This window comes from Enterobacter sp. BNK-8 (genome assembly GCF_048685095.1).
Lineage (GTDB): Bacteria > Pseudomonadota > Gammaproteobacteria > Enterobacterales > Enterobacteriaceae > Enterobacter > Enterobacter quasiroggenkampii.
In genome coordinates, this window is sequence record NZ_JBLQTN010000001.1 from 800545 (window position 1) to 858215 (window position 57671).

The following is a 57671-nucleotide window of genomic DNA, read 5'->3' on the forward strand; positions in this document are numbered from 1 at the left end:
AGGGCATCAATGAGTGGAAGCTCGGTGGTTCCGGGGTTGCCAAAAATATATTCCACGCTTTCACTCTCCAGCACTTCAAGGAGAATATCGGCACCCGTTCGCATATTGAGATCTGATAAGGACGTTAATGATTTAATCATACTGACACCTCATTCAGTATTATTTAACCCAGGCTAAAATTCTTCCTGCGTTGGACGAACAACAATTTCATTAATATCAACGTCGCCAGGCTGTTCAATAGCAAATAAAACCGCGCGGGCAATTGCTTCAGCCGGAATAGCCTGCTTATAAAACTCATGGAGAAATTTTTTGCTCTCTTCGTCAGAGCTACCGAATTGCAGTTCGCTCTCGACGGCGCCGGGCGAAATAAGCGTCGTGCGGAGGGTTCTACCCGCCTCCTGACGTAAGCCTTCACTCAGCGCGCGGACGGCGAATTTCGTGGCGCTGTACACCACGCCGCCAGGCGCCAGCACCTTGATGCCCGCGACGGAGGCAACGTTAATAAAATGCCCGCTGCCCTGACGCTGGAACACCGGGAAAGCGGCAGCGATGCCGTACAGTACCCCTTTCAGATTGGTGTCAATCATCTTGTCCCATTCGTCGGTTTTCAGCTCGCTAAGCGGGGCGATAGCCATAAAGCCCGCGTTGTTGATCAGCACATCCACGCGCTGGTAGGCGTCAACGGCAGCGTCAATGGCGCGCTGAACCTCTTCCTGACGGGTGACATCGGCCTTGACGGCAATAGCCTTGCCGCCTTGCTGAATAATCTGATCCACCAGGGCATTAATTCTGTCCAGACGGCGCGCCACCAGCACCAGCGAAAACGCGTTATTCGCTAAATGGAGGGCAATCGCCTGACCAATACCGCTGCTGGCACCGGTAATGACAACAACCTTGTTTGCACTATTATTCATGATCTTATCTCGCTATTGAGTGATGCAAAAAATAAAAGGCAGAGAAGCGTTAATGAATAATGACAAATTCATTAACGCGGTTTTTGATATATTGTGTATCGGGAATAAAATGATGTTCGTTTAAAACTTAATGGAGTGCGGGAGAGTCTGTCAATGTCGTTTTTTAATAATCAAATTAATTACAGGCTTAATATTTAATTCTTATAGGTAACCGAGAATAGTATATAAATGAAATCAGGTCACGATAGTGGCCCTGCGAACAGGGCCTGAGATTACAATTTGCCACTGTAAAGCACCGGCCCTGTCGGGAGACCAGTGGGCGAGCCGCCCTCTGGTTCAAGGCTTATGGCTATCATGGCGTCAGGAGGGAGCGTTGTGTTCCTGAGGGTGACGCGTGTGGGGATGTCGTTATGCAGCAGCCCCATGGATATCGGCGCCTGCCCGCCTGGGATCAGCCAAAGCTGCAGGCTGTGTTGCGCCGCGACGGCCGTTGGTCGAAGAGGGGCAATGCTCAGGTGCTGACGGCTGGCGTCCGCGCTGACGACCCACTGTCCGTGCTGTTGGGTATCGTTGAGTACCATCAGCGGAGCGAGTTCCGGGGTACGGATGGCATACCAGGCAACGACCGACAGGGCGGCGAGGGAGGCCGCAGCCATCCAGCCGACATAAGGCCGACTTTTGCGTAAAGGCTTTTTGGGCGGCAGATCGAGGGCGATTCTCTTCCACACCGTCTCGGGTGGAGGGACGGGCACAAGATGACTATCCAGCGTGCTGAACATCTCCTGCCAGTACGCCACGCGGGCGGCCAGAGCGGGTTCATGGAGGACCCTTTTCTGGAACTGAAGCCGCGCTCCTCCCCGCAGCGTGCCGAGGGCATACTCTGCTGCCAGCATGTCGTCACGTTTTTCTGCGTCATTCATAGCCCGACACACTCCCGAAGATGGTCCATTGCCCGACGTATCCAGCTTTTCACCGAGCCCAGAGGCTGCTGGAGCCAGTCGGCAATGTCGCTGTGAGACATTCCCTGATAGTAGGCGAGCGTAATGCTCTGGCGCTGCTCGCTGCTCAAATGTTCGAGACACTGTCTGAGCCGTTCTGCCTGCACATCGTCGTGCCAGTTATTCTGCTCATCGTTCTCGCAAGGCAGAATCGCGTCGTTATACGCCGTCTCGCGGTCGGCAGCGCGGGTTTGCCCGCTGCGCAGCCAGTCAATACAGCGGTTGCGCACAATGTGCGTAAGCCAGGTCATCGGGGAGCTCAGTGTAGCGTTGTAGGTTTCGGCTTTACTCCAGACGGTGATAAAACAGTCGTGAAGGATCTCTTCTGCCCACGCGCGGTCACGCAGCATGCGCAGCGCGACGGCAAACAGGTGTGGCGACGTGAGTCGATAAAGTTGTTCAAATGCACGGCGATCGCCGTTTGCGACCGCCTGCATTAATTTCATTTGCTGTTCAGCCAGCGCGTTATCCATGTTTTTCCCGGAAGGCAACGTCACACTTCCGAAGTATAGACAACTACTTAGGCATCAGGACGGTATCAATCACATCGATCACGCCGTTTTTTTGATGAACGTCATAGGTGCTAATGTTCGCCACATTGCCTTTACCGTCCTTAAGCTGAATATTGTGCGGGCCGTTGCTCATGATCCACAGTGGCTGACCGTTAACGGTCTTCAGCTCCGCGTGGCCGCCGCCCTGTTTAATTTTCTGCTCCAGCGCTTTCATATCGTAATTACCGGCGACCACGTGATAGGTCAGGATGCTGGTGAGCGTGGCTTTGTTTTCGGGTTTGACCAGGTTCTCGACCGTGCCGGCAGGCAATTTCGCAAACGCCGCATTGGTCGGCGCAAACACGGTGAACGGCCCTTTGCTCTGAAGCGTATCCACCAGTCCTGCCGCTTTGACGGCGGCTACCAGCGTGGTGTGATCTTTCGAGTTTATGGCGTTTTCAACAATATTTTTGCTCGGGAACATTTCCGCTCCGCCCACCATCACGGAGCCTGACGTCATGGCGGCTGATGCGCTTGCACAGAAGAGTAAAGCGCTGGTTACGAATGCAACACGGGTTAGCTTTTTCATCATCTTTCCTCGGATTGGGGAGCAAAGGGGTTGCTCACAAACTCATATACGAGGGGCGGGTGGAAACTGGATGCAGGAAAATAAAAATAAATTTTTGAAGGGGGAGGTTAATCCCCTCTCCCCTATGGAGCTGAGGGGGCCCCACAAAGTAATGCCAGCACGGAACAGTCCCCTCGCCCCTCCGGGGAGAGGGTTAGGGTGAGGGGAACATACAGCTGTTGTGGTCATTCCGTTCACTTTATGTTCCTTGCTACTCTGTAACCCCATAACCTGTGAACGTGCCAGGGTGGCTCAGTCGCCACCACCCTGGCGACCCGGGCTCCCGGCGGTAAATCGCCGCTACGCGGTGCCCTCGGCTTATTCCTTCCGGCTTATCGGGGACGGGCGGAGGTAACGTCCCTGTAAAGCCCGCCCTCTCGGCGCATCCATGCGCCTCGCCCCGGCCTGCAGGAAACGCCTCAGCGATTTACAGCCGGACCAGGGCATCGCTGAAAGGCTTCAGTCGTTCTTAAACAACGTTATTGATGCTGCTTAAAATTACTGGGGATCCCTCAGCCTATGGGGAGAGGGGCAGGGTGAGGGGAAATATCCTCAGCGCCTCACCGGTGCCCCGTTCGCCACATAATACGCCGCTGTGCTCTTCGCCAGCGGCTCGCGTCCACGAATGGCGTCGGCAATCTTTTCGCCAATCATAATGGTGGTGGCGTTCAGGTTGCCGGTGATGATCTGCGGCATAATCGACGCATCCACCACGCGCAGCCCTTCCAGCCCGTGAACGCGGCCTTCGCCGTCGACCACCGCCATCTCGTCATAGCCCATCTTGCAGGTGCCGCACGGGTGGAAGGCGGTTTCGGCGTGGTTGCGCACGAACTCGTCCAGCTGCTCGTCGGTCTGGCAGTCAATACCCGGACTGATTTCACGGCCGCGGTACTTGTCCAGCGCGGGCTGGTGCATGATCTCGCGGGTGATGCGGATCGCGTCGCGGAACTCCTGCCAGTCCTGCTCGTGGGACATGTAGTTGAACAGGATCGCCGGATGCTGGTGCGGATCGCGCGACTGGATGCGCACGTGCCCACGGCTCGGCGAGCGCATGGAGCCGACGTGGCACTGGAAGCCGTGCTCTTTCACCGCGTTCGAGCCGTTGTAGTTAATCGCCACCGGCAGGAAGTGGTACTGAATGTTCGGCCACTCAAACTCTTCACGGCTGCGGATAAACCCACCCGCTTCGAAGTGGTTGCTCGCGCCCACGCCGGTGCCGCCAAACAGCCACTCGGCGCCAATCTTCGGCTGGTTCCACCACTGCAGGGCAGGATAGAGGGAGACCGGCTCTTTACATTCGTACTGGAGGTACATCTCCAGGTGATCCTGCAGGTTTTCGCCCACGCCGGGCAGATCGTGTACCAGCGGGATATCGAACTGTTTCAGCAGGTCAGCGTTGCCCACGCCGGAGCGCTGGAGGATCTGCGGAGAGGCAATCGCCCCGGCACTCAGCAGCACTTCTTTTTTTGCCGTCGCTTTGGATGGAATGGTGCTTTCACCCTCCAGCCACTCGACGCCCACCGCGCGCTTGCCCTCAAAGAGGATGCGATCGGTCATGGCGTGGGTGCGGATGGTCAGGTTTGGGCGCGGTTTCGCCTGATCCAGATAGCCGCGCGCGGTGCTGGCGCGTCGGCCCTGCGGCGTGACCGTGCGGTCCATCGGGCCGAAGCCTTCCTGCTGATAGCCGTTGAGATCGTCGGTGCGCGGATAGCCCGCCTGCACGCCCGCCTCCACCATCGCCTCAAACAGCGGGTTCACGCCCGGTTTCGAGGTGGTGACGCTCACCGGACCGTCGCCGCCGTGGTAGTCGTTCGGTCCCACGTCGCGCGTCTCCGCCTTGCGGTAGTAGGGCAGGCAGTTGAGGTAGCTCCAGTGCTCCAGACCCGGCTCTTTTGCCCAGTGGTCGAGGTCCATCGCGTTACCGCGGATGTAGCACATGCCGTTGATCAGCGACGAGCCGCCCAGCCCTTTGCCACGTCCGCACTCCATGCGGCGGTTGTTCATGTATGGCTCTGGTTCGGTTTCGTACGCCCAGTTGTAGCGCTTGCCCTGCAGCGGGAACGCCAGCGCGGCGGGCATCTGGGTGCGGAAGTCAAAGCGGTAATCCGGTCCGCCCGCTTCAAGCAGCAGGACGGTGGTGTTCGGATCTTCAGTCAGTCGTGTAGCCAGCACGTTGCCGGCAGAGCCGGCCCCGATAATGATGTAGTCAAATTGCAAATAAACCTCCCGGTTAAAATATGGACTGGAATTTACCCATCTCAACCTGGATGGACTTCACCTGGGTGTAGCTCTGCAGCGTCATCACTCCATTCTCGCGGCCAATGCCGGAGTGCTTGTAGCCGCCGACCGGCATCTCTGCAGCGGATTCACCCCAGGTGTTGATCCAGCAGATGCCCGCCTCGAGCTGATGAATGGCGCCGTGGGCGCGGTTCAGGTCGGCCGTGACGATGCCTGCCGCCAGCCCGTAGTCGGTGTCGTTGGCGCGGCGAATCGCTTCCTCAATGGACTCATAGGTGAGGATGGACATCACCGGGCCGAAGATCTCTTCGCGCACGATGGTCATTTCGTCAGTGCAGTCGGTGAACACGGTCGGGGCCACCCACGCGCCGTTATCGAAGCCTTCGCCCTTCAGCACGTCGCCGCCGCACAGCACGTGCGCGCCTTCCTCTTTGCCTTTGGCGATGTAGCGCATCACGCTGTCGCGGTGCGGGAAGCTGACCATCGGACCAAAGTTGGTCGCTTCATCGAACAGATCGCCCGCGCGGATGCGGCCCACGCGCTCAACGATTTTCTGCTCAAACGCGGCTTTGAACTTAGCCGGAACAAACACGCGGGTGCCGTTGGTGCACACCTGGCCGGAGCTGAAAAAGTTGGCCATCATGGCAATGTCCGCCGCGAGATCCAGATCCGCATCGTCAAAAATAATCAGCGGCGATTTGCCGCCCAGCTCCATCGTCACCTCTTTCAGGGAGGAGGCCGCGGCGTTCGCCATCACCTTTTTGCCGCTGGCGACGCCGCCGGTAAAGGAGACTTTGGCGATGCCCGGATGCTCGGTCAGGTACTGGCCGGTCTCCGCACCCACGCCCGGCAGGACGTTAAACACGCCGTCCGGCAGGCCCGCTTCGGTGTAGATCTCGGCAAGCTTCAGGGCGGTAAGCGGCGTCACTTCGCTCGGCTTGAAGATCATTGCGTTGCCCGCCGCCAGCGCCGGGGCCGATTTCCACAGGGCGATCTGGATCGGGTAGTTCCACGCGCCGATGCCCGCCACCACGCCCAGCGGCTCGCGGCGGGTATAGACGAATGAGGTCTCACGCAAGGGGATCTGGCTGCCTTCCAGCGCCGGGATCAGACCCGCGTAGTACTCCAGCACGTCCGCACCGGTGACGATATCCACGGTTGAGGTTTCGGAATACGCTTTACCGGTGTCGAGGGTTTCCAGCTTTGCCAGATCGTCGTTGCGCTCGCGCAGGATGTCGACGGCGCGACGCAGGATGCGAGAGCGCTCCATGGCGGTCATCGCCGCCCAGACTTTTTGCCCGCGCGTTGCGCTTTCTACGGCGCGATCGACGTCTTCGCGCCCGGCGGCCTGTACGGTCGCCAGGACTTCACCGTTGGCCGGGTTGATGGTCTCGAAGGTGCGACCGCTGGTGGCCGATGTATAACCACCATTGATATAAAGCTGCTGTTCTGCCATTCGGGACATAAATTCTCCTCGGTTATTCGGTCGGTAAATGCTGGCTGATAAAGTGGCTGGTCAGTGACTGCGCCAGGGTCTTATCCAGCGGCTTGCCGCTCAGCGCGGCGCGCAGCCACAGCCCGTCGATCAGCGCCGCCAGCCCATATCCCGCCTCCTGGGCCTGCTCGCGCGGAAGCTCGCGGCGGAACTCGTACACCAGGTTCGACAGCAGGCGGCGGCTGCTCACCTGCTGCAGGCGGTAGAGCATCGGCTGATGCATGCTGCTTGCCCAGAAGGCCAGCCAGGCCTTCATCGCCGCGCTGCTCACCTGGGTTTCATCAAAGTTACCGCCGACAATCGCCTGCAGACGCTGCTCCGCGCTGCCGTTCGGCAGGGCGTGCAGGCGGCTTAATACCGCATCGCGCAGCTGGCCGGTGATGTCGCGCATAGTCGCTTCCAGCAGGCCGTTTTTGTCTTTGAAATAGTGACTGATGATCCCCGTGGAAACGCCTGCCCGACGGGCGATCTGCGCGATCGTCGCGTCATGCATTCCCACTTCATTTATTGCTTCCAGCGTGGCGTCGATAAGCTGCCTGCGCCGGATCGGCTGCATCCCCACTTTGGGCATTTTTGCCACTCCATTCATCAGCGTTGGTTAACCATTAAAGCGGTTTTTGATTGGACGTTCAATATAAAATGTGTCTTAATTGTTGCGGATTTGGATTTTAATAGTTACAAAAATAGTGAGGATACTGGATGACAGACCTTTCACAGGACAGAGAAAAAGACAAAATCAACCCGGTCGTTTTTTATACGTCCGCCGGGCTGATTTTGTTGTTTTCCCTGACAACGATCTTCTTTCGCGATTTTTCTGCCGAGTGGATTGGACGCACCCTGAACTGGGTGTCAAAGACCTTCGGCTGGTACTACCTGCTGGCGGCGACGCTCTATATCGTCTTTGTGGTCTGCATTGCCTGCTCGCGCTTCGGCTCCGTTAAGCTCGGTCCCGAGCAGTCCAAGCCCGAGTTCAGCCTGCTGAGCTGGGCCGCGATGCTGTTTGCCGCGGGCATCGGCATCGACCTGATGTTCTTCTCCGTGGCGGAACCGGTCACGCAGTATATGCAGCCCCCGGAAGGGGCAGGGCAGACGATGGAGGCCGCACGCCAGGCGATGGTCTGGACGCTGTTCCACTACGGCCTGACCGGCTGGTCAATGTACGCCCTGATGGGGATGGCGCTGGGATACTTTAGCTATCGTTATAATTTGCCCCTCACCATCCGCTCCGCGCTGTACCCAATTTTCGGTAAAAAGATCAACGGCCCGATTGGCCACAGCGTCGACATTGCGGCGGTGATCGGCACCATCTTCGGCATCGCGACAACGCTCGGGATTGGCGTGGTGCAGCTCAACTACGGGCTGAGCGTGCTGTTTGATATTCCGGATTCGATGGCGGCGAAAGCGGCGCTGATTGCGCTCTCCGTCATTATCGCCACCATTTCGGTGACGTCGGGCGTCGATAAGGGCATCCGCGTGCTCTCCGAGCTGAACGTGGCGCTGGCGCTGGGCCTGATCCTGTTCGTGCTGTTTATGGGCGACACCTCATTCCTGCTCAATGCCTTAGTGCTGAACGTGGGCGACTACGTGAACCGCTTTATGGGCATGACGCTGAACAGCTTCGCCTTCGACCGCCCGGTGGAGTGGATGAACAACTGGACGCTTTTCTTCTGGGCGTGGTGGGTCGCGTGGTCGCCGTTTGTCGGCCTGTTCCTGGCGCGTATTTCACGTGGCCGCACCATCCGTCAGTTTGTTATGGGCACGCTGATTATCCCGTTCACCTTTACCCTGCTGTGGCTGTCGGTGTTCGGCAACAGCGCGCTCCATGAGATCATCCACGGCAACGCAACCTTTGCACAGGAAGCGATGGCGCACCCGGAGCGCGGCTTCTACAGCCTGCTGGCGCAGTACCCGGCGTTCACCTTTAGCGCTTCCGTGGCGACCATTACCGGCCTGCTGTTTTACGTCACCTCAGCGGATTCCGGCGCGCTGGTGCTGGGCAACTTCACCTCGAAGCTCAAAGACATCAACAGCGATGCGCCGAACTGGCTGCGCATCTTCTGGTCCGTCGCCATCGGCCTGCTGACGCTCGGCATGCTGATGACCAACGGCATCTCGGCGTTGCAGAACACCACGGTGATCATGGGGCTGCCGTTCAGCTTCGTTATCTTCTTCGTGATGGCCGGGCTGTATAAATCGCTCAAGGTGGAAGATTACCGCCGTGTCAGCGCCAGCCGCGACACCGCACCGCGTCCGATGGGGGCCCAGGACAGGCTGAGCTGGAAGAAACGCCTGTCGCGCCTGATGAACTACCCGGGCACGCGCTACACCAAACAGATGATGGAGACGGTCTGCTTCCCGGCAATGGAAGAGGTGGCGCAGGAGCTGAAGCTGCGCGGCGCCTACGTGGAGCTGAAAAACCTGCCGCCGGAGGAGGGCGAGACCCTGGGGCACCTGGACCTGCTGGTGCACATGGGCGACGAGCAGAATTTTGTCTACCAGATCTGGCCGCAGCAGTACTCGGTCCCCGGCTTTACCTACCGGGCGCGCAGCGGGAAGTCGACCTACTATCGGCTGGAGACCTTCCTGCTGGAAGGAAGTCAGGGGAATGATTTGATGGACTACAGCAAGGAGCAGGTGATTACGGATATTCTGGACCAGTATGAACGGCATCTGAACTTTATCCACCTGCACAGGGAAGCGCCGGGGAATAGCGTGATGTTCCCGGATACGTAAGTTACTTTTTTACAAACGCGCAATATAAGGCAAGTGTCTATCGGCACTTGCCTTTTTTATCTCTTGAGTTTGCTGGCAGAACTCATCACGGGAAGGGAAGAAGGAATGTGCCGGAATAATGTTAATTTTCATCAAAAAAATTGATCTGAGTGTGATTTCTCATGATGTGATTGATTTTTAATATGTTTTTTATTATTCACACGAGCGGGTGTTAGAGTTTTGTAAAGAAAATTCAGGTTTTGTATTGGGCGTTTTACTAAAACTCAAAGTTTTGTCATGAATAATCTTAAATTAACCCTATTAAGAAAAGGTTTAATTCCTTTTCTTTACTCTACTAACTTATTGATTTGATTTATTGATTGTTTTTTGTTTGGTTTTTTGTTCTGTTTTGTTAATTATAATGGATGAATATGCTTGTGTAATAATCGTGTTAAAAATTAGTGTTGGCTTTATACATTGTTTTATCAAAAGGATTTTTATACTTAATAATGTTACGTTAGCGGTTGAATATTTCTAATAGAGTCGAGATTGTGATTTTTTATCTTGATAAATCTGTCTCATTGTCACATTTTCTTCATTCAAATACCATCTTCTACAAATCAGGCGAACACTGATTACCCAGTGCGGAGGAGGAGATGTCAAAGAAATGAGAACGATAAGCCCCTAAGGAGTGGTTGTGCCTTTTGTCTCTGACGAACTTCTGTATGGATACACCATTTTCCAGCATCTGGAATACAGGCCAACAACGCGCACGCTAATTAATATCAAAAATGGCCGAATCAAAAGATTTGGTACAACGAAAGCCAGATTGTTTGAGTATTTATTGTCAGGAATGGATGAAGGAATTGTCTACGATAATGACATCATCGTACATGTTTTTGAGGATCATGGATTGCGGTGTTCCAGATCTTATCTACTGTCCATGATTAAAAAAATTCAAAATGCGTTTAATACCGTCGGCTTTGAGCGGTATCCCTTTGCAAGGGTTGATGGAAAAGCTTATGTAATCGATAGGTCTTGCTTAGAGCGCATATATGTTGTCAAAACTTCATCTTAATCATGTTATATGAATTAAAAAAAGGAATGAACGTTGACGACGCTATTGGTGTTCACTCGGAATTTTGCAATGAGGCAGGCCATTCAGGGCTTATCCTCAGCGGACAAAGCGGTATTCTTTTTTGATAACCGCCTTGAGTTTATCGTCTGTGCAACGATCCTGGATAAGCCTTGCATTTTGATTGATGCAATTGATGAAACAACAGATAACATAAGGTGGTTGTATTCTCGGCTCGCGGCCAGAGGATTATCGCGACGAACCTATTTTATTTCGCCAGAAGAAAACACAGGCAATAGCTATTTAAAACTCTTCTGGCTGGTTACGACGATCAAAGAGTTGAAGGCGCTTTGCGATCGCGCAGCGAAACTCCCCGCAACGGAAAAACCCTGGGAAGTAGCCGATGTTATTTACGACAGGTTATCGGTAAAGTTATCGCCAGAACATCTGGACTTTCTGATGTCGCTATACGATGTGGCGACCGGGAAATATCGTTGCAATGACCGCGATGACATAAATAAAAACTACTATTTAAGAAAGCGACTTGCATTAGGAAGCAGTTCAGAGATGAAACAGCTCATCGTTATTTTATCCACTCAGGCTTGTCACCATCCTTGTTTAAAATCAGCCTGACTGGGCAATAAATAATACATTAACTGGTTTAGCGGACTTATTCCGCTGTTCCTGCATTGACATGACGTCAATGCAGATAATGTTCAATCCTAAGGATAAAGCTATGCAAACTAAAGTTACCCGTGTAATTCGTAATGTCCTGGCGGCCGCTGCCGTGAGTGGAATCACCTTTGCCACTCAGGCGGCCGATGGAAAAATTAATTTCACCGGCACAATCCTTGATTCGGCCTGTACGATTGATACCAGTACGGCGAATCAGACCGTTAACCTTGGGAAAATCCCTAAAAGCTCGTTTAGCGCGGCCGGATCTGTTGCTGCTGCAACCCGCTTCAGCATTATGTTGAATAATTGCCCTGCGGCCGTTACCTCTGCATCCATTAAGTTTGATGGTACTGCAGACAGCTCTGACACCAGTATTCTTGCGCTGAATAGCGATCAAACGGCGAAAGGTGTAGGCGTTGCGTTTTATGAAGAGGACGGCATTACAGCGATCCCTCTGGCAACCCAGTCGAAGAGCATCACCCTTGACACCAGTGCAGGCGAAGATGCCGCAAATAGCAATAAGATGACCTTCGTGGCGAAATATAAGGCAACGCAGGCTGCCGTGGTGGCGGGTACTGCAAACGCGACGTCAGATTTTACCATCACCTATCAGTAATATCCCGGGCGTACCTAAGGTGCGCCCCGTTGTTTCTTGCTGAAATATTGGGAACGTATGATGAGTCAACTTATTCGAACGATTGCGTTATCAGGCGTTTGCCTGCTTTCTATACCGGTTCAGGCCAGCATAACCGTCGGGGGGACACGCTTAATTTATAATGGAAATGAAAGCGAAGCCTCACTCCCAGTGAGTAACAGTCGGGATGCCGTTCCCTATTTAATTCAGTCATGGGTTGAGTTAGGTGAAAACTCGAAGGAGAAGGTTTCTTTTATCGTCACGCCGCCCCTGTTCCGCCTCGACGGAGGCCATGAAAATACGCTGCGGATCATTTATACCGGTGAAAAAAAATTGCCTGATAATCGCGAATCTGTTTTTTGGCTAAACGTTAAGTCTATTCCCTCAATGACCCGGTCAGATGAAAATCGGCTGCTTATTGCCGTTAAGACGCGTATGAAAATTTTCTATCGCCCTGCGGCGCTGGCGTCTGAAAAATCTGGTGAGGCATGGACGAAATTAAAGTTTGAGACGCGCGGTGAACACCTGGTGATTAATAACCCAACGCCGTTCTACGTTTCTCTTTATTCATTAACGATTGGCAATAAAACGATTGCGCAGCCGCCGATGATTTCACCCTTTAGTTCCGCAACGGTGGCCGGCAGTGGAACGCAGGTGGCCTGGAAAGCCATAAATGATTTTGGTGGCGTAACGACAGAAAAGCGCCAGATGCTGAAATAAAAAATATTAACAATACGCTATGTCACTCGCGCAGGTAAGCAAAGTGAATACTGTTCCTTTTTCTCGATATGGTTTTTTCTCTGGCTCGTGGCCTAACCGCGTAAGTCGACTCTCGACGATAGCGCTTTTTATTTCGGGCGTTTTTCCCGCAGCTGCGGGCGAACTCTATTTTATGGCCGATGCGCTTGAAAAAACACACTCGACTTCTCAGGGCATAGATCTGGGCCGCTTCGAGCGGGGAGAGCAGTTACCCGGCACCTACAGGGTGGAAATATGGCTTAATGAAAATTATATCCGAACGGAAAATATCTCTTTTGTATCTGTTAACGGCGTCGGGCTGGCGCCGGAGCTTAACCGGAGCGTGCTGGAATCACTCGGTGTCAGGGTCAAGGCATTTCCTGAATTATCCATGCTACCTGCCGAGGCAATAATTACCGATCCCGGCGCCTTTATACCGGATGCCTCCACCCGGCTGGATTTTGACAGGCAGAGACTGGATATCTCTATCCCTCAATCGGCGCTTAACGCGCGGGCACGCGGCACCGTTGACCCGTCGCGCTGGGACCAGGGCATTTCTGCACTGCTGGTAAATTACAGCATCAACGGCTCGCGCAGCTGGAGCCGGGACGGCGAGACGCAGGATCAGCTTTACACCAATCTGCAAAGTGGTATTAATGCGGGGCCGTGGCGCCTGCGTAACTACAGCACTGTGACCACGAACAACGGAAAACAGCTGTTTTCGTCGTTGAATACGACCCTGAGCCGCGACGTCCAGTTTTTGAGAGGGCAGTTTCAGGTGGGTGAAAGCAGCACCCCCGGCGACGTGTTTGACAGCGTGATGTTTCGCGGCGCCCAAATTTTTTCCGATGACACTATGTTGCCGGAAAGCATGCGCGGTTTCGCCCCCATCATTCGGGGGATCGCCCGCACCAACGCCACGGTTACCGTGAAGCAAAACGGCTACACGGTTTATCAAACCTACGTGGCGCCTGGCAGCTTTATCATTCGCGATCTTTATCCTACGTCAGCGAGCGGCGACCTGGATATTGTCGTCACCGAAGCTGACGGCAGCGTCCAGCATTTCGTGCAACCTTTCTCCGCGGTTCCCGTCATGCTGCGGGAAGGCCGCGTGAAGTATGCGCTGAGCACAGGCGAGTTTCGAACGACGAAGCATGGGGCACATACGCCCACATTTGGCCTGGGCACGTTGGCTTATGGCCTCGCCAATAATCTCACGCTGTACGGTGGCGTCCTGGGGGCAAGTAACTATGCGTCCGGCGTGCTTGGTTCCGGCCTCAGCTTTGGCGATATAGGCTCACTATCGGCGGACGTTACCCTTGCCGAAAGCCAGCTCGTTGAGGAGAAAAATCGCCGCAGCCGGGGACAGTCCTATCGGGTGCAGTATTCAAAAACGGTGGCCACGACCGATACCACCGTGACGCTCGCAAGCTATCGCTACTCCACGGAAGGGTTTTATACCTTCCAGGAAGTGAATGAATTCAGCAGCCAGCGCTACAACAAGCGAAGCCGATTGCAGCTCAACCTCAGCCAGTCGCTGCAAAGCTGGGGAAATTTTTATATTTCGGCATACCAGCAGGACTACTGGGGCAGACAGGGCTATGAGCGCAACGTCAGCACCGGCTTTAACACCAGTATTCGCGATATCAATTACTCGCTCGGCTACACCTACAGCGAAACGCCGGGCAAAGACCGTAGGGACCAGATTGTAGCCTTTAACTTACAGGTGCCGCTGAGCAAATGGCTGCCGCAAAGCTGGGCCAGCTATAGCGTGAATATGCAAAAGAACGGTCCGGAGACGCACCTGGTGGGGCTGAGCGGCACCGCACTCTCTGATAATAACCTGAGCTACCTTGTCCAGCAGGGCTATACGTCGTCTGGCGGAGAATCGAGAAGTTCCCTAAGCGGAACCTATAAAGGCGGCTACGGTACCGTAAGCGCAGGCTACAACTACAGCCGACAGAACAGTCAGCTGAACTTCGGCCTGCAGGGGGGGGTTGTCGGCCACGAGCATGGCGTGACGTTCTCTCAGCCGCTGGGGGATACCATTGTGCTGCTAGAAGCGCAGGGCGCATCAGGCGTGAGCGTGCGCAATAACCCTGGCGTTAAAACGGACTGGCGCGGATATGCGGTAGTGCCCTATGCCAGCGCTTATCAGGAAAACCGGATTGCGATAGACATCGGTTCGCTGAGGCCGGACGTGGATGTGGACGAATCCGTAGTCAACGTCGTACCTACGCGCGGTGCCGTGGTGCGCGCGACGTTCAAAGCGAGAACAGGGTTCCGTGCTCTGATAACGTTGCTGTATCAGAACTCGCCGGTGCCCTTTGGGGCCATGGTAAAGCTTAACGGAAGCGATGCGATGAGTATTGTTGGGAGCGACGGAGAGGTCTATATGAGCGGCCTGAACGACGGTGACAGCATAACGGTACAGTGGGGAGCGAAAACCTGTCGCGCCAAAATAAACTTGAACGCCTTACCGGGTAAAATTCAGCGTACCGCTGCGACGTGTCGTTAAATTTCTCATTGCGTTAATACGTATTATTACTTTTACGAGAGAAGGCCTACGCCTTGCCTGAAATGAAGGAACATATCATGTCCACCGTATTTAAAATCGCGACGGCAGCCGTGGGATGCGCTGTCTCTCTGAATGCCTTTGCGCTGTGTTCTGCAAACGACGTAGCGGTCAACTTCGATCACAATATTGTCGTTCAGCGGGATGCGCCGGTTGGAACGGTATTAGCAACGATAATCACCAGTAACCCCATAAAATGTGACCCTGAGGGTCAGCAAATCGGATATGATGGCTCGTGGTTTATTCAGCTCTCCGGGGCGAATACGGATTACGGCGCCTCGCCGCTGGCAAACGTGCGGGCGACAGAGGTTCCGGGTATTGGCATCCGGTGGAAGAACTTTTCCAGCACCACGCAAAGTAGCGAATTTGTCACCAGAATGGACCTTAATAACCCGAACTGGAGGCGAGGGATCCTCCAGGATGGTGTATCAACGTTCACGGATACTTTTGAGCTGATCAAAACCAGCACTACCCCGGAGACGGGCTCAATACCCGCTCAGGCGCTAAATATGGAATACAGTACTCCGAGAAGTAATAACATTATGCGCCTACCGCTTTTTAAATATATATTTTCGCCGATGAATATAAGCACTGCATCCTGTCAGATTGAAGATAAAAATTTGAATATCAATATGGGAATTGCGCTATTACCGAAGTTTAACGGCGTCGGCAGCACCCAGAATCAGGTGACATTTTCCATACCACTTATCTGTAGTGCACAGACCGCAGTGAATGTGACGTTGGATAATGTCAGCCCGCTTGCCGATCCTGTTAACGGAGTATTGGGGTTAAACAGCAGTTCGACGGCTACAGGTTTGGGCATTCAGCTAAAATATAACGATTCGCCCGTGCAGTTCGGCAAGCTTATTAAATACGGCACGACGACCTCGGCAGGAGAAATCGTCAATATTCCCTTTAAGGCCGCGTATTATATGACCTCTGCGAATGCTCGATCAGGCTCGGTGAGCGCCACGGCGTCGTTTACTATGACCTATCGTTAACGCATTATTTGAAATACCCTCGCATCCGGTCTGTTCTGCGCGGTTTCCACCGAATGCCTGAAAGATAACACCTGAATCAAGCAGAATGGGTTATGGGGATCATTTTTTCCGGCATGTTTGGTGTCGGGTTGAGCCTCTGCATTCCCGTCGGCAGGAGAGCCTTACAGCAGGGTGATCGCCTGTTCGCCGTGCTGTCGCCAGTGAAGGGTGAAGGCGGTGGCGTTGGCATGTCCTGCGCGTTGAAGGGTTAATGCCAGGGTAAGCGTTTTATCGTCGAGCTGTGTGACGCGAGTACTGTCAAACCCCATCCAGGACTGTACCTTCGGAAAGAGGGCTTTGAACAGGCTCTCTTTGGCGCTAAACGCCAGCGTCAGGGCGAGGGTGAACGGAAAACCTGAGCAGGAAAGGACGATCTCTTCCTGGGCATCAATGACGCCGTCTTTTATTTCCTGAGCTTCATTCTCGGAGAGGATCGTTTCGCAATCGATGCCGATAATCGCCGGATGGTCGCATGTCACAACCGCCATCGCCTGCGTGCCGCTGTGGGTGATGCTTCCTGAAACGCCTTCCGGCCAGAGCGGTTCACCGCTGGGGCCGATGCCGGGCACGGTGTGGTCAGGTAAGGCATGCGCGGCGGCGATGCGGCCTGCCAGATGCTCGGCTTTGCGTTTGCGCCCGGCGTTTGCAAGCTCGGCGTGGTGGGGGAGCCAGAGGAGATCGGCGTCGGTGAAGGTGGTTGGGTCGAAGGTGACGTGGTGAACGGTGTGGCCGGCGAGAATGAACGTGGTGTGGATTGTGTGCATGGTTTTTCCTTCAGAATTGTGCGGCCTGATGCCCTCACCCCGGCCCTCTCCCACGGGGAGAGGGAGCAAACACTAAAAACGGCAACGGGGTTGCCGTTTTGCTTTCACCTCGTCCTCACCCCAGCCCTCTCCCACAGGGAGAGGGAGGCGTTGTTGCCTTTATCAGAAACGCGTATTCACGCTCATATACCACGTGCGGCCTGGCTCATTATAGGTATAAGCCCCCGCGCCGTACATATACGCACCGGTGGTGGCGTTGCCCGTGGTCTGGGCATTACCCGCGCGCCACTGGCGCTTGTCGAAGACGTTATCCACGCCGCCGGTCAGGCTGACGTTTTTGGTCATGTCCCAGGTTGCGCTCAGACCCATGATGCTGTACGGGCTGACTTCGTCTTTCTCAGACCCGGTGACAGGCTGACCTTTGTAGTTGTACTTCTTCGGCTGCTGCTTGCCGTACCAGGTAAAGGTCGACTGGAGCGACACGTCCTGATGCACCTGCCAGCTCAGAGTGGAGTTCAGCGTGTACTCCGGAATGATCGACAGACGGTCGCCGGTCTCCTTGTTCTTGCTCTGCAGCATGTAGGTGATGTTGTTGGTCCAGTTAATCGTGTCGCTGACCGGCACGTTCAGGGAGCCTTCCAGACCTTCAACCACCGCCTTCGGCACGTTTTCCCACTGGTAGATATCCGTCTGCACTTTACCGGAAGAAGTGTGACCAATCGGCGCGTAGCCCGCTTCAATCTTGTCGCGGTAGTCGTTGCGGAACCAGGTGACGCCCGCCAGCCAGCCGTCGTGTTTCCACTCCAGGCCAATCTCTTTGTTGATGCTGGTTTCGGCCTTCAGGTCGTCGTTACCCATCATGTAGCAGCCCACGCCGTCGGAGCTGGCGTAGCAGCCCTGGCCTTTGCTGTAGAGCAGGTAGTTCGGGTTGGTCTGGTACAGGCTCGGCGCCTTATAGGCGCGGGCGATCCCCATCTTCAGCGTGAAGTCATCCCCCAGACCCTGCGACAGGTTAAGTGACGGGCTCCAGTTGTTGCCGACGATGGTGTGATGGTCGAAGCGCAGGGCAGGGGTCAGCATGGTGCTGTCGGTCAGCTCCATGTTGTTTTCGGCGAACAGAGAGAAAATCTCTGCCGACGTGTACGGGCTGCGGTCATTGCTCATGCCCGGAATGGTGCCGCCCTGCTGGGTTTGGGTGAAGGAGGTTGAGTCCTTCATGCGCTGCTGGTTCCACTCGGTGCCGAGCGTCAGGTTCTGGTTAACGAGGAAATCAATCGGCAGGTTGATTTCACTGTGCAGCATCACGTCTGCCAGATCGGTGTCGGTGAATTTATTACTGTTGAACAGGCCTTCCAGACCGCCCGCCAGCCCTTCGCCCAGACGGGAGTTGCGGGTGTGCTCGTACTGCGCCCAGTTGCTGGTGGTAATGCCGTTATCCCAGCCGCCGTTCCAGGTCACCGCGAAGTTCTGGCGATAGATACGGTTGGTCTCTTTGCCGTAGTTCTTTTTCACCAGGCCGCTGGAGCTGTTGTCGTTGTTGGTGTTCTGGGTATCACCGGCGTAGAGGTTATTCTGACGGCTATAGCCCGCCTCAAATTCCAGAGACTGCATCGGCGCAAAGTCCCAGCGCACCACGCCGTTGATGTCTTTATTTTCCACCCCTTCACGGCCCGCGGGCAGCGTGTCGGCGTAGGCACCGGTTCGGTCAGACTGATGACCCTGGTTGATGTCCCACGCGTCGGCCTGGGTTTTGTCCAGATTGCCGAACATGCTGAAGCTGAAGTCGCCGCCCAGCGGGCCGCTCAGGCTGAAGTTGGTGCGTTTGGTGGAACCTTCATCCTTGTGCTCAGGCGCATTCAGGTAGGTATTCCAGGAGCCGTGCCACTGGTCGTCGAATTTTTTGGTGATGATGTTCACCACGCCACCTGCCGCGCCGTTGCCATAGCGCGCGGCGGCCGGACCGCGGATCACTTCGATGCGCTCGATCATCTCCGGCGGCACCCAGCCGGTATCGCCGCGGGTGTCGCGCTCGCCGCGCCAGCCCAGACGGATGGAGTTACGGCTGGTCACCGGCTTACCGTCGATCAGGATCAGGGTGTTTTCTGGCCCCATGCCGCGGATATCAATCTGACGGTTATTCCCGCGCTGGCCGCTGGTGGAGTTACCGGTCAGGTTAACGCCTGGCATGGTGCGGATGATTTCAGCCACGTCCCGCGCGGGCGGGTTTTTACGTATCTCATCGGCGGTGATGGTCGATACCCCCGGCGCCTGCAGATTCTGCTCGGCGGCGGTGATCACCATCGTGTCTTCGTGCTGCGCAGAGGCGGAGTTGTCGTCTGCCAGAGCGGGCAGCGCGACGCCGTAAATCCCTAAATTGACCAGCAAGGCCAGAGAGTGAATCTTCTTATTCATTGTACGTCCTGCTTTTGTGGTTGTTTTATGAGCGCTTCCCACAGCGCGGGCACTACGCTATTGCAAATGCAAATAGTTATCAATAATATTATCAATAAAATTTGCTCTGAAACAAAAAAGACTGTTAAACATGAGGTTATAAGGGTGACGGCGTTAACAACGGGAAGTGAAGCGTGGTGGCAGTCGAAAAACGGGCCTGAATGGACGCCGGAAAAGGGAAACTATCGCGTCACGTTCTGGTGGCGTGACCCGGCAGGAACGCAAAGAACGTCACCGATCAAACGCGTCTGGCTCTACGTCACCGGCGTGACCGATCACCACCAAAATGCCCGCCCGCAGTCTCTCGAACGCATTCCCGATACCGACGTCTGGCAGTGGCAGGGCGAGTTCAGCCCCGAGTGGCGCGGAAGCTACTGTTTTATCCCTTCCGTGAATGAAAACGATTTTGCCAGTGTCGTGTTTGAAGGCGAGCAGCCGGAGCGCATGGCGCTTCGCGAAGGGTGGCGCAAGCTGCTGCCGCACGCGGTTTCCGACCCGCTGAATCCGCAAAGCTGGCGCGGCGGGCGCGGCCATGCCGTCTCCGCGCTGGAGATGCCGGGCGCGCCGGTTCAGCCGGGGTGGAATCATCCCGATACGCCGTATCAGCCGCCAGTCTGCATTGAGTGGGAAAGCGCGCGCCTGAAAAATCGCCGTCGCGTCTGGATTTTCACTACCGGGGATCATAGCCCGGAACGCCCGCTGGCGGTGCTGCTCGACGGGCAGTTCTGGGCCGAAAGCATGCCGGTCTGGCCTGCACTGGCGTCGCTCACCGCCGAGCGCAAATTACCGCCTGCGGTCTACGTCTTAATCGATGTTATCGACATGGAGCATCGGAACCGCGAGCTGCCGTGCAATCCCGATTTCTGGCTGGCGGTGCAGGAAGAACTTCTCCCCCTTGTTAAAAAACGCGTGCCGTTTAGCGACCGCGCCGACCGTACGGTGGTGGCTGGCCAGAGCTTTGGCGGTCTCGCGTCGCTTTATGCTGGCCTCCACTGGCCGCAGCGTTTTGGCTGCGTGCTTAGCCAGTCCGGCTCTTACTGGTGGCCACACCGCGGCGGCCAGCAGGACGGGCTGTTAATCGAACAACTTAAAGCCGGTGAAATATCTCCTCGCGGGCTACGCATCATTCTTGAAGCCGGGCGCAACGAGCCGCTCATCTTCCGCGCGAATCAGGCGATTTACGCCGAACTGCACATACACCAACCGGTTATCTGGCGTCAGGTTGACGGCGGACACGATGCGCTTTGCTGGCGCGGTGGGCTGACGCAGGGGCTGATGACCCTCTGGCAGCCGCTTATTCACTAACGGAGTCTGTATGGAATTCAGCAATCCTTTCGATAATCCGCAGGGACAGTTCGCCATTTTGCAAAACGACCAGGGGCAGTACAGCCTGTGGCCGCAGCAGTGCGAACTGCCGGCAGGGTGGCGCGTGGTGTGCGAAGCACAGTCGCAGGAGGCGTGCCAGCAGTGGCTTGCCGGGCACTGGCAAACGCTTGAGCCGTCTTACTTTGTGGGGGAGAAAGCATGAACCGTCTTCCTCTCGTCGCCGCCCAGCTGGGGATCTGGATGGCGGAACAGCTGTCCACGCTGCCAAACGCCTGGAGCGTGGCGCACTACACCGAGCTGAAAGGCAATATCGATGCGCCACTGCTGGTTAAAGCCATTGCGGAAGGCATGCTGCAGGCCGATACCCTGCGCATGCGTTTTGCAGAAGAAAACGGTGAGGTGTGGCAGTGGGTGGATGAGACCTTCATTCTGCCGGAACCGTCCGTTGTTCGCGTTGATTCCCACGCCGCCGCCGTGGCGCTGATGGAATCCGATCTTAACCAGAACCTGCGCGTCGACAGCGGTCAGCCGCTGGCGTTTCACCAGCTGATTCAGGTCGGTGACAACCACTGGTACTGGTATCAGCGCTATCATCATCTGGTAGTGGATGGCTTCAGCTTCCCGGCCATTACCCGCCAGATCGCCGCAATTTATGCCGCGTGGAAAAAGGGCGACCCCACGCCTGAATCCCCGTTTACCCCATTTGCAGAGGTGGTGGACGAGTACCAGCGCTATCGCGACAGCGAGGCGTACCAGCGCGACGGCGCGTTCTGGGCCGAGCAGCGCAAACAGCTGCCTTCTCCGGTCTCGCTCTCCTCCGCGCCGCTGCCGGGTCGTGCCGCGACAACGGATATCCTGCGCCTGAAAATCGCCGCCGACGGTCGTGCTTTTAGCCAGCTTGCGCAGGCGGCAGAAAACGTACAGCGCACCGACCTGGCGCTTGCGCTGGTGGCGCTGTGGCTGGGGCGCCTCACCGGACGGCTGGACTACGCCGCCGGGTTTATCTTTATGCGAAGGATGGGGTCCGCAGCCCTGACCGCGACCGGACCGGTGCTTAACGTCCTGCCGCTGGCGGTCAATATCGATCCGCAGGAGAGCCTGCCCTCGCTGGCGCTGCGCCTGGCGAACCAGCTGAAAAAAATGCGCCGCCACCAGCGCTACGACGCTGAGCAGATCGTGCGCGACAGTGGGAAAGCTGCGGGCGATGAAGCGCTGTTCGGCCCGGTGCTGAACGTGAAAGTGTTCGACTACCAGCTGGATATCGACGGCGTGGAGGCCATCACCCACACGCTGGCGACCGGCCCGGTGAACGATCTGGAACTGGCGCTGTTCCCGGACGAGCAGGGCGGGTTGAGCATTGAGATCATCGCCAATAAACAGCGCTACGACGAGGCGACGCTGACGCGTCACGTCGCGCGCCTGAACGCGATGCTGAGGCAATTTGCGGCCAACCCGGACCTGCGCTGCGGCGAGGTGGAAACCGTTTCAGAACAGGAATACGCAAAGCTCGCACGCATCAACGATACCGGACTGGCGCTGCCGTCCACTACGCTCGCGGATCTGGTGGCGGAACAGGCGAGCAAAACGCCAGATGCCCCGGCGCTGGCGGATGCGCACGTTGAGCTGAACTATCGCCAGATGCGCGAGCAGGTCGTCGCGCTGGCAAATCTGCTGCGCGCGCGCGGCGTGAAGCCGGGCGACAGCGTGGCGGTGGCCCTGCCGCGCTCGGTATTCCTGACGTTAGCGCTGCACGGCATTGTGGAGGCGGGCGCCGCGTGGCTGCCGCTCGACACCGGCTACCCGGACGATCGCCTGCGGATGATGCTGGAGGATGCGAAGCCGTCCCTGCTCATTACCACTGACGAACAGCTTCCGCGCTTTAGCGATCTCTCCGTCGAGACGTTTAGTTACAACACACTATTACCGACCGCGGGTGCTGAACCGCTGCGGCTGGCGAAGCCGGAGCAGACGGCGTACATCATCTTTACCTCCGGCTCGACCGGGCGTCCAAAAGGGGTCATGGTCGGCCATACCGCCATCGTTAACCGCCTGAAGTGGATGCAGGATCATTATCCACTGACGTCGTTTGACGTAGTGGCGCAGAAAACGCCGTGCAGCTTTGACGTGTCGGTGTGGGAGTTCTGGTGGCCGTTTATCGCCGGGGCGAAGCTGGTGATGGCCGAGCCGGACGCGCACCGCGATCCGCAGGCGATGCAAAGCTTCTTCTCCCACTATGGCGTGACCACTACCCACTTCGTGCCGTCGATGCTGGCGGCGTTTGTTGCCTCGCTGACGCCGGAAAACGTCGACTGCTGCAAAACGCTTAAGCAAGTGTTCTGCAGCGGCGAAGCGCTGCCGACGGCGCTGTGCCGCGAGTGGGAAGAGCTGACCCGCGTGCCGCTGCACAATCTTTATGGCCCGACGGAAGCGGCGGTGGACGTCAGCTGGTATCCGGCGTTTGGGCCTGAGCTGGCGGCGGTGGAAGGCAACAGCGTGCCGATCGGCTTCCCGGTGTGGAATACGGGGCTGCGCATTCTGGATGCGATGATGCGCCCGGTACCGTTCGGCGTGGCGGGCGATCTCTACCTCACCGGCATCCAGCTGGCGCAGGGGTATCTGGGACGCCCCGATCTCACCGCCAGCCGCTTTATCGCCGACCTGTTTGCGCCGGGCGAGCGGATGTACCGCACCGGAGACGTTGCCCGCTGGCTGGATAACGGCGCGGTGGAATATCTGGGCCGCAGCGACGACCAGCTTAAAATTCGCGGCCAGCGCATCGAGCTGGGTGAAATCGACCGGGCGATGCTGTCGCTGCCGGACGTGGCCCAGGCCGTGGCGCACGCCTGCGTCTTCAACCAGGCGGCGGCAACGGGCGGCGATGCCCGCCAGCTGGTGGGGTACGTGGTTTCTGAATCCGGCTTACCGCTGGACCGCGACGCGCTGCTGGAATCGCTCAAAGCCCAGCTGCCGCCGCATATGGTGCCGGTGGTGCTGCTGCAAATCAGCGCGCTGCCGCTGAGCGCCAACGGCAAGCTGGATCGCAAGGCGCTGCCGCTGCCGGAACTGACCGGTAAAACGTCCGGACGGGCCCCGGAAAGCGAAACCGAAATCGCCGTCGCGCAGGCGTTTGCTGCGCTGCTGGGCTGCGAGATCAACGACATTGAGGCGGATTTCTTTGCCCTCGGCGGCCACTCGCTGCTGGCTATGCGTCTGGCGGCACAGCTTAGCCGTGCGTTCAACCGCAAGGTCACGCCGGGGCAGATTATGGTCGCCTCGACGGTCAGCAAGCTTAGCGCCCTGCTGGACTCGCAGATGAGCGACGAGCAGGCGCAGCGTCTGGGGTATGAAACGCTTCTGCCGCTGCGTGAGGGCGACGGCCCGACGCTGTTCTGCTTCCATCCGGCGTCCGGCTTTGCCTGGCAGTTTAGCGTGCTGGCGCGCTACCTCAGCCCGCGCTGGTCAATCGTCGGCATTCAGTCGCCGCGCCCGGACGGGCCGATGCAGGAAAGTGCGGATCTGGATGGGGTGATCGAGCGCCACCTGTCTACGTTACGTAAGCAGCAGCCGCAGGGGCCGTATTACCTGTTCGGTTATTCCCTCGGCGGCACGCTGGCGCAGGGGATTGCGGCCCGCCTGCGCGGGCAGGGTGAAGCGGTTTCGTTCCTCGGCCTGCTGGATACCTGGCCGCCGGAAACCCAGAACTGGGCGGAAAAAGAGGCTAACGGCCTCGACCCGGCGGTGCTGGCAGAGATCGAGCGGGAACGTCAGGCGTTTATCGCCGCCCAGCAGGGGCAGGGCTCCAGCGAGCTGTTTAACGCCATTGAAGGCAACTACGCCGACGCGGTGCGGCTGCTCACCACGGCACACAGCGCGCGCTTTGACGGCAAAGCGACGCTGTTTGTCGCCGAGCGCACGCGAACCATGGATCCGCAGGCGGCCTGGGCGCCGTGGGTGGCGGAGCTTGAGGTGTACAGCCAGGATTGCGCCCACGTGGATATCATTTCACCGCAGGCGTTTGAGAAGATAGGGCCGGTGTTGAAGAATATTTTGGGGTAACGTCAAAAGCGCCGGGTGTAGGCCGGGTAAGGCGTAGCCGCCACCCGGCAATTACCGTCGACCTAACGGCACCACCAGCGGCGTGCCCGCCACCGGATCGTTGATTATCATGCAGCGCAGGCCGTAGATCCGCGCGATCAGCTCCGGCGTAACAATCTCCTTCGGCGCGCCCTGCGCCACAATCTCCCCGTCTCGCAAGGCAATCAGGTGCGTGGCATAGCGGCACGCCTGGTTTAAATCGTGCAGTACCGCCGCCAGGGTGTACCCCTGCGCGCGGTTCAGCTCGCTCAGCAGCTCCAGCAGGTCAATCTGGTGGCTGATATCCAGCCACGTTGTCGGCTCGTCCAGCAGCATGATGGAGGTCTCCTGCGCCAGCACCATCGCGATCCACGCGCGCTGACGCTGTCCGCCGGAAAGGGTATCCACGCTTTGCTGAGCGAGATCGGTAATGCCCGTCGCCCGCATCGCGCGGTTCACCGCCTCGTCATCTTCCTTGCGCCAGCGGGTAAACAGCGGCTGGTGCGGATAGCGTCCGCGCGAGACCAGCTCCTGCACCGTGATGTCCCCCGGCGTGGTGGCGTTTTGCGCCAGCAGCCCGATGCGCCTGGCCACCTCTTTGCTGGCGAAGCGCTGGATCTGCTCGCCGTCGAGAAGCACGCTCCCCGCAACCGGCGTCATCAGGCGGCTCAGTGTGCGCAGCAGGGTCGATTTTCCGCAGCCGTTCGGGCCGATAATCGCCGTGAAGTGGCCGTCCGGAATGGCGACGGATAAATCACGGGCAATAATTTTTTTGCCGTAACCGAGGGTGAGATTTTCGCCGCGCAAGCGGGTGGTTGAATCTGTCATTTCTTGCGTGACTCCTGAACGAGCAAGACGATAAGGTAAATGCCGCCGAGGCTGACGGTCACCACGCCCACTGGAAGCTGGTAAGGCATAAACAGCCGCTGGGCGCAGAGATCGGCGGCCAGCAGCAGCAGCGCGCCGCACAGCGCCGCCTGAGTTAATCCCCAGCGCGCCGTCCCGCTTAGACGTCGTGCGATATGCGGCGCGACAAGGGCGATAAACGATATCGGCCCGGCGATGGCGGTGGAGGCGGCGGTCAGCAGTACGGCGACCAGCATCAGCATCAGGCGCGAGCGCTCAACGCCCACGCCCAGCGCGCAGGCGCTGTCGTCGCCCATCTCCAGCAGCCGCATGCGCCGTACCAGCAGCAGCGCGCCGATAAACATCAGCACAATCAGCGGTGCCGCGGGCCAGGTTTTGCCCCACGTCAGGCCGTTGAGGGAGCCCGCGTACCACAGCCCGGCGGAAAGCGCCGTTTCCAGCGAGGCCTGCAGCAGCAGCCATGTGTTAAAGGCCATCAGCATCGCACGGATGCCGATACCGATAATGATCAGTCGGAAGGTGTCGATGCCGTTGCGCCAGGCCAACAGCCAGATAACCAGCGACGTCAGAATGCCGCCCGCCATCGCCGTAAAGGTGATGGCCGTCAGGTGCTGGCCGAACAGCACCATCGCCACCAGCACGCCGCTCCAGGCCCCGGTATTGAGGCCCATCACGTCCGGGCTGCCGAGCGGGTTGCGCATCAGCGACTGGAAGATCGCGCCGCTGACCCCGAGCGCCGCGCCCACCAGAATGGCCATCGCCACGCGCGGCAGTCGCCATTCGGTGACAACCAGGGTGATATTGCGCGGCGCGCTGCCGAGCAGGGCGTCAAACACCTGGGTGAAATCAAGCGTCACCGCGCCGCTGCGCAGGCTCCACGTTGCCAGCAGCAGAATGGCGATAACCAGCAGGGAGACGCAGGCGACTAAACGCCGGGAGGGAGCCATCATGCGCCACCTCCGCGTCTACGGCGTACCAGGAAAATCAGCATCGGCGCACCGATAAAGGCGCTGACCACCGAGACGCGCAGCTCGCCGGGCACCAGCAGGCGGCCCAGCACGTCGGCAAACAGCAGCAGGGCAGGGGTCGCCAGCAGCGTGACGGGCAGGGACCAGCGGTGATCCGCCCCCACCAGCCAGCGCGCCATATGGGGCATCATCAGGCCGATAAAGGCAATCGGGCCAACCACGGCGGTCGCGCTGCCGCACAGGACGGTGATGGCCAGCAGGCCCGTCAGCTGCGTGCGCGCCACGCGGTTGCCTAGGGCGGTGGCGGTGTCGCTGCCGAGGCTCAGGCTGTTCAGCGCCCGGCTTAACGACAGCGCTACGACGACGGCAATCATCACCGGGATCGCCACCACTTTCAGGGTTTCAAGGGTGCGGATATCCAGCGAGCCGGCCTGCCAGAAGCGCAGCTGGTCGTAAACGTCCGGGTTGAGCAGGGCGATGCCGTTGGACAAGCCTTCCAGCACCGCGGCAAGCGCCACGCCCGCCAGCGTCAGGCGTACCGGGCTCAGCTGCCCGCCGCCCTGGCTGCCGGTAAACGCCACCACCAGCGAGGCGGCCAGCGCGCCGCAAAAGGCCATCACCAGCTGTTCAGAGGGCGACGTCAAACCGAACAGCGCCGCGCCGAGCACGATGGCAAAGCTGGCACCGGAGTTCACGCCGAGAATGCCGGGGTCCGCCAGCGGGTTACGGGTAAGGGTTTGCATCAACGCACCGGCAAGGCCGAGCGCGCCGCCGGCCAGCAGTCCGGCAAGGGTGCGGGGCAGACGGGCGTCGAGCACGATGACGCAGTCGGCGCTCTGACAGGTGCCGGAGAGCGCATCAACGATAACGGAGGCGGGCAGCGGCTTGGCGCCGACCAGCAGGCTGAGCGCAATCGCCAGGCTCAATAGCAGCAATAAAACGGGCACGGCAATGGCGCGCACCGAAGAAGAGGAAAACGACATAGCAACATCCATGATTTGATAATGATAGTGATTATCGTTATCTATCTTATTTGGCTATGTTAGCATGTGCGCCCATGGAATGGGTAGAATTACACTCAAGGCTTTGTCATGAATCAAAAATCCTGGCTGCTCAACCTCAGCCTGCTCAAAACGCACCCGGCGTATCGCGCCGTCTTTATCGCTCGTTTTATCTCCATTTTATCCCTCGGTCTGCTCGGCGTGGCCGTGCCGGTCCAGATCCAGACTATGACGCACTCCAGCTGGCTGGTGGGGTTATCGGTGACGTTAACCGGCGGGGCGATGTTCATCGGCCTGATGGTCGGCGGCGTGCTGGCGGACCGCTACGAGCGTAAAAAGCTGATCCTGCTGGCGCGCGGCACCTGCGGCGTGGGCTTTATCGGGCTGTGTCTGAACGCTATGCTGCCGGAGCCGTCGCTGATGGCCATATATGCCCTCGGGCTGTGGGACGGTTTCTTTGCCTCCTTAGGCGTGACGGCGCTGCTGGCGGCGACGCCCGCGCTGGTCGGGCGCGAGAACCTGATGCAGGCGGGGGCAATCACCATGCTCACCGTGCGCCTCGGCTCGGTGATTTCGCCGATGGTCGGCGGCCTGCTGCTGGCGACCGGCAACGTGGCGTGGAACTACGGCCTGGCGGCGGCGGGGACGTTTATCACCACGCTGACGCTGCTGCGCCTGCCGCTGCTGCCACCCCCGCCGCAGCCGCGCGAGCATCCGCTGACATCACTGATGGCCGCTATTCGTTTTCTGTTGAGTAACCCGCTGATTGGCGGCATTGCGCTGCTTGGCGGCCTGCTGACCATGGCGAGCGCCGTGCGCGTGCTGTATCCGGCGTTAGCGGGAGAGTGGCGGATGAGCGCCTCGGAGATTGGCCTGCTGTACGCCGCGATTCCGCTCGGTGCGGCCTGCGGGGCGCTGACCAGCGGCAACCTGGCGCAGAGCGCGCGTCCGGGGCTGATTATGCTGCTTGCCACGCTGGCCTCGTTTATCGCCATTGGCTTCTTTAGCCTGATGCCGGTCTGGGCGCTCGGGGTGATGTGTCTGGTGATCTTTGGCTGGCTGAGCGCCATCAGCTCGCTCTTGCAGTACACCCTGATCCAGACCCAGACGCCGGAAGGGATGCTCGGGCGCATCAACGGCCTGTGGACCGCGCAGAACGTCACGGGCGATGCCATCGGTGCGGCGATCCTCGGCGGGCTGGGGGCGATAATGAGCCCGGTGGCGTCAGCGAGCAGCAGCGGGTTTGTGTTAGCGATGGTTGGTGTGATCTTATTGGTGGTGCTGGTGGAATTGCGGCGGTTCAGGCAGGAGAGTGCCCCTGTGTGATTTGCCGGGTGGCGGCTGCGCCTTACCCGGCCTACATTTTGCACCCGTAGGCCCGGTAAGCGAAGCGCCACCGGGCGCATACATTACCCGAAAATTGCCTCTAAACGCTGCAACACCAACATCGCGCTGTAATAATCCAGGCGGAACGTCTCGGTTCCTAACGCCCACACGCGCTTGTTTTTCACCGACGGTAGGTGCGCCAGCAGCGGGTTAGCGTAAATCGCCGCCACGTCTTTCTCATCACCGGCAAACACAAACAGCCCTTCGCCGTTCAGTCCCGTCGCCAGGTTTTCACCGCCCAGCTGGATAATGTCGTGGCGCTTGCCCTGGCTTGTTGAGGTCTGCAACCCGGCAGGCAGCTCCGCCAGCGTAAAGCCCAGCTGGTGCAGCAGCTTGCCCTGCGCCGATTCGGCGGTCCACAGGTTGGCGGAATGCGCGGCGGCGGTGTAGACGATGGCGTTCACCGGCTGCGGCGGCAGCGTCATTTGCTGTTTCACCTGCGCGAGCTGTGTATCAAACGCGGCTATGCGCCCGGCGGCCTGCTTTTCGTGTCCGGTGATCGCGCCCAGCTGAGTCAGCAGCGCCTGCCAGCTCTTGTCGTCGTAGTTGATGATAAGCGTCGGCGCGATAGCTGAGAGCTGATCGTACAGCGCCAGTGCGGAATCCCCGCCGGTGGCGCTGATCAAAATCAGGTCCGGCATTTGCGCGGCTACCGCTTCGGCGCTCGGCTCGCCAATGTACAGCCGCGCTACCTTGCGCTGCTTCGCGATATCGCCCCACTGGCGCAGGAAACCCTGTCCATCCGCCACGCGGTTGTTTGGCGTGGTCGCGCCGCTGGCGACGACCGGTGCGTCAATGGCCAGCAGGGAGCCGGTTAAGGTCACGCTGGTGGAGACAATGCGCGTCGGTTTGTGCTCAAGGGTATGTACCCCGCGGCTGTCAGTCACCTGACGCGGCCAGTCGGCGGCTGCGGCTGAGGTAAGTCCTAAAACAAAAAGTGATAATAAAAGCAGGGGATTACGGAAAACGGCAGGGAATTTCACAGCGCGGGATCCTGTTTTTGTTGAAGATAATGCTTCTCATTTTCATGGTTGCCGCACTGGGATGCAAGCTTTTGTCGCACAAGTTATTTGCCCGACGGTTGACAGCGAAGCGATGTGGGATTAGGTTAGCCGACGAAAATATAAATGATAATCATTATTGCTTCTTTTATCATTTTGAGGAGGATGATATGGATACGTCCCTGGCTGAGGAAGTTCAGCACGCCGCAACCACGCTGGAATCAGACCGTTTTTTCTTTATGTCGCCTTACCGCAGCTTTACCACGTCCGGCTGCTTTGCCCGCTTCAGTGAACCCGCCGTCGGCGGTGACGATCCGGCGGGTCGCTTCCAGCAAAAATTAGCCCAGGCCTTCCGCACGGCAAAAGCCAGCGGTATTGCTCACCCGGTGATGGTGGGGGCGATCCCGTTCGACACCCGCAAGCCCTCGTCGCTGTTTATTCCGCAACGCTGGGAAACCTTTTCCCGTCCCGCACGTCAGCAGTCCGCACGTTATTTTTCCGGCGCGCAGACGCTGAAGGTGGCACAACGCACCGAGATCCCGCCGCAGCCCGTCTTCGAAGAGATGGTCGCTCGCGCCGCGTCGCTGACCGCCACGCCGCAGGTGAACAAGGTGGTGCTGTCACGCCTGATTGATATCGCGACCGACAAACGCATGGACAGCGGCGCCCTGATGGAGCGCCTGATCGCCCAGAACCCGGCGAGCTTCAACTTCCACGTGCCGCTGGAAGACGGCGGCGTGCTGCTGGGCGCTAGCCCGGAGCTGCTGCTGCGCAAAGAGGGGGCGCACTTTAGCTCGCTGCCGCTGGCAGGCTCCGCGCGCCGTCAGCCGGACGACGTGCTGGATCGCGAAGCGGGCAACAAGCTGCTGGCCTCCGAAAAGGACCGTCACGAGCACGACCTGGTCACCCAGGCGATGAAGGCCATTCTGGCACCGCGCAGCCATCATCTCAGCATGCCTGATTCTCCTCAGTTGATTACCACGCCGACGCTGTGGCATCTGGCGACGCCGGTGGAAGGCGAGGCGCGTGAAAACGAGAACGCCCTGACCCTGGCCTGCCTGCTGCACCCGACCCCGGCGCTGAGCGGCTTCCCGCATCAGGCGGCGAAAGAGCTGATTGCCGAGCTGGAGCCGTTCGACCGCGAGCTGTTTGGCGGCATCGTTGGCTGGTGCGACAGCGAAGGCAACGGCGAGTGGGTGGTGACCATCCGCTGCGCGCGTCTTCGTGAAAATACCGTTCGCCTGTTTGCCGGTGCGGGCATTGTGCCTGCCTCCTCCCCGGTGGGCGAGTGGCGCGAGACGGGCGTGAAGCTCTCCACCATGCTCAACGTGTTTGGTTTGCACTAAGGAAGACTCATGACCATTCCCTTTACCCGCTGGCCTGAGGCATTTGCCCGCCGATACCGTGAAAAAGGCTACTGGCAGGATCTGCCGTTGACCCACATCCTGACGGATCGGGCGGACAGCGATGCGGTGGCGATTATCGATGGCGATCGCCACATTACCTACCGCGCGCTGAATCAGGCCGTAAACAACCTGGCCTCAGCCCTTCAGGCGCGTGGGCTGCAGCGTGGAGAGACGGCGCTGGTGCAGCTTGGCAACGTGGCCGAGTTTTACATGACCTTCTTCGCGTTGCTGCAAATTGGCGTCGCGCCGGTCAACGCGCTCTTTAGCCACCAGCGCAGCGAGCTGAACGCCTACGCGGCGCAGATCAACCCCGCCGTGCTGATCGCCGATCGCGACCATGCGCTGTTTGCGGGCGATGATTTTCTTCATGCCTTTGTGGATGAACATCGCTCGGTGCGCGTCGTGCTCCTGCGTGGCGATAAGGGTGAATATGCTCTGGACGCGGCGATTGCGCTTCCGGTGGACAATTTTATCCCTAACCCGACGCCCGCCGACGAAGTGGCATTCTTCCAGCTCTCCGGCGGCAGTACCGGCACGCCGAAGCTGATCCCGCGGACGCACAACGACTACGACTACAGCATTCGCCGCAGCAACGAGATCTGCGGTATCACTGCGCATACCCGGTATCTGAACGCGCTGCCCGCGGCGCACAACTACGCCATGAGCTCGCCGGGCTCACTGGGCGTCTTTACCGCGGGCGGCTGCGTGGTGCTGGCGAACGATCCGAGCGCCACGCTCTGCTTCCCGCTGATCGAACAGCATCAGATTAACGTCACCTCGCTGGTCCCGCCGGCGGTCAGCCTCTGGCTGCAGGCGATTGCCGACGGTGCGGGGAACGCGCAGCTTAACTCCCTGAAGCTGCTGCAGGTGGGCGGCGCACGCCTTTCCGCCACGCTTGCGGCGCGCATTCCGGCAGAAATCGGCTGCCAGCTGCAGCAAGTGTTCGGCATGGCAGAAGGGCTGGTGAACTACACCGCGCTCGACGACGCGCCGGAACGCATCATCAACACCCAGGGCCGACCGATGTGCCCGGACGACGAAGTGTGGGTGGCGGACGAGCACGGCAACCCGCTGCCGCGCGGGGAAGTCGGGCGCCTGATGACGCGCGGCCCGTATACCTTCCGCGGCTATTTCAACAGCCCGGAACACAACGCCAGCGCCTTCGACGCAGACGGCTTTTACTGCTCCGGGGATCTGATCGCCATTGATGAGCAGGGCTACATCACCGTGCAGGGGCGCGAGAAAGATCAGATCAACCGCGGCGGCGAGAAGATTGCTGCCGAAGAGATCGAGAACCTGCTGCTGCGCCATGAGTCGGTGATCCACGCCGCGCTGGTGAGCATGGAGGATAGCCTGCTGGGTGAGAAGAGCTGCGCGTATCTGGTGGTGAAACAGCCCCTGCGCGCGGTCGAGGTGCGTCGCTTTCTGCGCGAGCAGGGCGTCGCCGAATTCAAGCTGCCGGACCGCGTGGAGAGCGTGGATGCGCTCCCGCTGACGCCGGTCGGCAAAGTCGATAAGAAACAGTTGCGCCTGTGGCTTGCTGAACGCGCCCGGGGCTGAGGAACAGAGTATGGCCATTCCAAAATTAACCGCTTACGCGCTGCCGACCGCCGCAGAGTTGCCAACTAGCAAGGTGAACTGGGCGTTTGAGCCCGAGCGCGCGGCGCTGCTGATCCACGATATGCAGGAGTATTTCCTGAACTTCTGGGGCGAAAACAGCGAGATGATGCAGCAGGTGGTGGCGAACATCGCCAGACTGCGCGCCTGGTGCAAAGAACACAATATCCCGGTGTACTACACCGCGCAGCCAAAAGAGCAGAGCGATGACGATCGCGCCCTGCTGAACGACATGTGGGGCCCGGGCCTGACCCGTTCGCCGGAGCAGCAGCGCATCGTCGCCGAGCTGGCGCCGGACGAAGCGGACACGGTGCTGGTGAAGTGGCGCTACAGCGCGTTCCACCGCTCGCCGCTGGAGCAGATGCTGAAAGAGACGGGCCGCAACCAGCTGCTGATTACCGGCGTGTACGCCCACATCGGCTGCATGACCACCGCCACCGACGCCTTTATGCGCGACATTAAGCCGTTCTTCATTGCCGACGCACTGGCGGATTTCACCCGTGACGAGCACCTGATGTCGCTGAACTATGTGGCCGGACGCTCGGGCCGCGTAGTGATGACTGACGAACTGCTGCCGTCCGTTCCGGCCTCGAAGGCCGCGCTGCGCGAGCTGATCCTGCCGCTGCTGGATGAGTCCGACGAGCCGATGGATGACGAAAACCTGATCGACTACGGACTGGATTCGGTACGCATGATGGCGCTGGCCGCCCGCTGGCGCAAAGTACACGGCGATATCGACTTCGTGATGCTGGCGAAAAATCCGACCCTCGACGCCTGGTGGGCGCTGCTTTCCCGCGAGGTGAAGTGATGGGATGGGATTTCACCGGTAAAACCGTCTGGGTGACGGGCGCGGGGAAGGGGATTGGCTACGCGACCGCACTGGCATTTGCCGAAGCCGGCGCGCAGGTGACCGGGTTCGATTTGGCCTTCCCGCAGGATCACTATCCGTTTACCACCGAAACGCTGGACGTGGCGGATGCCGCGAAGGTGCATGAGGTGTGCGGGCGCGTGCTGGCTTCGCTCGAACGGCTGGACGTGCTGGTCAACGCGGCGGGCATTCTGCGCATGGGGGCGACGGACCAGCTCTCGCAGAAGGACTGGCAGGACACCTTTGCGGTCAACGTTGGCGGCGCGTTCAATCTGTTCCAGCAGACCATGGGGCAGTTCCGCCGTCAGCAGGGCGGGGCGATTGTTACCGTGGCGTCCGATGCGGCGCACACGCCGCGCATCGGCATGAGCGCCTATGGCGCATCGAAAGCGGCGCTGAAAAGCCTGGCCCTGACCGTCGGGCTGGAGCTGGCAGGCAGCGGCGTGCGCTGCAATCTGGTGTCGCCGGGCTCAACGGACACCGATATGCAGCGCACCCTGTGGAAAAGCGACGATGCGGAGCAGCAGCGCATCCGCGGCTTCGGCGAGCAGTTTAAGCTCGGTATTCCGCTGGGCAAAATTGCCCGTCCACAGGAGATCTCCAGTACGGTGTTGTTCCTTGCCTCCGATGCCGCCAGCCATATCACCCTGCAGGATATCGTGGTGGACGGCGGCTCCACGCTGGGGGCGTAAATGATCTGGAAACGTCATTTATCGCTTGAGGAACTGAACGCCACCAGCGTGAATACTCTGGTGGCGAACCTGGGCATCGTCTATACCCGCCTCGGGGACGATACGCTGGAAGCGGAGATGCCGGTGGATGCGCGTACCCATCAGCCGTTTGGCCTGCTCCACGGCGGGGCCTCGGCGGCGCTGGCGGAAACGCTCGGCTCAATGGCCGGATTTCTGATGACCCGCGACGGACAGAGCGTGGTGGGAACGGAGCTGAACGCCACGCATCATCGGGCGGTATCCCACGGCACGGTTCGTGGCGTGTGTCAGCCGCTGCATCTTGGGCGTTCGAGCCAGAGCTGGGAGATTGGGGTTTTCGACGAGCAGGGGCGGCGGTGCTGTACCTGCCGATTGAGTACGATGGTGCTGGGCTAGCCCAGGCAGATCAAAGTGATCGGCTTAACACTGTGGTGTAAATCTCTGGTTTGACCACGCATTATTGCGTTTCAAAGTTGTTAAATTTTTCCGGTTGTTCTAGAAACAAAATGTAACATCTCACTGTTTCACAACAACGGACAACAACTATGAACAACTCAGGGAAATACCTTACATGGGCAGGGCTCTCCGTTGTGGGAGCCTTTGCCCTGGGCTACATCGCCCTCAACCGGGGGGAGCAGATCAACGCGCTCTGGATCGTCGTTGCCTCGGTCTGCGTTTACCTGATCGCCTATCGTTTTTATGGCCGCTATATCGCTAAAAATGTTCTGGCGGTCGATAGCACCCGCATGACGCCTGCCGTCCGCCATAACGACGGTCTGGACTACGTGCCGACCGACAAGAAAGTGCTGTTCGGTCACCATTTTGCGGCGATCGCCGGGGCAGGCCCGCTGGTGGGCCCGGTGCTGGCGGCGCAGATGGGCTACCTGCCGGGGATGATCTGGATCCTCGCCGGGGTGGTGCTGGCGGGGGCGGTGCAGGACTTTATGGTGCTGTTCGTCTCCACCCGCCGCGACGGACGTTCGCTGGGTGAACTGGTGAAAGAGGAGATGGGGGCCACTGCCGGGGTGATTGCGCTGGTGGCGACCTTTATGATCATGGTGATCATCCTCGCGGTGCTGGCGATGATCGTAGTGAAAGCGTTGACGCACAGCCCGTGGGGAACGTATACCGTAGCCTTTACCATTCCGCTGGCGCTGTTCATGGGGATCTACATCCGCTACCTGCGTCCGGGCCGCATTGGTGAAGTGTCGGTGATTGGTCTGGTGTTGCTCGTGTTCGCCATTATCTCCGGCGGCTGGGTGGCGGAAAGCCCGACCTGGGCACCGTTCTTCGACTTTACCGGTGTACAGCTGACCTGGATGCTGGTGGGCTACGGCTTTGTGGCGGCGGTGCTGCCGGTGTGGCTGCTGCTGGCCCCGCGCGACTACCTTTCAACGTTCCTGAAAATCGGCACCATCGTCGGGCTGGCAATCGGCATTCTGATTATGCGCCCGACCCTGACCATGCCGGCATTAACCAAATTTATCGACGGCACCGGCCCGGTCTGGACCGGCAACCTGTTCCCGTTCCTGTTTATTACCATTGCCTGCGGTGCGGTGTCGGGCTTCCACGCGCTGATCGCCTCCGGGACGACGCCGAAGATGCTGGCGAATGAAAATCAGGCCTGCCTGATTGGCTACGGCGGCATGCTGATGGAGTCCTTCGTGGCCATCATGGCACTGGTCTCAGCCTGCATTATCGACCCGGGCGTCTACTTCGCGATGAACAGCCCGATGGCGGTCCTGGCTCCGGCCGGTACCGTTGACGTGGTGGCATCTGCCGCGCAGGTGGTGAGCGGCTGGGGCTTCGCGATTACCCCTGATACGTTGACGAGCATCGCCAGCGAAGTGGGCGAGCAGTCCATTATCTCCCGCGCGGGCGGGGCGCCGACGCTGGCGGTGGGCATGGCGTATATTCTCCACGGCGCGCTGGGCGGGCTGATGGATGTGTCGTTCTGGTATCACTTCGCCATTCTGTTTGAAGCGCTGTTTATCCTGACCGCGGTGGATGCGGGAACCCGTGCGGCGCGCTTTATGCTGCAGGATCTGCTGGGCGTCATCTCCCCGAACCTGAAGCGGACCGACTCGCTCCCGGCTAATCTGCTGGCGACGGCGCTGTGCGTGCTGGCGTGGGGCTATTTCCTGCATCAGGGCGTGGTCGATCCGCTGGGCGGGATTAACACCCTGTGGCCGCTGTTCGGTATCGCCAACCAGATGCTGGCGGGCATGGCGCTGATGCTCTGCGCGGTGGTGCTGTTCAAGATGAAGCGCCAGCGCTATGCGTGGGTGGCGCTGGTGCCTACCGCGTGGCTGCTGATCTGTACCCTGACGGCGGGCTGGCAGAAGGCCTTCAGTCCGGATAATAAGGTGGGCTTCCTGGCAATTGCCAACAAGTTCCAGGCGATGATCGACAGCGGCAAGATCCCGGCACAGTACACCGAATCACAGCTGTCGCAGCTGGTGTTTAACAACCGTCTGGACGCCGGGCTGACCATCTTCTTTATGGTGGTGGTCGTGGTGCTGGCGTTGTATTCTCTCAAGACCGCGCTGGCGGCATTGAAAGTCGACACGCCAACGGCGAAAGAGACGCCGTATGAGCCAATGCCTGAAAACCTGGAAGAGATTGTGACCCAGGCGAAAGGGGCGCACTAACCTTTGTGCCGGGTAGCGGCTTCGCCTTACCCGGCCTACATTCCCTGTGAGATCAGAATCATGTTCGACACCCTTTCCAAAGCCGGTAAGTACCTGGGCCAGGCCGCCAAAATGATGATTGGCGTGCCGGACTACGACAACTACGTCGAGCATATGCGCGTCAATCATCCGGACCAGACGCCAATGACCTACGAAGAGTTTTTCCGTGACCGCCAGGACGCCCGCTACGGCGGCAAGGGCGGGGCGAAGTGCTGTTAACCCTCTTTCGGGAGATAGAGGCTGATCTGCTCCTGCTTACAGCCGTAGATCGCTGCCAGCTTTTCACGGGTGCGCTTTTGCGGACGGGAGTCCAGCGCTTCCAGCTGTGACACGGCGGACTGGCTGATGCCGAGTTTCTCCGCCACCTCCTGCTGGGATAGCCCGCGCAGGATACGCCACGCGGCCTGCAGGCTGACGTTCTGCCAGGTCATGATGCTGCACACTTCTCCGGGCAATTCCACGTCATCCAGACTATCGTGTTCGACCTCAATATCCTCCAGATCGTCATCGGTTTCGTCGTCAATTTCTGACATCTGTAAGAGCATACGAAAATATTCGTGATAGGGAATAACGGCGTACTGCGTTTTCCCGTTATCGTCCTTGATTAGCTGTACAGCCATAGGTGGCACTCTCCTCATGCAGGTAAGTCGTTGAAGTTCTGCGCTTGACGGCTAAAACATAACAATGGTTATCGGGATCGTCCCGAAGCGTATAGATGATGCGGTAATCGCCAACGCGTAGCCGGAAATGATTTTCGGTCGCCGATATTTTTTTGATATCGGGCCGGGGAGTTGAACGGTCATCCAGCTCATTAAGCTTTACCTCAATGCGGTGCTGATACCGCTCGTCAATCTTTGAAAACGCCTTCTTTGCACCATTGGACCAGACAATCTTCATCCGTACCTCCACTGTACGCCCACACAAACTATAAGGAAATAATAAGACTATTAGATAAATTCCGAATTTCTTATGGGGTACTGTAGAGCGGACATAAAACGGAAGTAAGCGGTAAAAAGCGAAACATCGAGGCGGCTCGACAAGGCCTCTGCCGGGCGACAGAGGCTTTCAGGAAATTTGCGATCAGGCGTTCAACCCGCCGTCGACATCCAGCCCTGTGCCGGAGATCTGCCCGGCGGCCGGACTAGCAAGGAAGGTGACCGCCGCCGCGATGTCTTCCGGCTGGCCGTAGTGACCGACTGCGATCATCTGGCGCTGGGCTTCCGCCTGTTCGCCGTCTTCCGGGTTCATATCGCTGTTGGTGGGGCCGGGGTGGACAAGGTTAACGGTAATACCGCGCGGGCCCAGATCGCGCGCCAGGCCGCGGGTGAGGGAGTTAAGGGCAGACTTGGTCATCGAGTAAACGGCAATACCCGGCATCGCCACGCGGTTGGCCAGACAGCTGCCGATGTTGATAATGCGCCCGCCGTCGGACATGTGCACCAGCGCTTCCTGAATGGCGATCACCACGCCGCGAATGTTGACGTTGATGAGCGCGTCAATGTCCGCCAGGGTCATGGACTCCAGCGGGCCGCCGCGCGCGATACCCGCGTTGTTGACCAGAATGTCCAGCCCGCCAAGGGAACGTGCTGCATGGGTGACGGCATCCTGAATCGCCTGCGCGCTGGCGCTGTCGGCCTGCACAGCTTCGCTGTGTCGTCCCAGCGCCTTAATCTCTTCGGCGACCGCCTGGGCTTTATCGGCAGATTTTTCATACGTAATAATCACATCCGCACCGGCGCGCGCCAGCGACAGTGCAATAGCCCGACCCAACCCGCGGCTGGCACCGGTAACCAGCGCCTTTTTACCTGTTAAATCGATCTGCATGATGACCTCGTTACGAGAGTGGTAAGAATCATCATTAGGTATAGACGGTCAGGGAGATTAACGGCTGAAGTATTCCACCTTCTCAAACGCCGCGCGCAGAACCTCAGGCGTTAACGTCACCGGCAGATAATGAATTGACTCCACCGGACGCAGGGTGTGGGCAATCACCTTATCCAGCTCGTCGCGGTTGTGAATATCGACCTCCAGCGCGCGAAGCGTGGTCGGCAGGTTAAAACGTCGATACGCCGAGACCAGCTGCGCCAGCACGTCGTCCTGGCCGAGCAGGGCGCTCTGCACCAGAATGCCGTAGGCCACCTTGGTGCCGTGGAGGTATTTTTCCGTCTGCGGCAGCACGGTTAAACCGTTGTGCACCGCATGCGCCGCCGCCACGCGGGTATAGCGTTCACCCAGACCGCCGACCATCCCGCCGCCGGCGATTATTGCATCCACCACGTCCCGAAAGACCTGCGTCTGTTCGCCGCGCTGCTGGTCGGCCAGCGCTTCCTCACTGTGCTCCAGCAGAACGTCGCGGATCGCCAGCGCGCCGTTGATGCCCAGCCGCACGGTCAGCGGCAGGTTTTCAGGCTGCGGAGCAAGCACTACCGCTTCGTACCACTTCGCCAGCGTATCGCCGATACCCGCCAGCAGGTATTCCGCGGGTGCGTTAAGAATGATCTGTGGCTCTACCAGCACCAGGAAGTTGGCGTCATCGAAGATCTCAAAATGCAGCGCCTGCCCGGCATCGTTGTACCAGACGGAGAGTGGGGTCCATGCCGCGCAGGTAGCGGCAATGGTGGGGATACCCACGAACGGCACGCCCAGACGACGCGCCACGGCCTTGACGGTATCCAGCACCGCACCGCCGCCGACGCCAATCACCACGCTGGCGTCACTGCCGGATTCGTTCACCAGATGAGTGACGTCGCGCTCGCTGCAGTGGCCTTTAAACAGCAGGTGTTTTGCCCCCGGCGCGTGAAAGCTCTCCGGCAGGAACGGGCGCGCGCCGTCGATAGCGCGCTCGCCGTAAATCCACACCGCGCGGGAAAGCTGCTCCTGGGTAAAGAAGTCATTCAGATGCGCAAGGCTTCCGGGATGGGAGAAGTAGTTCGCCGGGCCAGGCACGACGCGGATATCGGTGTTGCTCATGGTGTTGTCCTTTTTTAGCAAGCGCTAACCCGATGTTATGTCTGGACATCCGGATGGCTAATAATATTTCGCTTTAACTTATGCCTTTTCCGTCGTTGTCAGTCAACCGGAGCTGTGAAAAATTCGATAAATCAGAAGAGTTATGAAGGATTTACGCGGATGGTTTCCAGTCGCCTTGAGATGCGCGGTATCAGCCTGGCCTTTTCCGGCTTTCAGGCGCTGTCGCGCGTGAACTTCACCTTAACCGGCGGATCGGTACATGCGCTGACCGGCGCCAACGGTGCGGGGAAATCGACGCTGATGGCGGTGCTGTGCGGGACGCACGACCACTATGAGGGCGAAATCTCCATCAATAACCAGCCGGTAAGCATCCGCGAGCCGCTCGATGCCAAACGGCTGGGGATCCACCTCGTGCAGCAGGAAGTGGACGTGGCGCTGATCCCGGGGTTAAGCATCGCCGAGAACATCATGCTCGACCAGTTGGCGCAGCCGGGGCATCGCTTCCGCTGGCGCGCCGTCCGCCAGCAGGCGAGACAGGCGCTGGCGCAGCTTGACGTTACGCTGGACGTCCGCCGTTCCATCGACAGCTGCACGCTTGCCGAAAAGCAGCAGATTTTGCTGGCGCGCGCCCTGTCACACCACTGCCGTTTTCTCATTCTTGATGAGCCCACCGCGCCGCTGGACGCGCACGAGAGCGAGCGCCTGTTTGCGGTGGTGAGACGGTTAAAGCAGCAGGGCATCGGCGTGGTGTTTATCTCCCACCGCATTCACGAGCTGAAGGCCATCTGCGACACCCTGACGGTGCTGCGCGACGGCAAGCTGATCGAGTCCGGCCCGATGGCCGATCTTAGCGGCGAAGCGATCGTCGAGAAGATGCTCGGCCACGTGCTGAGCGATATCTACCCGCCCGCTCGGCCGCCGCACGGCGACGAAACGCTGCTGCGGGTGCAAGGTCTGCATGACGACGCGCTGCTGAAAGATATCTCCTTGCACCTGCGCAAGGGCGAAATTCTCGGTATTGCCGGGCTGGCGGGCGCGGGCAAAACCGAACTCTGTAAGGCGCTGTTTGGCGCCAGCAAAAGCCGCGTGTCGCGCGGTGAGTTGAATCAACAGCCCTGGCAGCCGCGCGATCCGGCGGACTCGGTGCTGCGCGGCCTGGCGCTGGTGCCGGAAGAGCGGCGTAAAGAGGGCATTTTTATCGACGAGCCGGTGAGTATGAACCTTGCCGTGTGCGCCGATAACAGCTTCTCGCGCTGGAGCCTGTTCGGCCATCGTCAGGCGTGGCGCTGGGCGGAGGAGGTGATCGCTCGCGTCGGCGTGCGCGCCCGCGGTCCCGGACAGGTTTTGCGACGTTTGTCCGGCGGCAACCAGCAGAAGGTCGCCATTGGCAAGTGGCTGCGCAATGACGCGAGCGTGCTGATCTTCGACGAGCCGACCAAAGGCGTGGACGTGAAGGCCAAAACCGATCTGTTCCAGTTGATCGACGGCCTGGCGCGCGAGGGCAAAGGGGTGATTTACGCCTCCGGCGAGTTTGCCGAGCTGGTCGGGCTGTGCGACCGCATCTGCGTGCTGTGGGACGGGCGCATCGTGGCGGAAATCGCCGGGGCCGAGGCCCGTGAAGAGACACTACTTTATTATTCAACCGGAGGAACGGCGTCGTGAGCAAGGCCCTTTCAGTAAACGCGACGGCGTCTGGTCGTCAGCAGATTTTCGATTTTCTCTACAAGTGGGGCATGCTGTTAACCGTCGTCGCGCTGGTGGCCGTCTTTGGCCTGGCGTCGGACAGCTTCCTCGATCCAAACAACATCATCAATATTCTGCGTTCGATTGCCATCGTGACGGTGATAGCTATCGGCGTGTCTATCTCGCTGACCATTGGCGGGTTCGATCTCTCCGTAGGATCGACCGCGTCGCTGGCGAACGCGCTGGTGATTTCCCTTTTCGTCTGGCACGGCTTCGGCACCACCGAGTCGATTCTGATCACCCTCGCGCTCTGCACGCTGGTGGGGCTGTTTAACGCCTTTCTGATCGTCATCCTGCGCATTCCGGACATGCTCGCGACGCTGGCCAGCCTGTTTGTGATCCAGGGCGTGGCGATGACCTACAGCTACGGCGGCTCGATTACCGAGAACATGGTGCTGCCGAGCGGTGACATGGCGGAAGGCACCATCCCTGCGACGTTCAGCCTGCTGGGGCAGGTGCCGACGATTGTGATCATCATGCTGGTGGTGACGGTTCTGGCGCAACTGGGGCTGTCGCTCACCACTCACGGTCGTCGGATGTACGCCATTGGCGGTAACCCGGAAGCGGCGCGCCTCTCGGGGATTCGCACCACCCGCTACAAGGTGGCGGCCTACGTGATTGCCTCCCTGCTGGCAGGCCTGGGCGGGATTTTGCTGGCCTCGCGCATTGGCTCATCGCAGGTAAACGCGGGCGGCGGTTACCTGATGGATGCGGTGGCGGCGGCGTGGATTGGCTTCTCGCTGGCCGGGTCCGGCAAGCCGAATGCCCTGGGCACGCTGGTCGGGGCGGTGATTCTCGGCGTGCTGTCGAACGGGCTGGTGATGCTCTCCGTGCCGTATTACGCCATGGACATTATAAAAGGGCTGGTGCTCGCGGTAGCGCTGGCGATTACGTACATACAAAAACGCTGACAACACAACGGGATAAAAAATGAAAAAGATTGCACTCTCTTTGGTGGCATTAGGGTTATTCACCGCTCTGCCTGGCTTCGCGGCCACGCCCGCACCGCTTCCGGCGGCCATTGCCAATCATGACGGCCCCATTCGCATCGCGGTGATCCGTAACCTCGGCTCAGACGACAACACCACGCAGTTTATTGCCGGGGCCATTCAGGAAGGGAAGAAGCTTGGCTTTAAGGTCAGCACCTTTTTAAGCAACGGGGACGACGCCAAATTCCAGGACTTCGTGAACCAGGCCATCAGCCAGAAGTACGACGGGATTATCCTTTCTCAGGGCCGCGATCCGTACTCCACCGCGCTGGTGAAAAAGGCGGTGGACGCCGGGATCAAAGTCGCCGTCTTTGATACGGCGGTTAACGGCGAGATCCCGGGCGTGACCGTCACCCAGCAGGACGATGCCTCCCTGACGAACCTCTCCTTCGGCCAGCTGGCGAAAGATTTCAACGGCAAGGCCAATATCGTCAAGCTGTGGGTGGCGGGCTTCCCGCCGATGGAGCGTCGTCAGGCGGCGTATAAAGAGTTGCAAAAACAGTACCCGGACATCAAAGAGCTGGAGTCTATCGGCGCGGTCTCTTCTGACGTGCAGGGCGACACCGCCAACAAGGTGGGTGCGATCCTGGCGAAGTACCCGAAAGGTAAAATCGACGCCATCTGGGGGACCTGGGACGCCTTCAGCCAGGGCGCGTACAAAGCGCTGAAAGAGAACGGCCGTACCGAGATCAAACTCTACAGCATCGACATCTCCAACCAGGATCTGCAGCTGATGCGCGAGCCGGGCAGCCCGTGGAAGGTGAGCGTGGCGGTGGATCCGAAGCTGATTGGCGCGACCAACGTGCGTCTGGTGGCGAACAAGATTGCCGGGGAAGCCACGCCTGCGACCTACGATTTTAAGGCTGCCGCTATTCCGCAGGCGCTGCTGACCGCCCAGCCGGGTGCGGTGAACGTGGCGTCGCTGGGGAAAATCATTCCGGGTTGGGGTCAGACGGAAGATTTTATCGCGCCGTGGTTTGCGACGCTGGAAGCCAGGTCAAAATAATGCCCGGTGGCGCTTCGCTTACCGGGCCTACGGTGTTGTAGGTCGGATAAGGCGAAGCCGCCATCCGGCGAAAGGACTCAACTATGTCTGCATTACCTCAACCCGAATACAGCCGCAACATGCGGCTGATTGGCCATAGCGATCAGGGTGGTCGCCCAGACGGCGTGCAACTGATGGTGCACCGCGGTTTCGCTTATATCGGCCATATGGTGTCGCAGGGCTTTTCGATTGTCGACGTGCGCGATCCGAAAAACCCGAAAGCGGCGGGCTACGTGCCCGCGCCGCCCGGCACCTGGAACGTGCATCTGCAGGCGCATGATGACCTGCTGCTGGTCATCAACGCCCGGGATCTGTTTGCCGATGCCCGCTTTGCCGACGAGAAGGTCTACTACACCCGCCAGGTGGGCGAGACTGTCCGCGACGTGCAGGACAAAGGCTGGAGCGCCGGGCTGCGCGTGTTTGATATCTCCACTCCGGACAGACCGCGCGAAATCGGCTTTCTGTCGCTAAGCGGGATTGGCATTCACCGCATCTGGTACGTCGGTGGCCGCTGGGCGTACGTGTCAGCGCTGATCGACGGTTTTACCGACTACATCTTTCTGACGATCGATCTGACCGACCCGCGTAAGCCTGAGGTGGCAGGGCGCTGGTGGCTGCCGGGGATGAACCAGGCCGAAGGCGAACAGCCGAACTGGCCGGAAGGGAAACGCTACGCGCTCCACCATGCGATTATTGCCGGCGATACCGCGTACGGCAGCTGGCGCGACGGCGGCCTGACGCTGCTGGACGTGAAGGATCGTACCCGTCCTAAGCTCATTAGCCACCGTAACTGGAGTCCGCCGTTTGGCGGCGGCACGCACACCGCGCTGCCGCTGCCGGACCGCGATCTGCTGGTGGTGCTGGATGAAGCGGTGCTCGACAACCAGGAGGACGGGGAGAAGCTGATCTGGCTGTTTGATATCCGCGAGCCGTCGAACCCGGTAAGCATCTCTACCTTCCCACAGCCGGACGAAACTGACTACGTGGCGAAAGGGGCGCATTTCGGGCCGCACAACCTGCACGAGAACCGGCCGGGGAGCTTTGTCAGCTCCACGCTGATTTTTGCCACGTATCAGAATGCGGGCGTGCGCGCGTATGATATTTCCAATCCGTATCGTCCGGTTGAAACGGGGGCGCTGGTGCCTGCCGCGCCGGCGAAAATGATGGATACCCGCCCGAATCGCCCGCAGGTGATCCAGTCATGTGACGTGTTCGTGGATGCGCAGGGAATTATCTACAGCACGGACTATAACGGTGGGTTGTCGGTGATTGAGTATTTGGGGTGAGTTTTTGCCGGGTGGCGGCTTCGCCTTACCCGGCCTACATTTTGCAGCCGTAGGCCCGGTAAGCGCAGCACCACCGGGCACAAAGCCGGCACTCAGCTGTACTGCCGCACCCGCGCCACCAGATCTTCCGCGCTGTCGATACGGTCAGCAATAACAATCAGCGCCTTGCCGAGCGTTATCGCGTGGCGAAGGCATTCGTGGCGCATCGCCTCGTCCTGAATGGTGTCGATATCCGCGACGTGGGAAAGCCCGACGCTGCGGCGAATCAGCTCGGTGCCGCAGAATCCAATGGCGTCATGCCAGACCTTTTTCAGGAAGGCGGAGGCATAGCCCGGCGCGCTGAGCGCGGCGTCACGTGTTTTCTCATGTGCCAGCGCCTGGAAGCGCTCCGCGAAGGTGTTCCACAGTTCCTGAATATCGGTCAGGCGCTGTTCGCGGGCGGCGGCGGCATCGCGAATGCCCAGATGTCCCGGCAGGCCGCAGAAGTTCAGCAGCAGGTTGCCGATAGCGGTGCCGACGTCAAAGCCCATCGGCCCGAAATAGCCGAACTCGGCGTCGATGGCCTTCAGGCTGCCGTCGGCCACAAAAATCGAGCCGCTGTGGATATCCCCGTGCAGCAGGGCTTCAGCCTGAGAAAAGAAACGGTGCTTCAGGGAGGCCACGGCAATTTTCAGCTGGGCGTCGTCGCGCAGCGCGGCGACGTCATTTTCCAGCTCGGCCGGGTAGCTGTTGCGTTCGTGGATCTGGTACGGATCGTTGAAGAACAGATCTTCGGTGATCTCGCACATCTCCGGGTTGATAAATTTCGCCACCTGCGCTTTTTTCTCGTGCGGGTGCAGGTAGAAATCGCTGGTGTGGAACAGCGCGTGCGCGAGGTATTCACCCAGCTGACGCGCCGCCTGCGGGTAATAATTATTTTTGATCAGCTCGCCGCGCCAGATGCGATGGCTGGAGAGATCTTCCATCACCATCACCGCCAGTTCCGGGTCAAAGTGGTGGATTTTCACCGTGTGCTGCGGACTGTGCCGGTAGTGCTCGACCAGGGTTTGCGCCTCCAGACGGGCGCGGTCCAGCGTCAGCGGCCAGGACTCGCCGACGCAGCGCACGTAGGGCAGCGCCTGCTTAACGATGATGCGGCTCACGCCCGCGCTGTCGAAGATTTTGAACACCAGATTGAGGTTGCCGTCGCCTACCTCCTGCGCCTCCACCAGCGATGAAGGATCGTCAAGGCCGCCAAACTGCCTGGCATATTCCACGGCGTCCTGAGCGGTAAAGGTACGGTATTGCGACATGGCCTGCTCCTCACGGGTTTGCTAATAAAGACATGTAGACGTCTATACATCTGGATTTCATCCTGACACAATGTGCTACAACAACGCAACAGGGAATTAACGACATGCAGACATTACAGACGACCAGCCTGCGGGTAGCGGATAATCAGCTCTTTATTCTCGACCAGCAGGCCCTTCCGCAGGAGAAACGCTGGCTGGATGCCTCAACGGTAGAGGCGCTGGTGGGGCATATTCACGCCCTGCGGGTGCGCGGCGCGCCGCTGATCGGTCTCTCTGCAAGTCTGCTGCTGGCGCTGCTGGCGGAAAACGGCAAAAGCCGTGACGAGCTGGCGGTTGCGCTGGAAACCCTGCGCGCATCCCGCCCGACGGCGGTGAACCTGATGAACAACCTTGACCGCATGAAGCTGGCGCTGTGGCAGGAAGAGTATGTTCCGGCGCTGGTGGCGGAGGCGCTGCGCCTGATCGACGAAGACAAACGGCTCTGTGACGCCATTGCGAAAGCGGGCAGCGCGCTGGTGAAGCCCGGCAGCCGCCTGCTGACCCACTGTAACACCGGCGGGCTGGCAACGGCGGGCGTCGGTACGGCGCTGGGCGTGATTGCTCGCGCGCATCAGGAAGGCAAGGTCAGCAACGTCTGGGTCGATGAAACCCGTCCGCTGCTGCAGGGGGGAAGGTTAACCGCCTGGGAACTTGGCGAGCTGGGCGTGCCGTATCAGCTGATTACCGATTCTATGGCCGCCAGCCTGATGGCGAAAGGGCAGGTGGACGCCGTGTGGGTGGGTGCAGACCGCATTGCCGCCAACGGCGACGTGGCGAACAAGATTGGCACCTATTCCCTGGCGGTGTTGGCAAAATTCCACGGCATCCCGTTCTACGTGGCCGCGCCGCAAACGACCCTCGACCCGGATTGCCCAAACGGCGACGCGATCCCGATTGAGCAGCGCGCCGCCAGCGAGGTGACGGGCGTCGCCGGAAGCTTTGGCGCGGTGCAGTGGGCGCCGGAAAACGCGCAAGTCTACAACCCGGCGTTTGACGTAACGCCCGCCTCGCTGATTAGCGGCTGGGTGCTGGATACGGGGGTGGTCACGCCGGAAGCGGTGGCAAACGGCAAATTCGCCTGAGTCCGGCTATCCTTTAAGGGGTTCCCTTAAGAGGACAATATCGTGACGCTCGATCCTGAAACAGACTTAAAACTGGAGCGCGTGGTGGATGCCCCGCGCGACCTGCTGTGGCTGTGCTGGACTACGCCCGAGCATATCAAAAACTTCTTCATTCCTGCTCCCCATAAGGTGACCGAATGCGACCTCGACCTCCGCGTGGGCGGACGGTTCAACACCGTGTTTGAGGTGGACGGTCAGCGGATGGATAACCGGGGTGTGTTCCTTGAAATCGACCCGGGAAAAAAGCTGGTCTTTACCGACGGCTATACCGAAGGCTGGAAACCGGCCGAGAAGCCATTTATGACGGCGATCCTGCTGCTGGAAGAGGTGGGCGAGGGCAAAACGCGCTATACGGCGATTGCGCGCCACCCCACGAAGGAAATCCGCGAGCAGCACGAGCAGATGGGCTTCCACGAAGGGTGGGGGATTGTGCTGGATCAGCTGGTGGAGTATGTGAAGAGGCTAAACGCGTAGTGCGCGCTGGTGCCCTCACCCCGGCCCTCTCCCACAGGGAGAGGGAGAAAAGATCAAGCGAGGCGCGGATACGCATCCGCGATCGCATCACCCGTAAACTGGGCCACCCAGCCTTCCGGATTATCGAAAATACGAATCGCCGTAAAGTTCGGCTCTGAGCCCATATCAAACCAGTGCGGCGTGCCCGCGGGCACGGAGATCAGGTCGTTTTTCTCGCACAGCACCTGATACACCTCATCGCCAATGTGCAGGCAGAACAAGCCCGCGCCTTCCACGAAAAAGCGTACTTCGTCCTCGCCGTGGGTGTGTTCGTTCAGGAACTTCGCGCGCAGCGCCTCTTTCTGCGGATTGTCGGCGCGCAGGCTGATCACGTCCCAGCTCTGGTAACCCTTCTCTGCGACCAGTTTGTCGATCGCATGTTGATACGCCGCGATCACTGCTTCAGGCGCGGGATCGTGTCCTAAATCGCGATCCGCCGCCCAGCGTTCAAACCGCACGCCTTTCGCGTTGAGCTGTTGGGCAATCTCGGCGGCGTCAGTGCTGTGCCACTGGTGTTGACTGGCGTCTTTGTCGGAATAAATGGTCAATGCGCTCATGAAGGGATCTGCTCCGGGTTAATCTCGTCAAACTGGTGGACCTGATGGTGGTGGCTTGCGCCGTCATCATCACCGCGAATCAGCTGCAGGGTACGAAAACCTGCCTGTTCAGCCGCGTCCAGCTCCTGATGAATATCGGAGAGGAAGAGGATCTGCGACGGGGCTATGCCCGTTTGCGCCGCAATGTTCTGATAAGACTGCACCTCGCGCTTGGCGCCGATGTGGGTGTCGAAATAGCCGCTGAACAGATGAGTAATATCACCTTCGTCGCTGTAGCCAAATAACAGTTTCTGCGCAGCGACGGAGCCAGAGGAATAAACATAGAGATCAATCCCTTGCGCTTTCCATTTTTCCAGCGCGGGCAGCACGTCCGGGTAGAGATGGCCGGTAAAGTCGCCGTTGACGTAGCCGTCGTGCCAGATGATCCCCTGCAGCGCTTTGAGCGCGGTCGATTTGCGGTCTTCATCCATAAAGGCAAACAGGGCGTCGATAAGCTCGCTGACGCTGGCGTGCGGATGACCGATTTCATCACGCAGGTTGTCCAGAATGGATTTCACCGGCTCGGCGTACTGCTGAGCGGTCACGAAGGCCGCCAGCCGCTCACGCGCAAAGGGGAACAAAACATCATGGACAAAACGAATATCGCTGGTGGTCCCTTCAATATCCGTCACAATCGCGCGAATCATACTCTCTCCAGTTGTCGTAGACGCATTTCACATTCAAACAGGAACTCCAGTCCTTCCAGATGACGGCGGGCTTCGGCCACATCGCGTCCCCAGCAGGTTAAGCCATGGCCACGCAGAAGAAAACCATAATTAAGCGGACGTTCCTGCGCGTAATGGGCGATTCGCGAGGCGAGGGCGTCAATATCCTGGTCGTTATCGAAGACCGGGATAGCCACCGTGTCCAGATGCGTGGTCTGTCCGGTGAGGGATTTTTGCATCTCAAAGCCGCTGATGTTGAGCTCGGCTTCTTTGACCAGACGGGACAGCACCGTGGCGTTGACGGTATGAACGTGCAGCACGGCGTTGGCTTCCGGGAACAGACGATAAATCAGCGTGTGCAGACCGGTCTCCGCCGACGGTTTACGACCGGACGGCGCGCGGTTGGTGGCGATCTCCACCTGCAGAAAGTCATTGGTTGTGAGGCTACCTTTGTCTTTGCCGGATTCGCTGAGCCAGCAGAGATGTTCGTCCTGACGCACCGACATGTTACCGCCGGTAGCGGGTGCCCAGCCTTTGGCACCAATCCAGCGGCAGGCGTCGACCAGATGCGTGAGTTGCAGGTTGTCTGTCATTTTCCTTTTACCCTCTCGGACAGGAATATTCATATTGTTTAGACGTCTAAGCGTCTTGATTGCCAAAGACTAACATCGTGTTATAGTGGCAGCAACATAAGTATTACAAACAGGCACAACACAATGAGCATTAACGCCTTGATTCCGCAAAGTAAACTTCCCAATCTCGGTACCACCATATTTACGCAGATGAGCGCTCTGGCGCAGCAGCACAACGCCATTAACCTTTCGCAGGGGTTCCCGGATTTCGACGGCCCAGCTTATCTGCAGGCGCGTTTAGCGTATCACGTGGCGCAGGGAGCGAATCAGTATGCGCCAATGACGGGCGTACAGGCGCTGCGGGAAGCCATTGCCGACAAAACGGCTGAGCTGTATGGGCATAAGCCCGATGCGAACAGCGACATCACGGTGACGGCAGGGGCGACCGAAGCGCTGTACGCGGCCATCACCGCGCTGGTGCGCGCGGGCGATGAAGTGATCTGCTTTGACCCGAGCTACGACAGCTATGCGCCTGCGGTTGAACTTTCCGGCGGCGTGGTGAAACGCGTGGCGTTACAGCCACCGCATTTCCGCCCTGACTGGCAGGCATTTGCTGCGCTGCTGAGTGATAAAACCCGTCTGGTGATCCTGAATACCCCGCATAACCCGTCCGCGACGGTGTGGCAGAAAACGGACTTCGCCGCGCTGTGGCAGGCCATTGCTGAACGTGAAATTTACGTGCTGAGCGATGAAGTTTACGAGCACATCTGCTTTGCAGAAGAGGGACACGCCAGCGTGCTGGCCCATCCGCAGCTTCGCGAACGCGCTATCGCCGTCTCATCGTTCGGTAAGACCTACCATATGACCGGCTGGAAAGTGGGCTACTGCGTCGCACCGGCCGCCATTAGCGCTGAGCTGCGCAAGGTGCATCAGTACCTGACCTTTGCCGTGAACACGCCGGCTCAGCTGGCGCTGGCGGATATGCTGCGCGCGGAGCCCGAGCATTATCGCGCGCTGCCGCGTTTCTACCGTGAACGTCGGGATCTGTTCGTGACGGCGCTGAGTAAAAGCCGCCTGGAAATTTTGCCGTCTGAAGGAACCTATTTCCTGCTCGCGGACTACAGCGCAATTTCCGATCTGGATGACGTCAGCTTTTGCCAGTGGTTGACAAAAGAGGTGGGAGTGGCCGCCATTCCGCTGTCGGTATTCTGCGCCGATCCCTTCCCACACAAGCTGATCCGTCTTTGCTTTGCCAAGCAGGAATCGACGCTGCTGGCGGCGGCAGAGCGTTTGAACACGCTCTGATTATTTCACCGTCCAGGCTTCGGAATAGCGACGGTCTGCAAACAGCGCCAGCAGACCGTTGATTTGCTTGAGGCGCAGCACCTCGTCGCTGTCCATTCCGAGCTCTTTGCCAATTCGCTCATCATTCCAGCCGAGCTGTGCCAGTTCGCGCACGATCTCTGACATGGCGTTAATCTGGTGCCGACCCCGCGCCCGGTTGTGACGGATCGTGGCGGCCATACGGTCATGCTTTTCCTGTCGGTCCTGGCGCAGGCAGGTGACGGGGAGATATCCCTTGAGCTGGCGCTTTAACGCCGCCCGATTTTTGCCGATTTCATGGCGATGGAAACCATCCACAATTTCGTAATGTTGCGGTTCACTTTCCGTTACGACAAGAGGTTGGGTGAATCCATCGAGTTCCAGCGACCTGGTGAGCAGCCGTTTTTCTGGAGGGGCAACGTTATTGGGGTTGTAGTCGTTAGCGATAATCGCGTCCTGTTTGATCCAGAGCACGCAGTCTATCGGTTGCTCACGAAAAGGACTGTGTCGATGGATCGCTTCACGAAAGGCATTGATGGCGTTAATCCGATCCTCTTCGGAAAGTGACTGCAGGTACGTTTCGATCTCAGTAATTATTCTTTGTCGCATAAAATGCCCCACTCCTTGCGTTTCGCCTTCACTCTGTCGCTGTAGCGCTGATAATGTTTGGGTTTATTTGGGCTGAACGACAGCGCCCTGCACCAGTAGTCATTATTAAGTAAAACCTTACAAATACGGCGCCATGAGGGGATGTCTTTGGCGCCGATATCGCCCTCCTGCGTCTCGGGAATATCCGGCATGCCTCTCTTCTGATACCAGTGCAGATAGATCGCGATTTTATTGCGGTAATGCTCAGCCGTGTTTTGCGGCATGCTGTCCAGCAGGAGCATGGCGTAGTCGCGCCAGCCGAGGTGCTCGGGTTTGAGGATTTTGCGGTGGCCGTAAAAATGGTTGTCCTGCCCGGCGTAGATGCCGCCGCTGCGCACGCCGCTGACGCGCTCGCACATCGCGGCCCAGCGCTCGGGCTCGAGAACGTGATAGAGCCAGAGCCCCTGGCGCTGTTCCGGGCCGAAGGGTTCGCAGATGCGCATATAGCGCGGCGGGACGCCCGCCTGAAACATGAGGTTGTAGAGCGGGTTATAGCTGCACCCGGATTTTGCAAACCATGTCCAGATGTCTGCGGTTTTCCAGTCGTAGAGAGGATAGACGTACCACGCGTGCCCCCCGGGAGCGGTGGTTGTCCAGGGCTTATCGTCCGCGAAGCGCTGCTTGCGGTTGTTGGCGATGGTCAAAAACCGGTTGTAGGATTCATCGGCGCGGATGCCCACCAGCATGGCTGCCGGCCGGTGCAGGGCAAACCAGTCGGAAAACGAGCGGACAAATGCTTCAAAGGTCATTCCCGCCTGGTAAAAATCAAAATAATCGGCAGCGGTGATGGCGTCTTCCGGCGGCTGGCGCACCCAGCGTACGCCCGGCGCCCAGCACTGCCATTCCGGCTGATACTGTGAGAGCGAATTCTGCGTGGTCAGCGGAAGCGCCACCCAGTAAAAGTGCTCGATGACGTCCCGGTAGCATTCGCGTAGCGCATTAACGTGTTCAATGGTGCAGGAGAACTGAGCCTCCCAGTCAATAAACAGCACGCTGATTTTTCGCTTTTGCGCCCGGGCCATTTGCGCGGTGAGATGCAGCATGACGGTGGAGTCTTTGCCGCCGGAAAAGGAGACGCAGATGCGGGAAAAAGTAGCGAACGTCCAGTCGATGCGCGCCTGTGCGGCCTCCAGCACGTTAAGCTGCAGGGGATGTTTATACAGTGACATGTGCAATCTCTTCCTGAGGATGACTGTCGGGGCTTTTATTTACGCTAATTAAACATGAATAGTAAAGATATTAAAGCGAAACCGGAATAATGCGATTTATCCATGCCTGGATTGTTGCCCAAATGTAATTAAAAAGTATTCGGGCAATATCGGAAATTATTCCGCTTCGATTTTTTCAATGAATTGCGAAAACACGCTGCTGTTTAACGCTGAACGATTATATAGCATAAAAATATCTAATTTCGGAACCGTGAAAGGCAAGGCGACGCGCTTCAGGTTGAGAATGTCTTTATATCGCTCAAACATTGCGGTTGGAACAAAACCGACTAAAATCACTCATGCCAATAATATTCATAATCGAAATCAGCGAGTCGCTGCGGAAGCAGAAATTCCGTTCCGGAAGGAGTACGTTCGACTGCTGCTGGAAGTCCTTTATGCCGTTCTCCTGGCTGCGCATCAGCGTGAATTTTTCCTGGCAGAGCTCCTCAAGCGTTGCGCTATCGCCAAGGCGGGGGTGCTCTTTGCAGCAGACCAGCTGTGCCGAAAACTGGATAAAGCGGGTACAGACGATAGAGCGGCTGTTAACCGGCGCAAAACTAAACACCAGATCGGCCTTGCGGTAGGCGAGCAGATCCTCGGCCGACTCAGGCGATAAGACCACATCATTATGTTCTATCTCGTAATTTCCGTCCGCAAGCAGAGACCTTAGCAGGTCGCCCAATCGCCCCTGGACCAGAATCTGCGGGCAGTAGATGACAAAGCTCTTTTTGATCTGCGCGTTATTCAGGATATTGATGGTCTGCTCAATATGATTAAGGTTTTCTTCCAGATGATGATGCAGGTTGATCCCCACGGTCGTCGGGGTGATGCCTTTACCCGAACGAATAAAAAGCGGGTCATTCAGCTGCGTACGCAGGCGTTGCAGAGACTGGCTCACCGCAGAGGGCGTGATATAGAGTGTTTCCGCTGCCTTGCTAATGCTGAGGTGCTGATAAATGCACTCAAAAATGACTAACAGATTGAGATCGAATTTTTTAAGGTCATAAAGATTTGCCATGGATCATCCTGAGTGTGTTGTTGTCATCTCATAACTGATAACTATAGTTCGAAGTTAATCATTTACAATCCTTGTGATTAACCTGCTTATTATATTTTGAATTCAAGCTTAATATATCACGAGGCTGGATTATTGAAATAGAACTTCAGCCGTTATTAAGATATTTTTATCTTTAAAACGTGCGGCGTTGTTCTCAAATAAGCACTCCCGGTTATACATTTGCTGTGACGCATTATTGCCACTTTAGCGCCGGCTACCAGTCTGACCACTTATTGCAATCCATTCTCATTATTAATTCTCTCGTTATGTCGGGCAGACGCGGGCGTTATTCGGTAAAACCTATCGCAGCCATAGGGCGGAATGCCGGCGTGACGGATTGCCCAAACTGAAAACCGGTGCTGTAATCAAACCGCTGTTACGGCCTGATATAAGGTATGTAGAGCGCAACGCAACGCCAGCCCCGGCTGGCACTGAAAGTTCCTGTGGAAAGTTCAGGTATCAGGGCCGCCCACCAGGGCGGCCTTTTTACGTTCAGGCTTTCCGTTAATTCAGTTCACAACGTTGTCTTGTTGGTGTTGTAAGGTTTGGCTGATTGATTTGATAAAGCATACGCATTAGCCCCGATGGATAAAGTTGGTTACCTTACATCTCAACGAAAACACGGAGGAAGTACAGATGTCTTTGATTAACACTAAAATTAAACCTTTCAAAAACCAGGCGTTCAAAAACGGTGAGTTCATCGAAGTAACCGAGAAAGATACCGAAGGTCGCTGGAGCGTCTTCTTCTTCTATCCGGCTGACTTCACCTTCGTTTGCCCGACCGAACTGGGCGACGTGGCTGACCATTACGACGAACTGCAGAAGCTGGGCGTAGACGTTTACTCTGTGTCTACCGATACCCACTTCACCCACAAAGCGTGGCACAGCAGCTCTGAAACCATCGCCAAAATCAAATACGCGATGATCGGTGACCCGACTGGCGCCCTGACCCGTAACTTCGACAATATGCGTGAAGATGAAGGCCTGGCAGACCGCGCGACCTTCGTCGTTGACCCGCAGGGCATTATCCAGGCTATCGAAGTTACCGCTGAAGGTATCGGCCGTGATGCGTCTGACCTGCTGCGTAAAGTGAAAGCAGCGCAGTATGTCGCTTCTCACCCAGGCGAAGTGTGCCCGGCTAAATGGAAAGAAGGCGAAGCAACGCTGGCGCCATCTCTGGACCTGGTCGGCAAGATCTAAGTCTGTAAAGCCTGGCGGCGCTACGCTTGCACAGGCCTACAGTATCGTAGGCCGGGTAAACGAAGTGCCACCCGGCAATCAATGGGCGCACCCGCGCCCATGTTATTCCAGCACCATGATGCAAGTTGCATTCAGGCCGCCCACATAAGGCAGCTTGCATGATGACGTCTTAAGAGAGGGAAGAACAATGCTCGACACAAATATGAAAACCCAGCTCAAGGCCTACCTTGAGAAACTGACTAAACCCGTTGAGCTGATTGCCACGCTGGACGACAGCGCGAAATCGGCAGAGATCAAAGAACTGCTGGCTGAGATCGCCGAACTGTCGCCAAAAGTGACCTTCAAAGAAGATAACTCGCTTAACGTCCGTAAGCCTTCTTTCCTGATTACTAACCCAGGCTCTGAGCTGGGGCCGCGTTTTGCCGGCTCGCCGCTGGGGCATGAATTTACCTCGCTGGTGCTGGCGCTGCTGTGGACCGGCGGTCATCCGTCGAAAGAGGCGCAGGCGCTGCTGGAGCAGATCCGCGATATCGACGGTGATTTTGAGTTTGAAACCTATTACTCGCTCTCCTGCCACAACTGTCCGGACGTGGTGCAGGCGCTGAACCTGATGTCGGTCCTCAACCCGCGCATCAAGCACACGGCAATTGACGGCGGTACCTTCCAGAATGAAATCACCGATCGCAACGTGATGGGCGTGCCGGCGGTGTATCTGAACGGTCAGGAATTCGGTCAGGGTCGTATGACGCTGACGGAAATCGTCGCCAAAGTGGATACCGGTGCCGAAAAACGTGCCGCAGAAGCGCTGAACAAACGTGATGCCTATGACGTGCTGATTGTCGGTTCCGGTCCGGCGGGCGCGGCGGCGGCAGTGTACTCCGCGCGTAAAGGGATCCGCACGGGCCTGATGGGCGAGCGCTTCGGTGGCCAGGTACTGGATACCGTAGACATTGAAAACTATATCTCCGTGCCGAAAACCGAAGGCCAGAAGCTGGCTGGCGCGCTGAAGGCGCACGTCAGCGATTACGACGTAGACGTGATCGACAGCCAGAGCGCCAGCAAGCTGGTGCCTGCTGCGGTTGAGGGGGGGTTACACCAGATTGAAACCGCCTCCGGCGCGGTGCTGAAAGCACGCAGCATCATCATTGCCACCGGGGCGAAATGGCGCAACATGAACGTCCCGGGTGAAGATCAGTATCGCACCAAAGGCGTGACCTACTGCCCGCACTGCGACGGCCCGCTGTTCAAAGGCAAGCGCGTGGCGGTGATCGGCGGCGGAAACTCCGGCGTGGAAGCGGCTATTGACCTGGCGGGGATTGTTGAACACGTAACCTTGCTGGAGTTCGCGCCAGAAATGAAAGCCGACCAGGTGCTGCAGGACAAAGTTCGCAGCCTGAAAAACGTCGACATCATACTGAACGCGCAGACCACGGAAGTGAAGGGCGACGGCAGCAAGGTGACCGGTCTGGAATACCGCGACCGCGTGAGTGGCGACGTGCACAGCGTGCAGCTTTCAGGGATCTTCGTGCAGATTGGTCTGCTGCCAAACACCACCTGGCTGGAAGGCGCGATTGAGCGCAACCGCATGGGCGAAATCATCATCGATGCGAAGTGTGAAACCAGCGTGAAGGGCGTGTTTGCGGCGGGCGACTGCACCACCGTGCCGTACAAACAGATCATTATCGCCACAGGTGAAGGGGCGAAGGCGTCTCTGAGCGCGTTTGACTACCTGATCCGCACCAAAACCGCATAAGAAAAGAAAGTAAGGCTACACCTGCAATAGCGAGAGGCCACCGAAAGGTGGCCTCTTTTTTTATCTGACGACCATCACCGGTATATGCGTGTGGCGGATCACGCTTGAGGCGTTAGATCCCAGCAGATGCGTAGTAATGGAAGGGTTGCGCGAACCGATGACCACCACGTCTGCTTTCAGCTCGTTCGCCAGTTCATTTACCGCATCACGTACGCTGCCGAATCGGACGTGCGTTTTGATCCGTGAAGGGTCGATGCTGAAGTGGCTGACCATGGTTTGCAGGCGCGTTTCCGCCTCGTGCTGCAGATG

At 58.4% G+C, this 57671-nt stretch carries 52 protein-coding genes and 1 pseudogene (2 of these 53 only partly in view); 27 read left to right on the forward strand and 26 right to left on the reverse strand.

Annotated elements, in window-relative coordinates; translation table 11 throughout:
* The 8 genes from ACMGGU_RS03815 to betI form a co-directional block, all read right to left on the reverse strand.
* A protein-coding gene (locus ACMGGU_RS03815; RefSeq protein WP_395299865.1) for a thiamine pyrophosphate-binding protein crosses the window boundary here: on the reverse strand, positions 1-140 show its 5' portion. The gene continues 1555 nt to the left of window position 1, outside the view; the window shows 140 of its 1695 coding nt (coding positions 1-140); the start codon lies at positions 138-140; its stop codon lies off the left edge, out of view.
* 33 nt (positions 141-173) lie between these two features.
* Positions 174-914 carry an SDR family oxidoreductase gene (locus ACMGGU_RS03820; protein ID WP_252073951.1) on the reverse strand — a complete coding sequence of 247 codons (741 nt, stop codon included), beginning with the start codon at positions 912-914 and terminating at the stop codon, positions 174-176.
* A gap of 272 nt (positions 915-1186) precedes the next feature.
* Complete coding sequence (locus ACMGGU_RS03825) at positions 1187-1834, reverse strand: anti-sigma factor (RefSeq protein ID WP_252073955.1); 648 nt, start codon at positions 1832-1834, stop codon at positions 1187-1189.
* The gene (locus ACMGGU_RS03830) at positions 1831-2385 is read right to left on the reverse strand and encodes an RNA polymerase sigma factor (protein ID WP_395299866.1); all 555 of its coding nucleotides are present in this window, start codon (positions 2383-2385) and stop codon (positions 1831-1833) included. Before ACMGGU_RS03830 ends, ACMGGU_RS03825 begins: the two co-directional genes overlap by 4 nt.
* Positions 2386-2428: 43 nt before the next feature.
* Positions 2429-2992 carry a fasciclin domain-containing protein gene (locus tag ACMGGU_RS03835; RefSeq protein ID WP_395299983.1) on the reverse strand — a complete coding sequence of 188 codons (564 nt, stop codon included), beginning with the start codon at positions 2990-2992 and terminating at the stop codon, positions 2429-2431.
* A gap of 591 nt (positions 2993-3583) precedes the next feature.
* Positions 3584-5248 carry a choline dehydrogenase gene (gene betA / locus ACMGGU_RS03840; RefSeq protein WP_063621087.1) on the reverse strand — a complete coding sequence of 555 codons (1665 nt, stop codon included), beginning with the start codon at positions 5246-5248 and terminating at the stop codon, positions 3584-3586.
* A gap of 13 nt (positions 5249-5261) precedes the next feature.
* A complete protein-coding gene (gene betB, locus ACMGGU_RS03845; protein ID WP_420300264.1) occupies positions 5262-6734 on the reverse strand; it encodes a betaine-aldehyde dehydrogenase in 1473 nt (490 codons plus the stop codon).
* Positions 6735-6747: 13 nt separating this feature from the next.
* Positions 6748-7335 carry a transcriptional regulator BetI gene (gene betI / locus ACMGGU_RS03850; RefSeq protein WP_023343550.1) on the reverse strand — a complete coding sequence of 196 codons (588 nt, stop codon included), beginning with the start codon at positions 7333-7335 and terminating at the stop codon, positions 6748-6750.
* A gap of 128 nt (positions 7336-7463) precedes the next feature.
* Between betI and betT the strand changes: the two genes are divergently transcribed.
* From betT to ACMGGU_RS03885, 7 genes are all read left to right on the forward strand, one after another.
* Positions 7464-9497 carry a choline BCCT transporter BetT gene (gene betT / locus ACMGGU_RS03855; protein ID WP_045335450.1) on the forward strand — a complete coding sequence of 678 codons (2034 nt, stop codon included), beginning with the start codon at positions 7464-7466 and terminating at the stop codon, positions 9495-9497.
* A gap of 676 nt (positions 9498-10173) precedes the next feature.
* Entirely contained in the window at positions 10174-10554 is a 381-nt protein-coding gene (locus ACMGGU_RS03860) for a hypothetical protein (RefSeq protein ID WP_025912684.1), read from the forward strand.
* Between the two features lie 33 nt (positions 10555-10587).
* Complete coding sequence (locus ACMGGU_RS03865; protein ID WP_262765323.1) at positions 10588-11184, forward strand: hypothetical protein; 597 nt, start codon at positions 10588-10590, stop codon at positions 11182-11184.
* 103 nt (positions 11185-11287) lie between these two features.
* Positions 11288-11842 carry a fimbrial protein gene (locus tag ACMGGU_RS03870; protein ID WP_262765321.1) on the forward strand — a complete coding sequence of 185 codons (555 nt, stop codon included), beginning with the start codon at positions 11288-11290 and terminating at the stop codon, positions 11840-11842.
* 60 nt (positions 11843-11902) lie between these two features.
* Complete coding sequence (locus ACMGGU_RS03875) at positions 11903-12580, forward strand: molecular chaperone (protein ID WP_262765535.1); 678 nt, start codon at positions 11903-11905, stop codon at positions 12578-12580.
* Positions 12581-12752: 172 nt separating this feature from the next.
* Positions 12753-15116, forward strand: coding sequence for a fimbria/pilus outer membrane usher protein (locus ACMGGU_RS03880; RefSeq protein ID WP_395299869.1), 2364 nt, complete (start codon positions 12753-12755; stop codon positions 15114-15116).
* Between the two features lie 77 nt (positions 15117-15193).
* Positions 15194-16174, forward strand: a complete 981-nt coding sequence (locus tag ACMGGU_RS03885) for a fimbrial protein (RefSeq protein ID WP_262765316.1) — start codon at positions 15194-15196, stop codon at positions 16172-16174.
* 161 nt (positions 16175-16335) lie between these two features.
* On the opposite strand, the gene entD is transcribed toward ACMGGU_RS03885, so the two are convergent.
* Positions 16336-16977, reverse strand: coding sequence for an enterobactin synthase subunit EntD (gene entD / locus ACMGGU_RS03890; RefSeq protein WP_395299870.1), 642 nt, complete (start codon positions 16975-16977; stop codon positions 16336-16338).
* Between the two features lie 162 nt (positions 16978-17139).
* The gene (locus tag ACMGGU_RS03895; protein WP_420300265.1) at positions 17140-19389 is read right to left on the reverse strand and encodes a TonB-dependent siderophore receptor; all 2250 of its coding nucleotides are present in this window, start codon (positions 19387-19389) and stop codon (positions 17140-17142) included.
* Positions 19390-19533: 144 nt separating this feature from the next.
* Between ACMGGU_RS03895 and fes the strand changes: the two genes are divergently transcribed.
* The 3 genes from fes to entF are packed head-to-tail and all read left to right on the forward strand — an operon-like array spanning position 19534 to position 24810.
* Complete coding sequence (fes, locus tag ACMGGU_RS03900; protein ID WP_262796913.1) at positions 19534-20733, forward strand: enterochelin esterase; 1200 nt, start codon at positions 19534-19536, stop codon at positions 20731-20733.
* A gap of 10 nt (positions 20734-20743) precedes the next feature.
* Positions 20744-20956, forward strand: coding sequence for an MbtH family protein (locus ACMGGU_RS03905; protein ID WP_045909628.1), 213 nt, complete (start codon positions 20744-20746; stop codon positions 20954-20956).
* Positions 20953-24810 carry an enterobactin non-ribosomal peptide synthetase EntF gene (entF, locus tag ACMGGU_RS03910; RefSeq protein ID WP_420300266.1) on the forward strand — a complete coding sequence of 1286 codons (3858 nt, stop codon included), beginning with the start codon at positions 20953-20955 and terminating at the stop codon, positions 24808-24810. The genes ACMGGU_RS03905 and entF overlap by 4 nt, the downstream gene beginning before the upstream one ends.
* A gap of 51 nt (positions 24811-24861) precedes the next feature.
* On the opposite strand, the gene fepC is transcribed toward entF, so the two are convergent.
* The 3 genes from fepC to fepD are packed head-to-tail and all read right to left on the reverse strand — an operon-like array spanning position 24862 to position 27646.
* Entirely contained in the window at positions 24862-25656 is a 795-nt protein-coding gene (gene fepC / locus ACMGGU_RS03915; protein WP_126534578.1) for an iron-enterobactin ABC transporter ATP-binding protein, read from the reverse strand.
* The gene (gene fepG / locus ACMGGU_RS03920; protein WP_395299984.1) at positions 25653-26642 is read right to left on the reverse strand and encodes an iron-enterobactin ABC transporter permease; all 990 of its coding nucleotides are present in this window, start codon (positions 26640-26642) and stop codon (positions 25653-25655) included. Before fepG ends, fepC begins: the two co-directional genes overlap by 4 nt.
* Positions 26642-27646: a Fe(3+)-siderophore ABC transporter permease gene (fepD, locus tag ACMGGU_RS03925; protein ID WP_395299874.1), complete on the reverse strand. Its 1005-nt coding sequence runs from the start codon at positions 27644-27646 to the stop codon at positions 26642-26644. The genes fepG and fepD overlap by 1 nt, the downstream gene beginning before the upstream one ends.
* Positions 27647-27754: 108 nt before the next feature.
* Here fepD and entS point away from each other — a divergent pair, with 108 nt between their 5' ends.
* Positions 27755-28990, forward strand: coding sequence for an enterobactin transporter EntS (entS, locus tag ACMGGU_RS03930; RefSeq protein WP_420300267.1), 1236 nt, complete (start codon positions 27755-27757; stop codon positions 28988-28990).
* Positions 28991-29073: 83 nt separating this feature from the next.
* Here the strand turns inward: entS and fepB are convergent, their stop codons facing one another.
* Positions 29074-30033, reverse strand: coding sequence for a Fe2+-enterobactin ABC transporter substrate-binding protein (gene fepB / locus ACMGGU_RS03935; protein WP_395299876.1), 960 nt, complete (start codon positions 30031-30033; stop codon positions 29074-29076).
* 188 nt (positions 30034-30221) lie between these two features.
* On the opposite strand from fepB, the gene entC reads away from it, so the two are divergent.
* The 7 genes from entC (at position 30222) to ACMGGU_RS03970 (ending at position 37561) form a co-directional block, all read left to right on the forward strand.
* Entirely contained in the window at positions 30222-31397 is a 1176-nt protein-coding gene (entC, locus tag ACMGGU_RS03940) for an isochorismate synthase EntC (protein WP_395299877.1), read from the forward strand.
* A 9-nt stretch (positions 31398-31406) separates the two neighbouring features.
* The gene (entE, locus tag ACMGGU_RS03945; RefSeq protein WP_252077435.1) at positions 31407-33017 is read left to right on the forward strand and encodes a (2,3-dihydroxybenzoyl)adenylate synthase EntE; all 1611 of its coding nucleotides are present in this window, start codon (positions 31407-31409) and stop codon (positions 33015-33017) included.
* A 10-nt stretch (positions 33018-33027) separates the two neighbouring features.
* Positions 33028-33882: an isochorismatase gene (locus tag ACMGGU_RS03950; protein WP_045909619.1), complete on the forward strand. Its 855-nt coding sequence runs from the start codon at positions 33028-33030 to the stop codon at positions 33880-33882.
* Entirely contained in the window at positions 33882-34634 is a 753-nt protein-coding gene (entA, locus tag ACMGGU_RS03955; RefSeq protein ID WP_262805487.1) for a 2,3-dihydro-2,3-dihydroxybenzoate dehydrogenase EntA, read from the forward strand. Before ACMGGU_RS03950 ends, entA begins: the two co-directional genes overlap by 1 nt.
* Entirely contained in the window at positions 34635-35048 is a 414-nt protein-coding gene (gene entH, locus ACMGGU_RS03960) for a proofreading thioesterase EntH (RefSeq protein ID WP_047745870.1), read from the forward strand.
* Between the two features lie 149 nt (positions 35049-35197).
* Entirely contained in the window at positions 35198-37303 is a 2106-nt protein-coding gene (gene cstA / locus ACMGGU_RS03965) for a pyruvate/proton symporter CstA (protein ID WP_045909616.1), read from the forward strand.
* 60 nt (positions 37304-37363) lie between these two features.
* Positions 37364-37561, forward strand: coding sequence for a YbdD/YjiX family protein (locus ACMGGU_RS03970; protein ID WP_006809671.1), 198 nt, complete (start codon positions 37364-37366; stop codon positions 37559-37561).
* Here ACMGGU_RS03970 and ACMGGU_RS03975 read toward each other — a convergent pair.
* The 4 genes from ACMGGU_RS03975 to ACMGGU_RS03990 form a co-directional block, all read right to left on the reverse strand.
* Positions 37558-37962, reverse strand: a complete 405-nt coding sequence (locus tag ACMGGU_RS03975; protein WP_045909615.1) for a helix-turn-helix domain-containing protein — start codon at positions 37960-37962, stop codon at positions 37558-37560. The two genes, ACMGGU_RS03970 and ACMGGU_RS03975, sit on opposite strands and share 4 nt — an antisense overlap.
* Positions 37934-38239 carry a type II toxin-antitoxin system RelE family toxin gene (locus ACMGGU_RS03980; RefSeq protein ID WP_252077432.1) on the reverse strand — a complete coding sequence of 102 codons (306 nt, stop codon included), beginning with the start codon at positions 38237-38239 and terminating at the stop codon, positions 37934-37936. The genes ACMGGU_RS03975 and ACMGGU_RS03980 overlap by 29 nt, the downstream gene beginning before the upstream one ends.
* A 183-nt stretch (positions 38240-38422) precedes the next feature.
* A complete protein-coding gene (locus tag ACMGGU_RS03985) occupies positions 38423-39166 on the reverse strand; it encodes an SDR family NAD(P)-dependent oxidoreductase (RefSeq protein ID WP_045909613.1) in 744 nt (247 codons plus the stop codon).
* A gap of 57 nt (positions 39167-39223) precedes the next feature.
* A complete protein-coding gene (locus tag ACMGGU_RS03990) occupies positions 39224-40312 on the reverse strand; it encodes an oxidoreductase (RefSeq protein WP_126534587.1) in 1089 nt (362 codons plus the stop codon).
* A gap of 159 nt (positions 40313-40471) precedes the next feature.
* Here ACMGGU_RS03990 and ACMGGU_RS03995 point away from each other — a divergent pair, with 159 nt between their 5' ends.
* The 4 genes from ACMGGU_RS03995 to ACMGGU_RS04010 all read left to right on the forward strand — a co-directional run bounded on the left by ACMGGU_RS03995 (position 40472) and on the right by ACMGGU_RS04010 (position 45375).
* Positions 40472-41974: a sugar ABC transporter ATP-binding protein gene (locus ACMGGU_RS03995; protein WP_252077431.1), complete on the forward strand. Its 1503-nt coding sequence runs from the start codon at positions 40472-40474 to the stop codon at positions 41972-41974.
* Entirely contained in the window at positions 41971-42966 is a 996-nt protein-coding gene (locus ACMGGU_RS04000; protein WP_045909610.1) for an ABC transporter permease, read from the forward strand. Before ACMGGU_RS03995 ends, ACMGGU_RS04000 begins: the two co-directional genes overlap by 4 nt.
* A 19-nt stretch (positions 42967-42985) precedes the next feature.
* Entirely contained in the window at positions 42986-44050 is a 1065-nt protein-coding gene (locus ACMGGU_RS04005; protein WP_039265942.1) for a sugar ABC transporter substrate-binding protein, read from the forward strand.
* An 83-nt stretch (positions 44051-44133) separates the two neighbouring features.
* Complete coding sequence (locus ACMGGU_RS04010) at positions 44134-45375, forward strand: LVIVD repeat-containing protein (RefSeq protein ID WP_395299878.1); 1242 nt, start codon at positions 44134-44136, stop codon at positions 45373-45375.
* A 92-nt stretch (positions 45376-45467) separates the two neighbouring features.
* On the opposite strand, the gene mtnK is transcribed toward ACMGGU_RS04010, so the two are convergent.
* A complete protein-coding gene (gene mtnK / locus ACMGGU_RS04015) occupies positions 45468-46667 on the reverse strand; it encodes an S-methyl-5-thioribose kinase (RefSeq protein WP_045909608.1) in 1200 nt (399 codons plus the stop codon).
* 104 nt (positions 46668-46771) lie between these two features.
* Between mtnK and mtnA the strand changes: the two genes are divergently transcribed.
* Together mtnA and ACMGGU_RS04025 are read left to right on the forward strand one after the other, a co-directional pair.
* A complete protein-coding gene (gene mtnA, locus ACMGGU_RS04020; RefSeq protein WP_063615568.1) occupies positions 46772-47788 on the forward strand; it encodes an S-methyl-5-thioribose-1-phosphate isomerase in 1017 nt (338 codons plus the stop codon).
* 42 nt (positions 47789-47830) lie between these two features.
* The gene (locus ACMGGU_RS04025) at positions 47831-48301 is read left to right on the forward strand and encodes an SRPBCC family protein (RefSeq protein WP_395299879.1); all 471 of its coding nucleotides are present in this window, start codon (positions 47831-47833) and stop codon (positions 48299-48301) included.
* A 53-nt stretch (positions 48302-48354) separates the two neighbouring features.
* Here ACMGGU_RS04025 and ACMGGU_RS04030 read toward each other — a convergent pair whose 3' ends face one another.
* From ACMGGU_RS04030 to ACMGGU_RS04040, 3 genes are read right to left on the reverse strand one after another with little or no spacing between them, the layout of a single operon-like run.
* The gene (locus tag ACMGGU_RS04030) at positions 48355-48897 is read right to left on the reverse strand and encodes a 1,2-dihydroxy-3-keto-5-methylthiopentene dioxygenase (RefSeq protein WP_023315605.1); all 543 of its coding nucleotides are present in this window, start codon (positions 48895-48897) and stop codon (positions 48355-48357) included.
* On the reverse strand, positions 48894-49583 hold the full coding sequence (gene mtnC / locus ACMGGU_RS04035) for an acireductone synthase (protein WP_252077428.1): 690 nt from the start codon (positions 49581-49583) through the stop codon (positions 48894-48896). The genes ACMGGU_RS04030 and mtnC overlap by 4 nt, the downstream gene beginning before the upstream one ends.
* On the reverse strand, positions 49580-50194 hold the full coding sequence (locus ACMGGU_RS04040; protein ID WP_196352106.1) for a methylthioribulose 1-phosphate dehydratase: 615 nt from the start codon (positions 50192-50194) through the stop codon (positions 49580-49582). The genes mtnC and ACMGGU_RS04040 overlap by 4 nt, the downstream gene beginning before the upstream one ends.
* 123 nt (positions 50195-50317) lie before the next feature.
* Between ACMGGU_RS04040 and ACMGGU_RS04045 the strand changes: the two genes are divergently transcribed.
* Positions 50318-51478: a pyridoxal phosphate-dependent aminotransferase gene (locus ACMGGU_RS04045; RefSeq protein ID WP_045909604.1), complete on the forward strand. Its 1161-nt coding sequence runs from the start codon at positions 50318-50320 to the stop codon at positions 51476-51478.
* On the opposite strand, the gene ACMGGU_RS04050 is transcribed toward ACMGGU_RS04045, so the two are convergent.
* The 3 genes and pseudogenes from ACMGGU_RS04050 to citR all read right to left on the reverse strand — a co-directional run bounded on the left by ACMGGU_RS04050 (position 51479) and on the right by citR (position 54370).
* Complete coding sequence (locus tag ACMGGU_RS04050; protein ID WP_045909603.1) at positions 51479-52105, reverse strand: IbrB-like domain-containing protein; 627 nt, start codon at positions 52103-52105, stop codon at positions 51479-51481.
* Positions 52090-53313: a phosphoadenosine phosphosulfate reductase gene (locus ACMGGU_RS04055; RefSeq protein WP_048226071.1), complete on the reverse strand. Its 1224-nt coding sequence runs from the start codon at positions 53311-53313 to the stop codon at positions 52090-52092. The genes ACMGGU_RS04050 and ACMGGU_RS04055 overlap by 16 nt, the downstream gene beginning before the upstream one ends.
* Before the next feature lie 156 nt (positions 53314-53469).
* Positions 53470-54370, reverse strand: a pseudogene (citR, locus tag ACMGGU_RS04060) (DNA-binding transcriptional repressor CitR).
* Between the two features lie 675 nt (positions 54371-55045).
* Between citR and ahpC the strand changes: the two are divergent.
* Entirely contained in the window at positions 55046-55609 is a 564-nt protein-coding gene (gene ahpC / locus ACMGGU_RS04065) for an alkyl hydroperoxide reductase subunit C (RefSeq protein ID WP_008501015.1), read from the forward strand.
* 187 nt (positions 55610-55796) lie between these two features.
* Positions 55797-57362, forward strand: a complete 1566-nt coding sequence (ahpF, locus tag ACMGGU_RS04070) for an alkyl hydroperoxide reductase subunit F (protein WP_045909600.1) — start codon at positions 55797-55799, stop codon at positions 57360-57362.
* A 60-nt stretch (positions 57363-57422) separates the two neighbouring features.
* On the opposite strand, the gene uspG is transcribed toward ahpF, so the two are convergent.
* Positions 57423-57671, reverse strand: the 3' portion of a protein-coding gene (uspG, locus tag ACMGGU_RS04075; protein WP_420300268.1) for a universal stress protein UspG. It continues 180 nt past the right edge of the window; 249 of the gene's 429 nt are visible here — the last part of the coding sequence; its start codon lies off the right edge, out of view; its stop codon occupies positions 57423-57425.

What these genes read in the sequence shown, in the direction of transcription:
- ACMGGU_RS03970 (WP_006809671.1), top strand. Translation starts at nt 37,364, where the DNA reads ATGTTCGACACCCTTTCCAAAGCCGGTAAGTACCTGGGCCAGGCCGCC.
- mtnA (WP_063615568.1), top strand. Translation starts at nt 46,772, where the DNA reads ATGCAGACATTACAGACGACCAGCCTGCGGGTAGCGGATAATCAGCTC.
- fepD (WP_395299874.1), bottom strand. Translation starts at nt 27,646, where the DNA reads ATGTCGTTTTCCTCTTCTTCGGTGCGCGCCATTGCCGTGCCCGTTTTA.
- ACMGGU_RS03880 (WP_395299869.1), top strand. Translation starts at nt 12,753, where the DNA reads ATGGCCGATGCGCTTGAAAAAACACACTCGACTTCTCAGGGCATAGAT.
- entH (WP_047745870.1), top strand. Translation starts at nt 34,635, where the DNA reads ATGATCTGGAAACGTCATTTATCGCTTGAGGAACTGAACGCCACCAGC.
- ACMGGU_RS04050 (WP_045909603.1), bottom strand. Translation starts at nt 52,105, where the DNA reads ATGCGACAAAGAATAATTACTGAGATCGAAACGTACCTGCAGTCACTT.
- ahpC (WP_008501015.1), top strand. Translation starts at nt 55,046, where the DNA reads ATGTCTTTGATTAACACTAAAATTAAACCTTTCAAAAACCAGGCGTTC.
- ACMGGU_RS04040 (WP_196352106.1), bottom strand. Translation starts at nt 50,194, where the DNA reads ATGACAGACAACCTGCAACTCACGCATCTGGTCGACGCCTGCCGCTGG.
- betI (WP_023343550.1), bottom strand. Translation starts at nt 7,335, where the DNA reads ATGCCCAAAGTGGGGATGCAGCCGATCCGGCGCAGGCAGCTTATCGAC.
- cstA (WP_045909616.1), top strand. Translation starts at nt 35,198, where the DNA reads ATGAACAACTCAGGGAAATACCTTACATGGGCAGGGCTCTCCGTTGTG.
- fepC (WP_126534578.1), bottom strand. Translation starts at nt 25,656, where the DNA reads ATGACAGATTCAACCACCCGCTTGCGCGGCGAAAATCTCACCCTCGGT.
- betB (WP_420300264.1), bottom strand. Translation starts at nt 6,734, where the DNA reads ATGTCCCGAATGGCAGAACAGCAGCTTTATATCAATGGTGGTTATACA.
- entA (WP_262805487.1), top strand. Translation starts at nt 33,882, where the DNA reads ATGGGATGGGATTTCACCGGTAAAACCGTCTGGGTGACGGGCGCGGGG.
- ACMGGU_RS03895 (WP_420300265.1), bottom strand. Translation starts at nt 19,389, where the DNA reads ATGAATAAGAAGATTCACTCTCTGGCCTTGCTGGTCAATTTAGGGATT.
- ACMGGU_RS03905 (WP_045909628.1), top strand. Translation starts at nt 20,744, where the DNA reads ATGGAATTCAGCAATCCTTTCGATAATCCGCAGGGACAGTTCGCCATT.
- ACMGGU_RS03885 (WP_262765316.1), top strand. Translation starts at nt 15,194, where the DNA reads ATGTCCACCGTATTTAAAATCGCGACGGCAGCCGTGGGATGCGCTGTC.
- ACMGGU_RS04030 (WP_023315605.1), bottom strand. Translation starts at nt 48,897, where the DNA reads ATGAGCGCATTGACCATTTATTCCGACAAAGACGCCAGTCAACACCAG.
- entF (WP_420300266.1), top strand. Translation starts at nt 20,953, where the DNA reads ATGAACCGTCTTCCTCTCGTCGCCGCCCAGCTGGGGATCTGGATGGCG.
- ACMGGU_RS04055 (WP_048226071.1), bottom strand. Translation starts at nt 53,313, where the DNA reads ATGTCACTGTATAAACATCCCCTGCAGCTTAACGTGCTGGAGGCCGCA.
- ACMGGU_RS04045 (WP_045909604.1), top strand. Translation starts at nt 50,318, where the DNA reads ATGAGCATTAACGCCTTGATTCCGCAAAGTAAACTTCCCAATCTCGGT.
- ACMGGU_RS03830 (WP_395299866.1), bottom strand. Translation starts at nt 2,385, where the DNA reads ATGGATAACGCGCTGGCTGAACAGCAAATGAAATTAATGCAGGCGGTC.
- ahpF (WP_045909600.1), top strand. Translation starts at nt 55,797, where the DNA reads ATGCTCGACACAAATATGAAAACCCAGCTCAAGGCCTACCTTGAGAAA.
- ACMGGU_RS03820 (WP_252073951.1), bottom strand. Translation starts at nt 914, where the DNA reads ATGAATAATAGTGCAAACAAGGTTGTTGTCATTACCGGTGCCAGCAGC.
- mtnK (WP_045909608.1), bottom strand. Translation starts at nt 46,667, where the DNA reads ATGTCGCAATACCGTACCTTTACCGCTCAGGACGCCGTGGAATATGCC.
- ACMGGU_RS03975 (WP_045909615.1), bottom strand. Translation starts at nt 37,962, where the DNA reads ATGGCTGTACAGCTAATCAAGGACGATAACGGGAAAACGCAGTACGCC.
- ACMGGU_RS03875 (WP_262765535.1), top strand. Translation starts at nt 11,903, where the DNA reads ATGAGTCAACTTATTCGAACGATTGCGTTATCAGGCGTTTGCCTGCTT.
- ACMGGU_RS03995 (WP_252077431.1), top strand. Translation starts at nt 40,472, where the DNA reads ATGGTTTCCAGTCGCCTTGAGATGCGCGGTATCAGCCTGGCCTTTTCC.
- fepG (WP_395299984.1), bottom strand. Translation starts at nt 26,642, where the DNA reads ATGGCTCCCTCCCGGCGTTTAGTCGCCTGCGTCTCCCTGCTGGTTATC.
- entD (WP_395299870.1), bottom strand. Translation starts at nt 16,977, where the DNA reads ATGCACACAATCCACACCACGTTCATTCTCGCCGGCCACACCGTTCAC.
- ACMGGU_RS03825 (WP_252073955.1), bottom strand. Translation starts at nt 1,834, where the DNA reads ATGAATGACGCAGAAAAACGTGACGACATGCTGGCAGCAGAGTATGCC.
- mtnC (WP_252077428.1), bottom strand. Translation starts at nt 49,583, where the DNA reads ATGATTCGCGCGATTGTGACGGATATTGAAGGGACCACCAGCGATATT.
- ACMGGU_RS03985 (WP_045909613.1), bottom strand. Translation starts at nt 39,166, where the DNA reads ATGCAGATCGATTTAACAGGTAAAAAGGCGCTGGTTACCGGTGCCAGC.
- ACMGGU_RS04010 (WP_395299878.1), top strand. Translation starts at nt 44,134, where the DNA reads ATGTCTGCATTACCTCAACCCGAATACAGCCGCAACATGCGGCTGATT.
- ACMGGU_RS04005 (WP_039265942.1), top strand. Translation starts at nt 42,986, where the DNA reads ATGAAAAAGATTGCACTCTCTTTGGTGGCATTAGGGTTATTCACCGCT.
- ACMGGU_RS03870 (WP_262765321.1), top strand. Translation starts at nt 11,288, where the DNA reads ATGCAAACTAAAGTTACCCGTGTAATTCGTAATGTCCTGGCGGCCGCT.
- betT (WP_045335450.1), top strand. Translation starts at nt 7,464, where the DNA reads ATGACAGACCTTTCACAGGACAGAGAAAAAGACAAAATCAACCCGGTC.
- entE (WP_252077435.1), top strand. Translation starts at nt 31,407, where the DNA reads ATGACCATTCCCTTTACCCGCTGGCCTGAGGCATTTGCCCGCCGATAC.
- entS (WP_420300267.1), top strand. Translation starts at nt 27,755, where the DNA reads ATGAATCAAAAATCCTGGCTGCTCAACCTCAGCCTGCTCAAAACGCAC.
- ACMGGU_RS03980 (WP_252077432.1), bottom strand. Translation starts at nt 38,239, where the DNA reads ATGAAGATTGTCTGGTCCAATGGTGCAAAGAAGGCGTTTTCAAAGATT.
- ACMGGU_RS03835 (WP_395299983.1), bottom strand. Translation starts at nt 2,992, where the DNA reads ATGAAAAAGCTAACCCGTGTTGCATTCGTAACCAGCGCTTTACTCTTC.
- ACMGGU_RS03950 (WP_045909619.1), top strand. Translation starts at nt 33,028, where the DNA reads ATGGCCATTCCAAAATTAACCGCTTACGCGCTGCCGACCGCCGCAGAG.
- entC (WP_395299877.1), top strand. Translation starts at nt 30,222, where the DNA reads ATGGATACGTCCCTGGCTGAGGAAGTTCAGCACGCCGCAACCACGCTG.
- ACMGGU_RS03990 (WP_126534587.1), bottom strand. Translation starts at nt 40,312, where the DNA reads ATGAGCAACACCGATATCCGCGTCGTGCCTGGCCCGGCGAACTACTTC.